The following is a 53,368-nucleotide window of genomic DNA, read 5'->3' as shown; positions in this document are numbered from 1 at the left end:
AGCGAATGCCTGTCGGCGAATCTTTTCATGGAACTGATCAGAGATTAGTATAAAATGAGGAATGGCGGTATTTCCCTGACGCCTCATGATTAAGATTAAGGCACCATTTTTCGAAGGCAGCATAGGATGGAATAAGGCATAGCAGAATTGAAATGGGCGTACTTTCCACTGTTTCCACAGTGAATATGTTGAAAACTCGTTGAAAGCATGTCCTGGCTGGCTGTGCTGACAGATCCCGGTCTCCGCTGCGTGTATGCGCCGGATGCCGGCATGGGTGGTGCTGATGCGAATCCTGGATTCGCACTTGGCAGAGGAATTCCAGGAGCGGAGGTATGGGTATGCAAACCAACAAGGTGATTCTGGTGGCAGGCGGCGATCTGCGGCAATGTTATGCGGCACGGAAACTGGCGGAACTGCCCGGATGGACGGTGCAGGCGGCAGGCTTTGTGCAGGATGCGCTGGAAAACAGCGGTGTGATATGCTGTGGGGAGGATCTGCATGATGTAGCGCCATATGATGTGCTGGTGCTGCCGATTGCGGCAAGCCCGGACGATGAGACAGTGCAGGTACCCTTCGGGAAACAGCCGATGCCGCTGACAGTGCTCGCGGAACACGGAAAGCCCGGGGCACTGGTGCTGGGCGGTCAGTGTTCGGAAGCTGTGAAACGCTGTTTCCTGGCGAAAGGGATGGAAACGCAGGATTACCTTCTGCGGGAGGAACTATGCCTCAGCAATGCCGTTCCCACTGCCGAGGGCGCCATTCAGATCGCCATGGAGGAAACGGCATCCACCCTGGACGGCGGCACAGCACTCATCGTGGGCTACGGCAGGATCGGCATGGCACTTGCACCGCGGCTCCGGGGACTGGGCATGACGGTGAACGTCTGCGCCAGACGGTGCGAGACCAGAGCACTTGCAGTGATGCAGGGCTGCTGTGCTATGCCCATGACAGAATTGGAACAGGCGGCGGCAGGGAGCACGCTGGTGCTGAACACTGTCCCGGCGCCGGTTCTCACCGAAGCGGTGCTCAGGGCATTGCCGGCAGAAGCTCTGGTCATCGACCTGGCATCCCGACCCGGCGGCACGGATTTCACAGCGGCAAAAAGGCTGGGCGTTCGTGTTGTGTGGGCTTTGTCGCTTCCGCCGGAGATGCGGTGTTGGCACAGAAAATTGTTGAAAAGCCTGTGGAAAGCGGTGGAATATTCAGAATACCGCCGCAGAATTGTGTAAAAGCGACAAAAATGAGGATAATATCCAGCGAAGAATTTTAAAAAAAAAGAGCGGATGGGCTTGACACGAGCGAAATAATATGTTAAAATACGTATGTAAATTGTTTATGGGGCTGCTATAGGCAGACCTGTAGGCAGTCACAATTGCCGTTTGCAGGTCGTTTTTGTTTATGAAGCGGTATGAACCAGAACGGACTGCAGCTGTTGAGTCGGGTGAGAGACATCCGTACAGGCGGCAATGCAATTCAAAAAAAGAGAGGTAAAAAAGAATGAAGAAGACATTTAACAGACTTCTTGCTGCAACTGTCGCAATTCCGGTTGCACTGGGTCAGGTTCTTGCGATTTCTGCTACAGCTGCTGAAACTGAAAAGTTCGCTGTAACCACAGAAAAGCTCCTGAACGTGGAGACAAACGCAGGCTTCCCGACGGATGCTGAAGGCGATACCATTACCTTTACTCAGGTTTCCAACTGGAATGACACTGTTGCAAAGGCACTGGAAAAGGCTGACGGCAAGACAATCACAGTTGACGCTAAGGCAATTGTTGGTTCTCTGGGCTCCAGTTACTATGCATCCCTGATTAAGGACATTGTAAACGCTTCTGAAAACCCGACCGCTACTGTATCCGGAAGCACTGTTACAATCACCGGCGAGGCTGATTTTGCAAGCTATCTCGCACCGGAACTGAACGACAAGTTCGCTGAACTGGGCTATGAGGGTGTCACTATTGATACTACTGTTCTGGAAGGCGCAACTTACACAGCAACACTGGATCTCGACCTGGACAACAAGTCCGCTTCTGCTGATCTGACGATGAACGCAGCTGGCAAGGACTACACCGTAGACACTGCTGCTGACTATCTGGATGTTGTTTATGCTGACCTGTCCAAGCAGGTTGAAGCTGCTGTAGACCAGAAGGTAAAGGATCTGGCTGCTGAGTACAACATGACAGAAGAAGAAGTTCGTGCAAACGCTGACTTCGACATCGACGGCGATCTGGCTGAGCTGAAGGCTATCACCGATAAGCTGGCTAACAAGATTACTGCTCTGCAGAATAAGCTGGATACATTTAAGACAGCAAACATCGCAGAGAAGACCTATGAAACTGCTGATGCTGCTCTGGTTGCAGCTCTGAACTATGCAGTAAAGAACGGCATTGCTTCTGCTGCAAATCAGCCGAACACTGTTGACGGCATGATCGCAAAGTATGGCGCAACATTCGACAATGCTGTTGCTTCTCTGAACTCCAGCCTGGAAGATGCTGATGTAAACGTTGAGATTCAGGTTTCTTCTGCTGACATCGCTTCTGTTCTGAATGGTGCATCTGCAGTTGTTGTAAGCGCAGTAAACGGTGCATATTCTGCTGACTTCGAGATCGAAGATGCACAGTATGATGCAGTTGTTGCTTACGTAGAAGCTCAGGTTGAAGAAGTATACGGCGGCACAAAGGAAGTTGTTTCTGTTGAAACTGTAAAGACCGTAGAGGTTGATGCAAGCGCAGAAGGAACAGCTGCTCTGGATATCGTTCGTGACGTAACTGTTGTTCTGAAGGATAAGGATACAACCGAATCTACTTCTGAAACAGAGGGTTCTGAGACAGAAACAAATACTGAAACAACAGTAAGCAATACAGATGATACTACTGGTACTGGTAGTGAAACAACAGCAAGCGGTACAGATGATACCACTGGTACCGGCACTGAAACAACAGTAAGCGGTACAGATGATACCACTGGTACTGGCACAGAAACAACAGCAAGCGGTACAGATGATACCACTGGTACTGGCACAGAAACAACAGCAAGCGGTACAGATGATACCACTGGCACAGCTTCTGGCACTGGCACAGAAACAACAGCAAGCGGTACAGACGATACCACTGGCACAGGCACTGAAACAACAGCAAGTGGTACAGATGATACTACTGGCACTGGTACAACAGAGACAACTGAGTCTCTTCCGAATGTTACAGATATCTCTGAGATCTCTGTAAAGGTACTGGATGAGGCTGTTTCCAACGGTATCTACTTCTCTCACGAGGAATCCTTCGATGCTGCTGATCTGATCGAGTCTGTTACCATCACTCTGACCGATGGTTCTACTCAGACTGTTGATCCGGCAAGTGCAATTGCATTTGTAAGCACACCGGCTGAAGTATATGCAACTGTTGACCAGGCAGCTGGCGCAGGTAATGTATACTTCAAGGGCGAAGTTGAGATCTACTATGCAGCAGATCCGGATAAGACTCCGCTGGCTGAAAAGCCCACAGTTGCTGTTGCAAAGAAGGGTGACGTAAACCTGGACGGCACAGTAAGCCCGGACGATGCTTATGAGATGCTGGTTTACTATGCATCTGCTTCCGTAGGCAAGGATAATGTTGCTTTCAATACCGTTGGCAACGACGATGTTCTGCTGGCGAAGCTGGCTTACTATGTAGCTGATATCAATACAGAATCCAAGCAGGGTGCAGATGATGCAGACCGTGAAAATGCAACTGTAATCATCAATCCGGATGATGCATTCATGACTCTGGTTTACTATGCTGCAAACAGCGTTGAGAAGAATCCGGTTTGGGAAGACATCATGAACGGCGAGACTTACAGCAAGTAAGTAAGTCACTTACTCACTCAATTTAATTCGTTTGTATATGTAAGCAGTGCGAGGTGCATATCGCACTGCGAGCATATCACATAAATTTATTCTTGAAAGGAAATAGAAAAATGAAGACTACATTTAAGAAGACAATGGCTGCTCTTTCTGCAGCAGCAGTTGTAGCTGCATCTGCAGCAGTAATGGCAGTTCCGGCAAGCGCAGCAGGCGCAACAGTTACTATCAGCAGTGTTACTCTGACACTGGATGAGCTGAAGGCTGCTAACTATGAGGTTACTCTGCCGGTTACAGTTGACGCAGCTTACACCAAGCTGGCTTATGGTATGAAGATCGGCGATGGCCTGACTTTCGTATCTGCTAAGGCAATGGCTGGTGGTGCAGCTGTTGAAGAGGCTGGTTCTATCTGGGTTGCAGGCGCTTCTGCATCTGCAGTTGATCCGGCTGATGCTCCGACTTGCGGTAAGGTAACTGTTAAGGTAACAGATGCTGCTGCTCCTGGAGACACCTTCACTGTTGAAGGTCTGAGCGTTGCTCCGGCTGGTAACTCTGCTGAGTATGCAAACGTTGAGGCTGGCGTTGAGAACTCTGTTCCGACTGTTGTTAGCGGCGTAATCACCATCGCTGCTGATCAGACTGAGACATCAACTGAGGCTCCGACTACTACTACTGCAGCTGAGACCACTACTACAACCGCTGCTCCGGTTGCAACAACCACAAAGGCTCCGGCTAAGTCCACTTCTTCTCCGAAGACTGGTGACGCTCTGCCGATCGCTGGCGTAGCTGCTGCTGTAGCTGTTATCGGTGGCGTTGCTTTCGTTGCTAAGAAGAGAAAGTAAGAGATACCTACGTAAGTAACGTATCGCGCAACTGAATTTCACGCACTAGATGCGTAACAGAGGGCACTCCCGGGTTTCCGGGGGTGCCTTTTTGCGTGTGTTGCTGCATATACATATCCTGGAGGTGATGGTATGACAGCAATTTACGCGCGGCAGTCTGTGGAGCGTGTGGATTCCATTTCCATTGACATGCAGGTGGAATACTGCAAGCGCCTGTGTGCGGAAGGGAATTGCCGCGTTTATACAGATCGAGGATTCAGCGGCACTACAACGGCACGACCTGCCTTTCAGGAGATGCTGGAGGCAGTGGAACAGGGGGAGATTCGTGAAGTACTGGTCTACAAACTGGATCGTATCTCTCGTTCCCTCTGCGATTTTGCCGGTATGATGCAGACATTCCGGCAGCATGGGGTAACATTGCGTTCTGTCCGGGAGAGTTTTGATACCCAAACAGAGATCGGCGGGATGCTTCTGAATCTTCTGATGATGTTTGCGGAATTGGAACAGAAAACCATTGCCGGGCGTGTCCGGGATAATTATTATGCCCGTGCTGTACAGCAGATGGCGCTGGGTGGTGTGGCACCCTATGGTTATGAGATCGTACCCATTCTGCTTCATGGGCATAAGACCACGACCCTTGCACCTGTCCCGGAAGAAGCGGCGCAGGTTTTGTGGCTGTACACACGCTATGGGCTTCATGGGGAAAACGTGGAACAGCTGGTGCATAAATGCAACCAAAGAGGCAGCCGTACCCGGCAGGGGGCGGATTGGTCCAACAGCGGCGTGATTCGCATCCTGCGCAATCCGGTTTATGTTCAGGGAGATCTCCGCTGTGTAACTTATTTCCGGGAACAGGGGGCAGTATTGGATCATTCCTTGGAGCAGTACTGTAAGGGGAACGGATGCCTGGTGTACGGGGATAAAAAGGAACGGAAAGGTGCAAAGCTGACACGATTAGAGGGGGAACATATTGCCGCAGGACTGCATCCTGGACTGGTGGAACCGGCACTGTGGCTTGCGGTGCAGGAACGACTTGCCTCCCGGGGCGGCAGTACCAACCGGGGAACAGGCCATCGCTCATGGCTTCAGGGGATCGTGGTATGCGGTCTGTGCGGCACCCGGTGTTATGCCCGGAATAACGGCACAGGTGCCAGATATACATATTTTGTCTGCCGTGGAAAGCGACTGGGGCTTTGTAATGGCATTCCGGCATTGCGTACGGAGACGGTGGAGGATGCAGTTGCACCGATTCTGGCGCAGCAGGCGGCAATGCTTCTGCCATTGGCAAGGACGAAAACACCTGACCAGCCCGACCCGAATGCTGCTGCGCTGGAAGAACTGGATGGGCGTATGCAGCGAATTGCGGCGGCAATGGGTGAACCCTCGGCGGCAATGCCTTTTTTGCGGGAAGAACTGGAACGGCTTGCGGCGGAACGGGCAGTATATACCCAGCGGCTGCGGCGTGTTGCAGCGCCGCAGAAAAAGGATGTCAGTACTCAATGGAATACCTGGTGGGAACAGGCTGACCTGGAGCAGCGCCGCCGTGCCACGGGATTGCTTGTACAGGAGGTGCGCGTATTTCCGGAGCGAATTGAGATCAAACTGCGGTAATTCTCGACCAAGCTTGTTTATGTGTCATCGCCGCATGATTGCTCCGGGGAAGGTTGCACCCATGACAGCGGGCGGGATCATCGCAGATACGATCTGTAACATTCTCGAGGAGAGGGGACTCGCCCATGAACGATTTGACAGGTGAACGAATCGGTTTTGTGGTCACCGGTTCGTTCTGTACTTTTTCAGCCGCTTTTGCCCAGGCGGCAAAGCTGCGGGAGGCAGGTGCGGTACTGACGCCGATCTTTTCGGAGCACGCTGCCACCATAGACACACGTTTCGGCAAAGCCGCCGACCGGGTGGCGGAGCTGGAGGAGATCTGTGGCAGACCATCCATTCGTACAATTGCCCAGGCGGAGCCAATCGGTCCGAAGGATCTGTTGGATCTGCTGGTAGTTGCGCCGTGCACGGCAAATACTGCGGCGAAGCTTGCACATGGGATCACGGACTCCACCGCCACCATGGCAGTCAAATCCATGCTCCGCCGGCAGAAGCCTGTTGTTCTGGCAATTGCAACCAACGATGCACTGGGAGCGTCTGCAAAGAACATCGGGCTTTTGATGAACACGAAGCATTATTATTTTGTGCCTCTGCGCCAGGATGCGCCCCTGGAAAAGCCAGCATCCCTGGTGGCAGATTTCACAAAGCTGCCCGAAACGGTGGAAATGGCACAACAACAGAAGCAAATTCAGCCGATTTTCATATAAGTCCTGAAAATCAGTCAAAAATATGTGTTATACTATCATGGGTGGAAATCGGCTCTTCGGTTTCCACCCATTTCTGAGAATGAGGTGTAATGCTGTGGCGTGGATTATTTTGAAACAGGCGGTGCTGATGCTCCTGCTGAATCTGGTAGGCGTGATCGCCTATCGGGCAAAAATTGTGGACAAGAACGGCGGCAGACAGTTTTCCAACTTTGTATTGGAAATTGTCACGCCGGTGCTGGTGGTAAATGCCTATGCCGAGGTGGAATATGAGTCCCGACTTGTGGTGAATCTGCTCTGGACATTTCTGCTGGCGGCGGTGTCTTATGTCATTGCCATTGGTACGGTATATTTAGCCATCCGGAAGAAGCCCGGTAGGGAGACGGAGATCGAACGGTTTTCCGCTATTTATAGTAACTGCGGATTCATGGGGATCCCCCTTGCTAGCGCGTTGCTGGGAACAGAAGGTGTATTCTATGCCACGGCATTTCTGACGGTATTTTTCTGTTTCGCATGGACGCACGGCATTATGCTCCTGACAGGGCAGCATGACCGGAAAGCTTTGATGAAAAAACTCTGTTCGCCTACGATGATCGGTATTGCCATCGGGTTGCTGCTGTTCTTTTTCCGGGTGCAGCTGCCGGAACTGTTGGCGACGACGTTTGATTATATTGCCGGGTTGAATACGCCTATGGCAATGATCGCTTCGGGTATCAGTGTGGCACAGGCGAATTTGTTTCAGGCGGTGCGTAATCCACGGGTGTATTATGTCTGTGGTGTGAAACTGCTGCTGGTGCCGTTGGTATTGGGGCTGCTCTTTTTGCCGTTGTCCTTTATTCCGGTGGAGATACGGACAGTGGTGCTGGTACTGACAGCTGCGCCATCGGCGGCAATGTGTACCTTGCAATGCCAGAAGCACGGGAAGAACGACTTGTATGCCTCCCATATTTTTGCCCTGACCACGATCTTGTCCATGGGAACGATGCCGCTGATGGTAAAGCTTTTCACATGGGCAGTGGGCGTATAATCCCTGTGGTTTTTGTGCGAATGAACTAACGCCGCCTGCGGGCGGCGACCAGGGATGCTGTCCCTAGACCAGCTTGCCAGGCTGCCTTTTTGAAAATTGGTAAGAAATATTTTTGGCGATTACTATGTACTTATAAGAAAAAACCGTCGTTTTGAAAAACGACGGTTTTTGTTTTGCCTGAAAATCATTTTTTTCCCGAAGGTACTGCGTACAGGTTTGTCTCCCACGCCGGGATATACAACTGATGCCGGATATACAGGTCATAGCCCGGATTCAGCCGCCGGATGAGCAGCGGCAGGGCAAAGATGTCCTCGTTCCGATGGTAGAGCGACACCATGAGCTTCGGGGAAAAATGCGCAATGGTCTGGGATGCACCCCAGAGCGCTTCCCGTTCGCAGCCCTCCACGTCCATTTTAATAATCGTAGCCGGTCTGCCCTGTAAAATACTGTCCACCGACCGTGCGTCGATCTCCTGCCCGAAAGCGGAGACAGCCGACTGGCGGCCTGCCTTTGTGGCAAAGGGCACCGTCGTATCCAGGCACCATGCCACGGCATTGTAGGCGTAGACATAGTTCATGCCGTCCAGATACTTGCACAGCTTCTTGAAGTTCTTCCGGTCAGGTTCCACCGCATAAATGCGGATGTACTTGCCCCGGGTGTACTGGAGCACCTCCGCAATGGTGTCGCCGTTGTAGGCGCCCAGATCCACATAGACCTCGTTGGGCGTCAGGCGGATGATCTTGCGGTAGATGTCCGATTTCGGCGTAGTGACATCCAGAAGATAACGGATGTTTCCGCTGATTTTAAAGTTGATGATATTGGCATAAACGGTTCGGGAATAATCGTCAGCCAGCATGTGGTAGACCTCTTCGATCTCCTCAGCGTGCTCCTCGCAATATTCGTAGGTGAACAGCCCGCCGCCTGCCACCGGGACATCCGGTACGATCAGCGTGTGGCGCTGTCCGATCTCCACGATTTTGTCCACCAGAGACTGATAGCCGGCGGCAAATGCCAGAACAATGACAAAATCCTCCACCTGTGCCTCGATCTCGGAAAGTTTCCGTACCTTATAGCCTGCAAAAGAATGGCCTCGTACAAACTCATCGCTTGCAAAAATGCCGGCAAGCGGAATGGACTTTTCCCGAAAGACACGCATAATCTTTTCTGCACCGTCGCCCATCCCGTAGATAAAGATCGGACGGGTCTCCGCCTGTAATTTTTCCCACGAGGACTGCTTCTCTGTGATAAAAGAAAGCATGTTCAGGACCTCCTTTTCTCTCTGTTTCTGTGCGGATTACAATACATTGTCATCACAGTCGCACAGATCCGGCGGAAAGCCTGCCGGTCCGACCATATCCCTGCCCCGGATGCCGAACCGGTCACGCTGCTCATTGATGCAGGCTGTGATCAGGTCGGACACCTGACGTGGGTTTTTGATCGCATGGATCTCCTTTTCCGGGGTATCCACATCTTTGCTGTACAGAATGATACTGCCGCAGCCGAATATCCGCTGAAACAGCGGAAGCTTCATTTTTTTGTCGGTGATCCGGTAAATATCCAGCTCGTCCTCTGTCACCGTGAGAAAGCCCACACGTGTGATCAGCCGGGTGTCTGTGAGATAATACCGGGTAAAGGACAGCGGCAGCCCGAACAGCGTCCGTTTTTTGTCCGTCCAGATATATTCGATTCCGTCTTTTGATTTCGGCATTTCCGCCGCCCTCCCTTTTTAAAAGAATACATCATTCGGTTTTCGCAGCGCTTATGAATGATAAATCAAGCCCGGAGAAAACCGCAATCTGCGTAAATTATAACTGGATCTCGCCCTTGCCGCCCTGCATGGTGATCTTCTTGTCTGTTCCGGCAACGGATACGGTAAAGGTTTTGTCCGTTGCGCCGCTTTCGATGGTGATGGTATTGCCGCTGCGGGTCGCTGTCAGGGTCAGAACCGGCTTTGCATCTACATCATAAACCGTAGCAGAAGCGGACTTGCCGTCCTCCAGGTTGCAGATCATGAAGTCAGCGCCGTCCAGATAGTCATACTCGAACTGATTCTCGAATGCACCGAAGGTTACGATGGAATTGGGCTTTGCCAGAACCGGCATTTCCATGAAGGTGCACTTCTTAGAGTGATACTTGCCGCCTTCCATGGTCTCGCCGGTGATAATATCATACCACTTGCCTTCCGGCAGATAGAAGTCAGCCACGCCGTCCTCACGGAATACCGGAGCGCACAGCAGATTGTCACCCAGCATATACTGCTGATCCAGATAGCGGCATGCGATATCGTCAGTGAAATCCATGACCATAGGACGCATCATAGGCACACCGGTGGTAGAAGTCTGGATCGCCTGTGCGAACAGATAGGGCATCAGCTTGCCCTTGAGCTTGGTGAAGAAGCGCAGGACATCGCAGGATTCCTCGTCGAAATTCCACGGCACACGATAAGAAGTGGAGCCATGGAGACGACTGTGGGTGGACATCAGACCGAATGCGCACCAACGCTTGTATACATCCGGAGAAGCCTTTGCCTCGAAGCCGCCGATATCGTGGCTGAAGAAGCCGAAGCCAGAGGAGCACAGGGACAGACCGCCGCGGAGTGTCTCAGCCATAGAGGTATACTCTGCGGAGCAGTCGCCGCCCCAGTGTACCGGGAATTTCTGACCGCCCACGGTGGCACTTCTGGCGAACAAGCATGCCTGTCCCTTGCCGTAGTATTCTTCCAGCACATCGAATACGGTCTTGTTATATAAATAGGTATAGTAGTTGTGCATATGGATGGGGTCTGCACCGTTGTAATATACAGCCTTTGTGGGGATTCTCTCACCGAAGTCTGTCTTGATGGCGGTTACGCCCATTTCGCAGAGCTTGCGCACGCCGGAGGCGAACCATGCAGCTGCTTCCGGATTGGTGAAGTCCACGATCGCCATGCCCGGCTGCCACAGGTCTGTCTGGAATACGCTGCCGTCCGGATTCTTGATGAAATAGCCCTTTTCCACGCCCGCATCAAAGAGGCAGGACTTCTGGGAAATGTACGGATTGATCCAGCAGCAGATGCCCAAACCACGGTCTTTCAGACGCTTGATCATAGCAGGCGGATCCGGGAACTGGGTCAGATCCCATTCGAAGTCAGTCCACTGGTATTCCTTCATCCAGAAGCAGTCGAAGTGGAACATCTGGAGAGGGATATCACGCTCTGCCATGCCGTCAATAAAGGAAGTAACGGTCTCTTCATCATAAGTCGTGGTGAAGGAAGTGGAGAGCCACAGACCGAAGGTCTTTGCCGGTGGCAGTGACGGCTTGCCGGTGAGATCGGTGTAGTTTTTCAGTACTTCGTGGAGGTCAGCGCCGCCGATGAAGAAGTACTCGATTTCCTCGCCGGGTACAGTAAAGGAAACCTTGTTGATGGTATCCGAAGCCACTTCAAAGGAAACCTTGTCTGCGGAATTAACCAGGACGCCGTAGCCGTTGGAGGTGATATAGAACGGGATACACTTATAGCTTTGGTCGGAGCAGGTGCCGCCGTCGGAGTTCCAGGACTCAACCGTCTGACCATTTTTCACGAAAGGCGTGAACTTTTCGCCGAAGCCATAGACGCACTCGCCCACATCCAGGGTCAGCTGTTCCCGGATATAGGTGCTATGTGCATCCTGGGGATAGTTGAAGAAATCGTCGTCTGTCTGGAGTGCCAGGCGCGCGTCACGATGGAACTTGTTTTCCTGGATATAGGAAGTGGAGCGCCAGCCGCCGCCGGTGAGCCGCTTTCCGTCACGGGAGAAAGAAACGTCCCAGCCGTCAGTGCCCTTTTTGATCTTCAGGGTAGTGCTGCCAGCAGTCATGGAGACGAAGCCCTCTTCCTCGTGGATCTCCGGTACATAATCCTCGGAGACATTCAGCTCGAACTGGGGCTTGTTTTTCAGGCTGCCTTTGTGGTGGCAGATGTGTACACGAATGACATCCGGAGCCACTGCGGTGTATGTGATCTCAAATGCCACGCCGCCCAGTGTCATTGCCCGATTCCAGATCGCACTGGATGTTGCAAATACCTTAATCGCATTTTTCGTTGTTGTGACATCGTATGCCTGTACTGCATAGGAAACGTCATAACCTCTCTGGTTTAACCAAAGGCCATCAGAAAATTTCATGGAGTACCTCCTGCATTATAAAAAAATGTTTGTATCCCATGTGACATTTCCGGTGCACTGGTAGCTTGCCTGTGCCCGTACCATCTACATGTAAGCCTATTGTACCACATTTGTAACCGAAATGTCAATCTCTTTCGGGGAAAATGTGCCGCTTCGGGCGTGTATTTACAAAATTACCATAAATGTTGCACAATTTCATGATGGCGTTTTTGTGGCAATTGCTTTGGCGTGGTGTTTTCATATATTTAGAGATGTCCTAAAATTGATTTCCGTGACATTTCAAAATAAGGTCTTGCTTTTTTCGGCAGGATACGGTATAATAGAATGAATAGGAATTTGACTGTCAAACGGGAGGATTTAAGATGCCAAAATATGTATTTGTCACCGGCGGCGTTGTCTCCGGTCTCGGTAAGGGAATCACTGCTGCGTCTTTGGGACGTCTGCTCAAAGCACGGGGATATAAGGTCACCATCCAGAAGTTCGATCCCTATATCAATGTTGACCCCGGTACCATGAGCCCCTATCAGCACGGCGAAGTGTTCGTCACCGATGACGGCGCAGAGACGGATCTGGATCTGGGACACTATGAGCGTTTCATTGATGAGAACCTTTCCATCAACAACAATGTCACCACCGGCAAGATCTACTGGACTGTCCTGAACAAGGAACGCCGGGGTGACTATCTGGGCGGCACCGTTCAGGTAATTCCCCATATTACCAATGAGATCAAGGATCGTATCTATCGTGTGGGAAAGGAATCCAATGCCGATGTGGTTATCACAGAGATCGGCGGTACTGTGGGTGATATTGAGAGCACCCCGTTCCTGGAAGCCATCCGCCAGTTTGTCACCGAAGTGGGCAGAGGCAATGCCATGTATATCCATGTCACTCTGGTACCCTATATCGCCGGCTCCAATGAGCTGAAGTCCAAGCCCACACAGCATTCCGTCAAGGAACTGCTGTCCATCGGCATCCAGCCCCATGTGGTAGTATGCCGTACTGAACAGGAAATTCCAGAGGATATGGCACGGAAGATCAGCATGTTCTGTAATGTCCGGGAAGAGGATATTATCCAGAATATGACGGCGCCGTCCCTGTACGAAGTCCCCATGATGCTGGAAAATGAGGGGCTGACCGACAGCGTCTGCCATCACCTGGGGCTGGAAAACCGCACACCGGATCTCACCGACTGGATCGCTATGACCGAACGCCAGAAGCGTGCGGACAAGGATGTGACCATTGGTCTGGTGGGCAAGTATGTGGCACTCCAGGATGCCTATCTGTCTGTGGCAGAGGCACTCCACCACGGCGGTATCGTCAATGATGCACGGGTGAAGATCCTGTGGATCGACTCGGAAAAGATCACCCGGGAAAATGCAGGGGAAACTCTGAAAGACTGCGATGGTATTATCGTACCGGGCGGCTTCGGTGACCGTGGTATCGAGGGCATGATCGAAGCCATTCGCTATGCCCGTCTGAATCGGGTACCCATGTTCGGCATTTGTCTGGGCATGCAGATGGCAGTAGTGGAATTTGCACGGAATGTTGCCGGATTCCCGGATGCCAACTCCTCGGAGTTCGACCCGGAGGGTGCACACAGCGTTATCCATATCATGGAAGATCAGAAGAATGTTGAAAACAAGGGCGGCACCATGCGCCTGGGTCTGTATCCCTGCAAGCTCACGCCGGGTACACTGGTACACGATATTTACCAGGAAGACCTGATTTATGAGCGCCACCGCCACCGGTTCGAATTCAATAACAATTTCCGCACACAGCTGACCGAAAAGGGCTTGCAGATTGCCGGACTGTCTCCGGACGAGCGTCTGGTGGAGATCGTCTCTCTGGCAGATCACCCGTGGTTTATCGGCGTGCAGTTCCATCCGGAATTCAAATCCCGCCCCAATAAGCCCCAGAAGCTGTTTGCATCCTTTATCGGCGCAGCCCTGAAAAACCGGAACGGGAAATAAATTTCTGTTTGTTGGAATAATATCTCTCCACTTCCAGATCTATAATTTGCTATAAGCGGTTTCTTTCAGCCTCCTCTGAAAGGGGAGGGGAACCATGGCGCAGCAATGGCGGAGGGTTATTTCAACGATATATAGGCAAAAATTCTTCGTAAAGAGGTGAACAATATGAGCAAAATGTTGATCGTAGACGACGAAGAGAAGATTCGTGCTGTTGTCCGGGAATATGCCGAATTTGAGGAGTTCGAAGTGACCGAAGCCCGGGACGGTATGGAGGCGGTGACGCTCTGCCGGGAAAATGACTATGATATTATCATTATGGATGTTATGATGCCTCGGCTGGACGGCTATTCCGCTTGCAAGGAAATCAAGAAGCAGAAGGATATCCCGGTGATCATGCTGTCTGCCCGAGGCGAGGAATATGACAAGCTCTTCGGCTTTGAGACCGGTATTGACGACTATGTGGTGAAGCCCTTTTCGCCCAGAGAACTGATGGCACGTGTCCGGGCTGTGCTGGCACGGAGCCAGGCAGCAGCCCAGAGTCCTGCTGTGCTCCAGCAGGAGCGCCAGGTCTATGGTGGTCTGGAAATCGACCTTGCCGGACGGGAAGTCTATGTGGATGGCGTGCGTGCTTCTATGACGCCAAAGGAATATGATCTGCTGTTTTATCTGGTGAAAAACAAGGGACTGGCACTCTCCAGAGACAAACTTCTGGAAGAAGTGTGGGGATATGATTTCTTCGGGGACGACCGCACGGTGGATACGCATATCAAGATGCTGCGAGGCAGCCTTGGACCGTATCGCACCTATATCGTGACCTTGAGAGGAATGGGATATAAATTTGATCCGGGAAATGAATCCGCATCGGCTGCTCGATCGTAATCTGCGTATTGGCGTCAAGATATGGCTGTTCTTCATGCTTTTTGTCTGCGTGGTCTTTTTGCTCATGTGGCTGTTTCAGGTAATTTTCCTGGAATGGTTCTATGAATCCATGAAGATCCGTGACACGGCAAAGGTGGCGCAGCAGCTTGTGTCGGACTTTGGCTCAAGCGAATTTGAGGACGATGCCGCAGATGTTGCCCTGCAAAACGAAATGTGCATTGAGATCCTGGACGCAAACGGCAGGGAACTGTACTATAACTGTGTGTACGGCAAAAAATGTCTGCTCCACGGTCCGGGGAACGGCACGTTTTTCTACCTCATCGACCTCCAGAACAGCGAAACCGGCACCATCTGCCGGCGTGTGCTCAATAACAATCTGCAAAATGAAATGCTGGTCTACGGCTGTACGATGTATGAGAAAAACGGCAGAGTGGCAGGATATCTCCTGTTGAATTCTCCGCTGGTTCCAGTGGAATCCACGGTCTCGATTTTGAAGCGGCAGACCATGCTCATTACAATACTGCTGGTATTCTTCGGGTTTCTCATCTCTTTTTATACGGCGAATCACATTTCCACCCCCATTGTACGCATTACGAAGTCCGCAAAGCGGTTGGCGCACGGGGACTACAGCGTGCGTTTTGAAGGCGGCGGCTATGCAGAAGTGGACGAACTGGTGGAGACCCTGACCTATGCGGCGAAGGAGCTGTCCAAAACCGATGAGATGCAGCGGGATCTCATCGCCAATGTGTCCCACGATCTGCGGACACCGCTGACCATGCTGAAAGCCTACGCGGAGATGATACGGGATCTGTCGGGCAACAATCCCGTGAAGCGGGAACAGCATCTGAACATTATCATCGAAGAGACCGACCGGCTTTCTCTGCTGGTAAACGATATGCTGGATCTGTCCAAGCTGGAAAGTGGAACCCAGAAGCTGAATTACACCACCTTTGACATTGCCCAGTGTATGGAGGAGATCGTCCACCGCTATGAGGGCATTTCCGAGCGCATGGGCTATCACATTCAGTTTTCGCCGGGCGAACCTTGTCTGGTGCGTTGTGACGAGAGCAAGATCAACCGTGTTATCGGCAATCTCATCAACAACGCCATCAATTACACTTCCAAAGAGGACAAACAGGTATTTGTGACTCAAAAAAATCTGCCGGGCTGCGTGCGGATTGAAGTGCGTGATACCGGTGATGGCATTGAGGAGGAGAAGATCAAGCTGATCTTTGACAAGTACTATCGCTCCGAGAATCACAAGCGGGAAGTGGTGGGTACCGGTCTGGGATTGTCTATCGTCAAAGCGATCCTGAAAATGCATGGCTATAATTACGGCGTAAACAGCAAGCTGGGCGAAGGATCTATATTCTGGTTTGAGATTCGGGATATTGTCCAGGAGGAAAAAACCGACGGAATGCAACAAAAAATGAATTGAAATAGAAAAATGGGATTGCATTAAGCAGTCCCATTTTTCTGTGACTTTATGTGTAAAAGGCAACAAAAAACGCCCCGGGGTGAGGGACGTTTTTTGCTATGATATAGGGATTATTGGGGATTTTCCGTTCTGCATCGGGGTGTATACAGAACGGTTAGAGGATGTTACATGCTCTCTTTGAGCATGGTATCAGTATACATGTCCAATGTGTTCATTTCGTGAAGTGATGCTGAAAAGCCGCTGAAAACCGGGAGAATTCAGTTTTCACAAAGGGCGGTATCATAATACAGAGAAATCTCTGCATAGATCTAGCGCTATCGTCGTTTTGTACAAAAATCAGAATATATATACATACAAAATCAGCTGTTTTTTATACATTTCGCTGAAAATGCGCGATTTGCGCCGCCAGGGCAAATTTTTTCCTTGTTGTACTTGCTATTTCATGTTAAATATGATACAATAAAAGTGTGCAGAAATCAACTTGATTTCTTACTGATTTTTGTATTATTTGACGAAAGGATTACAGTGATGGGACGAACTTTTTCACCGGCAACCCCGCAATTCCCTCACATGCTCCACGGCGGCGACTATAACCCGGAGCAGTGGATGGACAGCCCGGAGATCCTGGAGGAGGATATCCGCCTGTTCCGGGAGGCACATATCAACTGCGTGAGTCTCGGGATCTTTTCCTGGGCAAATCTGGAGCCGCAGAAGGATGTCTATCGTTTTGAATGGATGGACAAGATCATTGACAAGCTGTATGAAAACGGCATCTATACCGTTCTGGCGACGCCTTCCGGCGCACGTCCCCAGTGGCTGGCACAGGAATATTCGGAGGTGCTCCGGGTGCGTCCCGATGGCACACGAAATCTTTACGGCGAACGGCACAATCACTGCTACACCTCGCCGGTATACCGGGAGCGTGTCACCAAGATCGACACTGCACTGGCGAAACGCTATGCCAATCATCCTGGCGTGATCCTGTGGCATATTTCCAACGAATTCGGCGGCGAGTGCCACTGTGAACTATGTCAGCAGGCGTTCCGCCAGTGGGTTCAGGAGAAATACGGCACGCTGGATGCCCTGAACCACGCCTGGTGGTCCCACTTCTGGTCTCATACCTATACGGACTGGTCTCAGGTCCACAGCCCCAGTCCCATTGGCGAAACCTCAATCCACGGACTGAATCTGGACTGGCGGCGGTTTGTGACCCACCAGACCATTGACTTTATGAAAACGGAAATCGACGCCGTAAAGGCGGTGAACCCGGATATTCCCGTGACAACCAACATGATGACTATGTATGTCTATGAGCTGAACTATTTTAAGTTCCGGGATGCCCTGGATTTGATTTCATGGGACAACTACCCCGAGTGGCACAATCCCTGGGGCAATGAAGAGGTGGCAAAGGACTGCGCCATGACCCATGACATGATGCGCTCTATCCAGAAAAAGCCCTTTTTGATGATGGAATGCACCCCCAGCGCCACCAACTGGCAGTCGGTCAGCAAGCTGAAAAAGCCGGGAATGCACGAGCTTTCCGTGATTCAGGCAATCGCCCACGGTGCGGATTCCGGGCAGTATTTCCAGCTCCGCCAGAGCCGGGGCAGCTGTGAAAAATTCCACTCCGCTGTGATCTCCCATACGGGCACGGAAAATACCCGGACATTCCAGGAGGTAGCACAGACAGGAACTGATCTGGAAAAGCTATCCGACCGGGTATACGGCAGCGACAGCCCGGCGCAAGTTGCCATTATTTTTGATACGGAAAACAAATGGGCATTGGATTGCTGCCGGGGACCGAGAAATGCGGGGCTGGATTATTTCGGCAACATCCGGAAGAATTACAGCTATTTCTGGAAAAATGGCATAACCACCGATATTGTGGACAGCGAATTCGATTTCAGCGGCTACAAGCTGGTCATTGCACCGATGCTGTATCTGTTCCGCGCCGGCATTCAGGATAAGCTGCGGCGTTTTGTAGAACAGGGCGGCACTCTGGTGACTACCTGCTTCACCGGCGTGGTAAATGAGACTGACCTGTGCTTCCTGGGCGAAGCCACAGAGGAAAAGCTGTCCAATGTGCTGGGACTTTGGGTGGAAGAAACGGATAGTCTCTATGACTGCGAATCCAACCACACCACCTGGAACAACAAACGCTATCGGCTCACGGAACTGTGCGAGATCTGCCATCCCACTACCTGCGAGGTGCTCTCTGTCTATGAGGAGGACTTCTATGCCGGTGCGCCGGTGCTGACGAAAAACCGTTTCGGGAAAGGTACGGCATATCATCTTTGTGCCACGGCAGACGAGGAATTTTTCCGTGATTTCTATGAAAAACTGGCATCGCAGTTACAGCTGGAGCGTGCCCTGGAAACAGAGGTGCCCAAGGGCGTCAGTCTCACCTGGCGGGAATCGGAACGGGAAAAGTTGATCTTTGTGCAGAATTTTGAGGGCGATGCAGCAGCATTGGAACTGGATCAGCCCTATACGGATATGCTCACGGGTGAAACTTATGACAAGAACCTGACTGTAGATGGATATTCCTTTGCGGTGATAACACCGGCGGGATGCATTTGAGTTTGTGGAAGAATCTTTGATTCCATTTGTAGGGGCGACCATTGGTCGCCCGCAGGAAAACCATTTACAGATGGAAAATACGGGCGAACAATGTTCGCCCCTACACTGCGTTTTTTCCATTCCGTAGGGAACGAAACAGAGGTCGTTCCCTACAATATAACCGAAAAAATAAACTGGAGGAATTGCAATGAATATTCCCGAAATTGTAAAGCAAATGACGCTGGAAGAAAAGGCGGGACTTTGTTCCGGCTATGACTTCTGGCATACAAAAGGTCTGGAGCATTTGGGCGTACCGCAGATGATGCTGAGCGATGGCCCACACGGATTGCGCAAGCAGGATCAGACCGGCGACCATCTGGGCATCAACGACAGCATCAAAGCCGTCTGTTTTCCTGCCGGCTGTGCTACGGCATCCTCCTTTGACCGTGAGCTGGTAGAGCGCATGGGAAAGGCACTGGGCAACGAATGTCAGGCGGAAGATGTGGGTGTACTCCTGGGACCTGCTGTCAATATCAAGCGTTCTCCTTTGTGCGGCAGAAATTTCGAATACTATTCCGAAGATCCCTATGTGGCAAGCGAAATAGCGGCTGGCTTCATCAAAGGTGTCCAGAGCCAGAATGTGGGCGTCAGCATCAAACATTTCTACGCCAACAACCAGGAACACCGCCGTATGAGCAGCAGTTCTGATATGGACGAGCGCACAGCACGGGAGATCTATCTGGCGGCATTTGAGACAGCTGTCCGGGAGGCAAAACCCTGGACTGTCATGTGTGCCTACAACCGCATCAACGATGTATATGCGGCAGAAAACCGTGAGGCGCTGACGGACATTCTCCGGGGAGAATGGGGCTTTGACGGCTTTGTGGTCAGCGACTGGGGTGCTGTAAACGACCGTGTTGCAGACCTGGAAGCAGGAATGGATCTGGAAATGCCCTGTTCCTTCGGCGAACGGGATGCGGAAATCGTGAAAGCTGTCCGCTGCGGCAGACTCTCCATGGAAACCCTGGATGTTGCTGTCACACGGATACTCACCATTGTGGATCGCTATATCATGGGACGCAATGCCGATGCTGTCTTTGACCGTGATGCTGACCACGAACTAGCACGGGAAATTGCGGCGCAGTGCATGGTACTGCTGAAAAATGAGGATCATGTACTACCTCTGGACAAAACCAAAAAGACTGCCTTTATCGGCGCATTTGCCGAAAGCCCACGCTATCAGGGTGGCGGCAGTTCTCATATCAACTCCTACAAGGTGGAATCGGCGCTGGAAATGGCAAAGGATTACCCGGTGATTTACGCCAAGGGCTATGAGACTTCGGACGATGTCATCCGGGAGACACTTATTGCCGAAGCGGTTCAGGCGGCAAAAGAAGCCGAAACAGCGGTAATTTTCGCCGGACTGCCGGATATTTTCGAATCCGAGGGCTACGACCGGCAGCATATGCGCCTGCCGGACTGCCAGAATGCCCTGATCGAAGCCGTGGCACAGGCAAATTCCAACACGGTGGTGGTACTTCATGGGGGATCGCCGGTGGAAATGCCCTGGATCCATAAGGTCAAGGGCGTTCTGGAGGCGTATCTTTGCGGTCAGGCTGTCGGCGGTGCAACGGTACAGATTCTCTACGGCGATGTGAATCCCAGCGGTCATCTGGCGGAAACCTTCCCGGTGAAGCTGGCGGACAATCCGTCCTATCTGTCCTATCAGGGTGAGGGTGACAGAGTGGAATATCGGGAAGGCGTCTTTGTGGGCTATCGCTATTACACCACAAAGAAAATGTCCGTGCTGTTCCCCTTCGGTCATGGTCTGAGCTATACCACATTTGCCATATCCAATCTCCGCACGGACAAGGCGTCCTATTCCCATGAGGAAACTGTGACAGTTTCCGTGGATGTGACAAACACCGGCGACCGTGCCGGCAAGGAAGTTGTGCAGCTCTATATGCTGCCGCCCACCGGAAGTGACGCTGTACGCCGTCCGGTACAGGAACTTTGCGGCTTCGAAAAAGTGGACTTACAACCGGGCGAGACAAAAACAGTCACATTCCAGCTGAACCGCCGGGCATTCGCCTATTTCAGTATGCAGAAGCATGACTGGGTGGTGGAGACCGGAGAGTATACCCTTGCCGCCGGGGATTCCTCTGCCGCTCTGACAGCACAGAAAACCATTGTTATGCAGGGCGAAAAGATACTTCCCACGGAAATTACGATGGACACCACCATCGGGGATGTACTCCGGATAGACGGCGCAGCGAAGCTGCTGGAACCCTATGCGGCGGCGTTCGGGCTGTCCAGCGGTTCCTCTGACGAAAACGCCATGGGCGAAAGCACGGCGGATATGATGGAGGCAATGATGAAATATATGCCCATCCGGGGACTATTGTCCTTCGGCGGCGGTGAAGTCACTGCGGAACAATGCAGAACTCTGGTGAAGGAGCTCAATAACCTGCTGGCATAATTGCACCAGAATGGGTTAGATGACATCTTCTTCCACCTTTCATAAAACAAACAGCGCACCTCTGGACAATCCCGGATGTGCGCTGCTTGTTGGTCACCTCAAAAACCCGCTCACCCGTCATCTGCGGCGCATCTTTACGCCATCTTCCCTTTCGAAAAAACTTGAAATACATCGAGTATTCCTGCGTTTTTTCGAAAGGGAATCTGTCGCAAATCTGCACCACATCTGACGGATTCGGGGTTTTTAGAGATGCCCTGTTGTTATTGCGTTAGTTCAGTGCTATCGTAATCGGATCGGATTCAGCAACGGTTTCATACTCGCTGTTGGTGATCACAATTTTGAATTCCAGTTCATTTTTTTCTGCGGGGAGACTTTCTTCATCAAAGAACGATATCGATTCATTTGCACACTTTCCGGCAGAAACCTCAGCATACATAGAGCCATCACACATTACGCCGTCAATGGAAATGTTATCGGCACGTACATCATATGTTTCAGTTCCGTTGTTTTCAATGAGGAAAAGGAATTCTGTACCCCAGATCTCATCCGTTTCCATGCCAACATAAGACACGATGACACCGTTGGATTCGTATACCTTGGTTGCTTCTGTTTTTTCTACTGTAACATTTTCGTTTACGGTAACGGTGATCATATCAGTATCAACGATAGTATCGTATGTGTCGCTGTCATAAACATGGAATGACAGTTCAACGATGCCGATCTCATTATCAATGGCAAACGTGATGGAATCATTTGCTTTTTTTCCGGCAGCAACGTCACAGGAAAAGTACGGATCCTCCATAACGCCGTTGACAGATGCTTCGCTGGTCTGAACCGTAATATTTTTGTCAGAAAGATTCTCGATGGTAACTTTCAATCCGTCGCCAAGCCAATCGTCCGTTTCCAGACCTGTGTATGTGATGCGTACAATATCATCTTCATACAGTACTTCGTTTACATTTTCCGGAACTGAAGCAGGCGATTTCTCTTTGGAAGATTCTTCTTCGGACTCCTCATCTGATGCTTCGCTGGATTCTTCTGCGCTGGATTCCTCTTTGCTGGAATCTTTCTGGGATTGTTCTGCCACAGAAGACGACTTATCGGACGCAGTTCCGGAACCGCCGGTAACACCGCAGCCGGCAAGTGCACAGCAAGCCAACGCTGAAACAGCAAAAATGGCGATGATTTTTCTCATAAACATAAATACATACCTCCTGGATATATTCTATAATCATATCATACCATAATATTGTATATTTTACAATATATTTTGTTATTCTGTATTCAAATTGTAATTTTTTTGATAAGCAGAAAAAGTGTGATCAAGGCGCTATTGTGGATATGGAGGCAGAAATCCCGTTCACGATGCCAAAAACACCTTGCATAACTTCAGAAAATATGTTATAATAAACGAGCACGCCTTGTGTGCGAATACAACAAATTGTTCTGACAAAAGGAGAATACTATGAAAGAATCAACAAAAAGCAGAGCGACCTTTCACTCCCGGCTGGGATTTCTTCTCGTTTCCGCCGGATGTGCCATCGGTCTGGGAAATGTGTGGAAATTCCCGTACATCTGCGGTGAAAACGGCGGCGGCGCATTCCTGGTGATCTATCTGTTGTGCCTGCTTCTGTTGGGATTGCCCATTTTGATCTGCGAGTTCGCCATCGGCAGAGGCAGCCGGCGGAGTATTTCACAGGCAATGGACATTCTGGAACAGCCGGGGAGCCGCTGGCATATCACAAAATATATGGGAATTGCCGGGAACTATCTGCTTATGATGTTTTATACCATGGTGGCAGGCTGGATGGTGTATTACGCCTTTTTGTATGCCTCGGGCAAAATCACAAGCGTCAGTGCAGAGGAAACAGCTGTTTTCTTTACGGATATGCTGGATTCTCCGGGCATTATGATTCTGTTTGCCGCCATTGTCATCGTCCTCTGTATCGGCATCTGTGCCCTGGGATTACAAAACGGCATTGAAAAGGTCACAAAGGTCATGATGCTCCTGCTGATCGGCTTGATGCTGGTTCTGGTGGTGAATTCCTTGCGGCTGGACAATGCCGTGGAGGGTGTTAAATTCTATCTGGTACCGGATTTCAAACGATTAGGAGAAAAGGGCATCGGTTCTGTTGCATTTGCTGCAATGACCCACGCATTCTTTACTCTGAGCGTAGGTATCGGTGCCATGGAGATTTTCGGCAGCTACATTAAGCGGGAACGCCGTCTCATGGGAGAGGCTGTTAATGTGGTCGTGCTGGACACAGGCATTGCCCTTATGGCGGGGCTTATCATCATCCCGGCATGCTTCGCCTATGGCATTCATCCGGATGCTGGCCCGTCCCTGCTGTTCATCACTCTGCCCAATGTGTTCCACCACATGGCGGCAAGCCGCATCTGGGGCAGCTGTTTCTTCATTTTCATGTCCTTTGCGGCGCTGTCTACTGTCATAGCTGTATTTGAGAATATCATCACCATGACCGTAGAACTGGGCAGCTGGAGCCGGAAAAAATCTCTTCTAGTGAATCTGGTGCTGATTTTTGTGCTGTCTCTGCCGGCAATTCTGGGCTTTAATCTTCTCTCGGGCTTCCAGCCCTTCGGAGAGGGTTCTACGCTCATGGATCTGGAGGATTTTCTGGTGTCCTATAACATCCTGCCTCTGGGTTCTCTGATTTTTGTACTGTTCTGTGTACGGAAAAACGGCTGGGGCTGGAATCGTTTTCTGGAAGAAGCCAATACGGGAACTGGTCTCCGTGTCCCGGCGTGGATCCGTGGTTATATGACCTATGTTGTCCCGGCGCTGATCTGTCTGATCTATCTCAAGGGGTATTATGACATGTTCGCTGCAAAGGGATGGCTGGTGCTCTGCGCCTGGATGTGTCTGGCAGTAGTGCTGTTGGTACTGATTTTCTGGATCTGTTTTTCTGTCGGAAAGAAACAGAAAGAGAAAGCGGAATGATTTTTTGTTTCTGATGTCCTATGGGCGGATCGAATCCGCCCATATTTTTTGTTCGCAGATGGCGTATCTGCGAATGAGCAATGTTCATCTCAAGGCAATACCGCACAAAGATTGTGCGTCAGATGCACCGTCAGATTTTTCGTCAAATGAAACAAAAAGCGGAGTGAATACTTTGTGTATTCACGAACATTTTTGTGAAATATGATGGAAAATATGCAAGCATATGACGTGCAAAGCCGCTAGGCGCTCTTTGTGCGGTATTGCCTCAATATGACACGATACGAAAAGGGCGCTTGCATTTTCTCCACAAGTATGGTATACTATACCTGGAAAAAATATTGGTACGAAACTGCGGCGGTCTGCCGTGCGGAAAGGATTAGATTATGATTACAGTCTCCAATGTCAGCCTGCAATTCGGCGGCGATACTTTGTTCAAAAATGTGGATCTCCAGTTCAACCCCGGCAACTGCTACGGCGTGATCGGCGCAAACGGTGCCGGAAAATCCACGTTTCTGAAAATTCTCAACGGTCAGCTGAAGCCTACCACCGGTGAGGTCTCTATCCCCAAAAATCTCCGTATGAGCGTTCTGAAACAGGATCACTTCGCCTACGATGCCTATACTGCTCTGGATACCATTATTATGGGCAACCAGCGGCTGTACGACATTATGCAGCAGAAAGATGCCCTCTATGCCAAGGAGGATTTCACCGAGGAGGACGGCATTCTGGCATCGGAGCTGGAGGCGGAATTCGCAGAGCTGGACGGCTGGGAGGCGGAATCCAATGCGTCGAAGCTGATCCAGGGACTGGGTCTGCCGGAGGAACTGCTCTATCAGCAGATGGCAGACCTGTCCGGTAATGAAAAGGTGAAGATCCTGCTGGCGCAGGCGCTCTTTGGTAATCCGGATATCATCCTCATGGATGAGCCCACCAACCACCTGGACATTGATGCAATCGCTTGGCTGGAGGACTTCCTGTCAGAATATTTCGGCACAGTCATTGTGGTGTCCCACGACCGTCACTTCCTGAATGATGTCTGCACCCATATTGTGGATATTGACTATACAAAGATCAAGATGTACGTGGGCAACTACGAATTCTGGTACGAATCCAGCCAGATGATGCAGCGGCTCATCAAACAGCAGAATAAGAAGGTGGAGGACAAGATCGCAGAGCTGAAAACCTTCATTGCCCGGTTCTCAGCGAATAAGTCCAAATCCAAACAGGCAACATCCCGCCGGAAATTGCTGGACAATCTCACAGTGGAAGAACTGCCGGCATCCAGCCGCCGCTATCCCTTTATCGGCTTCGATATGGATCGGGAACTGGGGAAAGAAGTCCTCCAGGTCAGCGGTATTTCCAAGACCGTGGACGGCGTGAAGCTGCTGAACAATGTGAGCTTCACTCTGGGACGCACGGACAAGGTTGCTATTATCGGCGAGAGCGAACAGGCGATCACCATGCTGTACAAGATCCTCATGGAGGAGGAACAGCCCGATGAGGGCACATTCAAGTGGGGCGTTTCCACCTCTACATCTTACTTCCCTGTGGATAACTCCGCATACTTCAACGACTGCGACGACTCCATTCTGGATTGGATTCGCCAGTATTCCACCGCAGATGAAACGGAGACATTTCTCCGGGGGTTCCTGGGCAGGATGCTCTTTTCCGGGGACGATATTTACAAGCCCGTAAAGGTTCTGTCCGGCGGTGAAAAGGTACGCTGTATGTTCGCCCGGATGATGCTGTTCCATTCCAACGTGCTCCTGCTAGACAGACCCACCAACCATCTGGATCTGGAGAGCATCACCGCAGTGAATAACGGTCTGGTGAATTTCAAGGGCGTTGTCATTCTGTCGTCCCACGACCACGAGATCCTGGAAACTGTGGCAAATCGGATCATTGAGATCACCCCTGAGGGATGCATTGACCGCCAGGGCACTTATGAAGAGTATCTGGAGTGGAAAAAAGCACAGGCATAATTAGGAAACCACTGATTAGTATTAGAACGTGTTTACGTAAAAAACGGCGCAAAGGATAACATCCCTTGCGCCGTTCTTATCTCATATGGATAATTGGGGTTACTTTGCCAGAGCCTGTTCTGCTGCTGCCAATTTTGCGCTGCATACGAACACATCCATTGCCTTCTGCAATTCCTCTTCTGTGGGGAATGTGGGAGAAATACGGATGTTCTCATCCTCCGGATCAATGCCGTAGGGGAAAGATGCACCTGCACCAGTCAGTACCACGCCTGCTTCCTTGCACAGCTGAACAATGCGCTTTGCACAGCCCTTCTGATTGAAGGAGATGAAATAGCCGCCCAGAGGATCGGACCAGTTTGCAATGCCCAGATCGCTCAGCTCACGCTCCAGTGTCTCAATGACAATGCGGAACTTCGGTGCGATGAGCGCCTGATGCTTCTTCATATGCGCTACCAGATTCTCAAATTTGCCGTCAAAGAATCGCAGGTGGCGCAGCTGGTTCATTTTATCATAGCCAATGGTGGAGAAGCCCAGGGCGTTTTTCAGATACTTCAGATTGTTCTCGCTGGCTGCGACCATGGCAACGCCGGAACCCGGATGGGTGATCTTCGAGGTAGATGCGAACATATAGCAAATATCCTCGTTGCCGACTTTCTTTGCCTCTTCCAGCAGATTTGCCTGTACCGGAGGATTGTCGGTCAGGTGGTGTACACAGTAGGCATTGTCCCAGAAAATACGGAAATCCTTTGCCTTGGGCTTCAGCGCTGCAAAACGCTTTACCACTTCGTCGCTGTAAACCACGCCGCCGGGGTTGGAGTACATGGGAACACACCAGATGGCCTTGATGGTGTCATCCTCTGCCACCAGACGCTCTACCATATCCATATCCGGGCCATCCTCCCGCATGGGAACATTCACAAGCTCCATGCCCAGGAACTGGCTCACTGCAAAGTGGCGGTCATAGCCCGGCACCGGACAGAGCACCTTTACTTTGTCATACTTGCCCCAGGGCTTTTCGCCCAGAACGCCGTTTGTCATGGCGAGGGACATTGCCCAGTACATGATATTCAGGCTGGAGTTTCCGCAGACGATCAGTTCTTCCGGCTTTACGCCCAGCATAGGCGCAAAAAATGCCTTTGCCTCCGGCAGACCGTCCAGACAGCCATAGTTACGGCAGTCCAGTCCGTTTTCTGCACGGTAGTCCTCCTCGGAGAGGCAGGTGGTAATGCCATTGGTCAGATCCAGCTGCTTCGGCGACGGCTTGCCTCTGGACATATCCAGCTTCAATTCTGCTGCCTGAAATGCGGCATACTGCTTCTGACATTCTGCTTGAAACGCTTCCAGCGCTTCACGGTTCATCTCTGATACTCTCATTTTCCTCACCTGACCCGGTTTCGGGTCTGCTCCTTCTGCAAAAATCTGTCGTGCGGCATTGCTGCCGCCACATCGCATTCTATTATACCACATCTTTCACTGGAGTGCAAGTGTTCTCGCAGAAAAAACAAAAAGCAAGGTTTTTCCTGTTTTCTACCGTTTATGCTAAACCGCCCCGCTGGAAAAATCCAAGCTGGATGATATATGTACAGCCGCAGAGGAAATGATAACGATCGCCGATGGGGCTGAGCAGAATCGATTCCGCAAACTTTTCGCCGGCAAATTCATTTGCAGCCATCCGGATCATATCCAGATTTTGTTCTGTGAAACCGAAGCGGTAGAGACAGATATATTCTGTAAAGTACAGGCAGTGGAGACTATACAGCATCATGCAGAATTTTTTCAGAACAGATGCAACGAGAGGCTTCAGAGCCTCGTCTGTCTCGGATGCCGTCAGCAGGGATGCCAGTGTGATACGGGACAGGTCGCCGTCCAGGAGCCTGCTGAGCTCCGGTGTTTTGCCGTCCTGGAAGAGCGGCGATACCAGTTCACCAAGGGCCTCCGGGGACAACTCAGCACGGACACTTCCCTGGGGATATCCCTCCAGAGGCTTTCCGTTGGGGTCGACACTGAGAGATTCCACAAAATCGCCGGAGTTCATGACACCTGCAAGGGGCATATTGCCGTGCATGGGAATCGCACAATAGTGCTTGTCATCCCAGTACAAGAACACCTGGTTCTCTGATTTGGCGTGACTTTCTCTATAGTGGATGCCTGCCATAGCAAACTCTGTAATGGCGCTGTCCATGTATACCGTCAGCTCTGTGCGCTCTTCCAGCTGCTGCTGGAATACCGGGAAACAGGGCTTTTCCTCTTGATTGGTCTCACAGCCCATTTTCTGATACATAGACGGCATGACACCGATACCGATGCCCAGGAGATTTTCTTTTGTCAGACAGCTGTTTTGCAGCATGGTCGTAATAGAAGAATCGATCAGATCAATGATTTCCGACACAGAGATGCTGCCGTCATGAGAAATGGTTTTTTTGTCCAATGCGGCGGAATTCAGTGTAGTCAGACCGATGGAGATCTCTCTCTCATCAATATAAACGCCGATGGCAAATTTAAAGGTTTCGTTGATGTCCAGGAGAATTTTGCGGCGGCCTTTTCTGACTTCCATGCCCGGCTCTACCGGTTCCTCGCCGATTTCTTCCAGAATGTGCTGGTCGATCATTTCATTTGTAATAATGGTTACGGCTGCACGCGTGATCTGAAGTATGCTGGAAATATCCACACGGGAAATAGGCCCCTGTTCCCGGACGACTCGCAGAATCTGCATACGATTTCGTCTTTTTAAATCAAGCTTGCTAATACCACAGTCATTCATTTTTGATTCCTCTTTCAATTTGTTTCGGTCGCTTTGCGCAGTGCAGTTAGGCTGTGCCGTTTCGAATTTTTTGGCATGGGAAAATACAGCAAAATATCTAATACAGATTGACTGCACCCTTCTTATTTATCTATTTTACCATAGATTCCGCAGGAATGCAACCCTGTCTACGAATCTTATTAAAAATTTACAGAAAAGACAAAAACGCCGTTTTCTCTTGCAGGTACTAGCTTTTTTCATGGGAATCGGTACAAATCTGCTTCTGACTATAAATTTTGAATGGATAAATATGGAATTTTAAAAGTGTGCTTTTTCGGAAAGTATGCAAAAAAAGGACTGCTGCAAACAACCTTGATTTTACCGGTTTGCAGCAGTCTATTCAGGTGTATGGAAAAAGGAGGAAAGTTCGTATGTGATTTGCTGTATCGCACAGGAATCATGCGATGATTCCTGCTTCGAGCAGCTGCTGTAACAAGAGCAGTGCATCTTTGCAGTCGATATAGTCGTCCTGATTGATGTCTGCATTTTCCAGTGCTTCTGAGGAGAGATCGCCCAGTGAGCCTGCGATACACTTGTTCAGCAGAACCAGATCGGTGAGATCCTTGGTGTTGTCCAGATTGATATCGCCGAAACGATCTCCTGATGTAACGGTTACCTTACAGGTATAGACCTGTCCATCATAGAGCACCATCACTTCCGTTGTGCCGATGGCATTTCCGGAGATCATGACTTGGGCAGGCGTGTTTCCGGCAGTCAGCGAGGCGATCTTAGGATCATTGCTGAGCCATACACAGTCATCGCCGTCTCCCTTTTCCGGGAGAAATGTGAGGGAAATGCTTTTGCCTACTGCGATACTGAGACTTTCCCGTTCTAGGCGGTTGCCGGTTTTCTGCGTAGTTGTGTGTGTTTCTGTGACAACCGTTGCAGAAGCGGTCGTCTGTGTTGTGACAGTCGTTGTTGTCTCTGTTGTGCTTTCTGCGGAAGTGCTTTCTATGGAAGTACTTTCTGTTGTTGATGATGTTGTTATCGTTGTTGTCGTTGTCGTTGTTGTTTCCTGGGGCGGTGTCGTTTCGGTAGTCTCTTCTGTCGTGATCGTATCATCAATGATACGGATAGAACCGGATTCCAGAAGCGGAATGGTGGAGTCACCGCTGGCATCCACAGCACTTGCTGCCACGCCGTTTGCGGCGGTGTTCACAGCCGAAAGCTGGATCACATCACCCGGCTGGACGGTTTCAGATAGTTCCAAGACAATAGAGCCTAGTTTAACATTATAGTAGACATAATTATCATTGGGGTCGATGCTGATATAATTGAGCCAGATCATCCCCGCATCTGTATAAAAGTTGGACTGCAGTCCCAGGCACTCCTGGTTATAGCTTACTGCATCCATAGGAAACGCCGTATCAGCGTCCCAGGAAACGCCGAATGCCACTGAAGCAATGCCGTCATTTTTGGTAAGCGCAATGGGAACAGTCACCTGATAATCATCATATTCCAGCTGATCCATGGTAATGGCCACATCCCCGACCTTGACCGATGCAACTGCATCTCTTCGTTCGGAAGATACGATAGAAATGCTGCCGGAGTTGAGTCTGATTTTTCCGGACTCACCCTTGATGTTGGCGATCATTGCAGTAGCGCCTTCTCCGTCAGATTCGGCGGTTGTCAGCTCGAACACGTCTCCAGGCTCAGCATCCGGCCGAATCCGGAAGCTTATGGTACAAAGGGAAGTGCCCACATATGCGCCGTTTTTACCCCGGTAGAGAAAGGGCAGCCAGATACCGCCGCCTGTGCCGTAATACGATGTCAGCATACCCAGGTTTTTGTCATCGTCGCAGATACAGTCCACAAGGTTCAGATCATTTGTGTTCCAGGAAACGCCGAATTCCAGCTGGGTAAAGGCGCTGTTTTTGGAGATACATACGGGCACATGGATGAGATAATCATTTGCTGCCAGATCTTCCGGTGTGATCTCAATGTCCGGCAGAGAAACGATGCCGTTTGCATAGGAACTTACCGGTTGTGTCGAAGTAATGCGGATGGTGCCCACGCACAGGTTTAGCGTGCCCGAATTGTTGTCAGAATTGGTGACGTCTGCTTTTTCTCCGCCGGAGCCTGTTTCAGTGAGGCGGATCTCATAGGAGCTCGCTGGCTTCGCATTATCCGGTACACGGAACCGCAGGGTACAGATGTCGCTGCCGGTATATCGTTCGTCGGCAAAAACCTGAACCCATCCTGTTCCGCTGTCGTTATCAAAGGTGGGCAGCAGGGACAGACCGTCCGGCGTGTTGCCGGACGGCGCTTCGGCGATGAGCTGGGTGTTGTCCCATGCAACGCCGAACTCCATGCCACAGAATCCGTTGTTGACGGTGGCACGGATGGGAACTTCTACGATATAGTCGTTCTCCTCCAGATCCCGCATGGATGCCTTTGCAACACCTTCTTCGCCGATTTCCAGGCTGACTTCCGGAATCACATTATTTACAATCGTAATGCTTCCGGAGATATACTCCAGGTTAAAATGCTCCATAGATGAGTTGGCATACTGCGCCGGGTTGTGGTTATAATCTTCATAAACGCCATTTATGGGGAAGCTTTCTCCCACCTGTACATCTTCGCTGAGCTGGAATGTAACAGAGAACAGATCTGTTCCGCTGAATTTTCCAAGATAAGTTGCCCACATGAAATCATTGTTGGGGGAATATGCGAACAGCGGAGATGTTTCATCATTGGTACATCTTCCGCCCAGTGCGACCATATGCTGTGTATCCCACGAAACGCCGCACTGCAGAATTTCAAAACCAGGGTTGTCGGGGAATGTAATGGGAACAGTCACCAGATAGTGATCTTTTTCCAGTTGTTCCATGTCGATCTGTACCGAACCGATATGCAGGGTCGGCACAGAAGATTCTGCCGAGACAGATTCCCGGGGCAGAGATGCTGCAAGTACAGTCAACATAGCCAGTGCCATCAGCATCGCGGTGAGAATCGCCATACATCGCTGCGATATTCTTTTCATAGTCATCCATCCTTTCATGAAAATCCCAATTGCTTCATTATTTATTGTATCATATTTGCATATAAAAGTCAACGTAATATTGTAAACTTCATGCAAAATGCACACAAATTTTGGGCGGTTTTGGGGATTTTGTCTGCCGTTGTGAAAAAGACAGGATTCCAGATGTTTTTTCTGCAATACAGGGAAAAGTTAGGATACTGTGATGATGCACATTGTTCACTGTGATGTAAAAAATCCCCATTTTCTATTTTTATCATATCATTTTTTCTACTTTTTTGTCAATTCGAAAAAACCACAAAACATTTGCAGGTTTGTGCATAGAATTTGCAGGAACGGGCATACTGGAACTGTACTGATACGGCAGTCTGCTTATAAAGGCAACGCTGCACAAAGAGCGCCTGTCGGCTTTGCGCGGTATTGCCTAAATAACGTCGTTCCAGCGGGGCGGCAGAAATGGGACATGCTGCCGCAGCAGTAACATTTTCAGAACTGGAGAATTTGCCATGGAAATGAAAAAGAAAAACAGCAACATCAAATGCTCTGTTACCCAGTGTAAGTATAACATGGTGACAGAGAACTACTGCGGTCTGGACTGCATCTGTGTAGGCACACACGAGTCCAACCCCACTGTACCGGAGTGTACCAACTGCGATTCTTTCGTAAAGCGCACCACCGGCGCACAGGGCTAAGAAGAACCCAGGCGAAACCATGCCGGAGAAAGGGACAAACCAGTCCCTTTCTCTGTACATATTGGAAAATAGCACAAATCATTCGTCATGTTGCACAAAAAACAAGGTGTATTCAGTTGCAAAACGGCAAAAAAAGTAGGAATCTCTTGTGCATCGCATAAAATTCGGATATAATAGAAAAGTATCCAAGTTCCGAAGGAGGTTGATTTATCATGTATGATAAAACCATGACGTTTTCTGTCAATGATGAAAAAGAGATCGAGATGAAGAAAACGCTGATGCTTGTATATGATGCGCTCACGAAAAAGGGATATAATCCGGTAAATCAGATTGTAGGCTACATCCTCTCCGAGGATCCCACCTACATAACCACATATAACAATGCCAGAAGTCTCATCCGGCACATCGACCGGGATGAGCTGCTCCAGGCATTGGTAAAGTCCTATTTGGGCAACTGAGCGTCATCCCATGCTCTGCCGGAGACAAGGCAGAATACATGAATGAGCATTTCTATGATCGTACAGAAACAGCACGGCATTCTGCGTACAAGCGGAACAAAGGCTGTCGGAAATATCCTCCGAACCTGCGATGTGCTGGAACGGAGGATAACTTTTTGTCTATTCCGTTTGTATAAATTATTCTGTCCATGGGCATACTAACTCCGCTGCAACAGCAGCAATAAGGAGGCGAATGCAATATGAACCGTTGGATCGCTGGCATGATGTCCGGACTGCTGACAGCGGCAGTCATTCCGGTGGCGCCTGTCAGTGCGGTCAGCAGTCAGATCATCGGCTATGGGCAGGGCACGGCGGTGGACAGCGAAAACCGACCGCTGGATGCGCTTGCTTTTGATGAACAGTATGCGGAATATGACGCATATGCCACAACGCCCGATCGAAGCCAGATCATTCTGACCTTTGACCAGGGCTATGAAAACGGCTATACGGCACAGATCCTGGACACATTGCAGGAGAAAAACGTATCCGCCATCTTCTTTCTGACCGGTGATTATGCCAAAAAGGAGACAGAACTGGTGGAACGGATGATTGCAGAGGGACACACTCTGGGAAACCACGGTATGACCCACGCCAGCCTGCCGACATTGTCGGAATCTGAGGCAAAGGCGGAGATCATGGATCTGCACCAGTATGTGCTGGACACCTATGACTATGAAATGCAGTATTTCCGCTGCCCCTGCGGAGAATATTCCGAGGCGGCACTGGAGACCGCACAGGAATGCGGCTACCGCACCCTGTTCTGGAGCGATGCCTATGTGGACTGGAAAACAGATGCCCAGCCCGACCCGGCACAATCTCTGGAACGATTGGAGGATCATGCCCACGGCGGCGAGATTTTGCTGCTGCACTCGGTTTCTTCCACCAATGCGGAAATTCTGGGGGATCTCATTGACGCACTTCGTGCCGACGGATATACCCTTTAAGCAGAACAACGAAACGACCCGGCAAGCCCGTCGGGTTGTTTTTATAAAATCAGTCATTTAAGGCAACACCGCACAAAGAGCGCCTAGCGGTTTTGCACGTCATATGCTTGCATATTTTCCGTCATATTTCACAAAAATGCTCGTGAATACACAAAGTATTCACTCCGCTTTTTGTTTCATCTGACGAAAAAACTGACGGCGCATCTGACGCACAATCTTTGCGCGGTATTGCCTTAAAATATCACCACGCCGCAGGCGGCAATGAAGTTTTTTGATCCAGCAATTTTTCAAAAATGCTGGCAGAGTCCAGGGACAGCGTCCCTGGTCGCCGCCCGCAGGCGGCGAAACACCCTGCGCCGTACTTTCGGCGCGCGGAGAAAAGGGGTGAGAAAAGCGACAGCTTTTCGAGGGGAAAGCGAACAAGACCGCTTTCCCCTTGTGAAACCATCTCATCAAGTAAAATCTTGTAAACGTCCCGGTGGGACGTTTACAACGCAATCTTAATCTTAATCCCCAAAAACGTGGTACAGTTACCTGCGGCATTACAATCTCAAACACCGGCATAGTTTTGTACAAATTGCAAATATTCCATAAATACATATAAAACCTATTGACGATATAGGAATATAGTGATATAATAGCAGTGTAGAAAAAATCCTCCCCTTCGGGCGGCTGAATAGAAAGGAATTAAAATTATGGCAAATCAGAATTATCGTTTCGAGACAAGACAGGTACATGTAGGACAGGAACAGGCTGACCCCACCACAGACGCAAGAGCTGTGCCGATCTATGCCACAACTTCTTATGTATTCAAGGATTCCGCCCAGGCGGCAGGCCGCTTTGGACTGACAGAGCCCGGCAATATCTACACTCGTCTCATGAACCCCACCAATGATGTATTCGAACAGCGTATCGCTTCTCTGGAAGGCGGCGCAGCAGCACTGGCAACAGCATCCGGCTCGGCAGCAATTGATTATGCCATCCGCAATATTGCCGGTGCAGGGGATCATATCGTTTCTTCCCAGACCGTTTACGGCGGTACTTATAACCTGTTCGCCAATACATTCCAGGAGATCGGTATTGAGACTACCTTCGTGGATGCACACGATCCGAAGAATATCGCTGATGCCATCCGCCCCAACACCAAGGCTGTCTATGTAGAATCTCTGGGCAACCCCAACTCCGATGTAGTTGATATGGAGGCTATTGCCGAGATCGCACACAAGAACGGCGTGCCTCTCATTGTGGACAATACCTTTGCAACACCGTTCCTGTTCCGTCCGCTGGAGCACGGCGCAGATATCGTGGTACATTCCGCAACCAAGTTCATCGGCGGCCATGGTACTGTTATGGGCGGTGTTGTTGTGGACGGCGGTACGTTTGACTGGGCAGCAAGCGACAAGTATCCGGGTCTGTCCAAGCCGAATCCGTCCTATCATGGTGTTGTCTTTACCGAAGCATGCGGCAATATTGCCTATATCATGAAGCTTCGCACGACCCTCATGAGAGATACCGGCGCATGCCTGTCTCCTTTCCATTCGTTCCTGCTGTTACAGGGTCTGGAAACACTGTCCCTGCGTGTGGAGCGCCATGTGGAGAATGCCCTGAAGGTAGTAGAATTCCTGAAGAAGCATCCCCAGGTAAAGCAGGTAAATCACCCGTCTCTGGCAACCGGACGTGACAAGGAACTGTACGACAAGTATTATCCCAACGGCGGCGCATCCATCTTCACCTTTGAACTGAATGGTACAAAGGAACAGGCGCAGAAGTTTACGGAATCTCTGGAGCTGTTCTCTCTGCTGGCAAATGTGGCAGATGTAAAGTCTCTGGTCATTCATCCGGCTTCTACCACACACTCCCAGATGACAGAGGAGGAACTGCTGGCAGCCGGCATTACTGCCACAACAGTTCGTCTCTCCATCGGTACGGAGCATATTGACGATATTCTGGCGGATCTGGAGCACGGTTTCCAGGCGATTCAGTAAATCATCACTTTTATATATGGGTGTAGGGGCGGATATGATCCGCCTGTGTTCTCCGTTTGCGAATGATTTTTCCGCGGGTGGCTAGTAACCGCCCCTACAGATTTTTCTTTTCCATGGGAGGGATTCCAATGCAAATCTATGCAGACAATGCTGCAACCACAAAGACAAGCCGCACTGCCATTGATGCAATGCTGCCCTATTTTGACCAGATCTACGGCAATCCGTCCAGCCTGCACCATGTGGGACAGGCTGCGGCAGAGGCATTGGTGAAAGCGCGGCAGGATATTGCAGACTGCCTGGGCTGTGAGGCGAGAGAGATCTATATCACTTCCGGCGGCAGCGAAGCCGATAACCAGGCGCTGCGCTCTGCGGCATACTACGGTGCGAAAAAGGGCAAAAAGCATATTATTTCCACGGCTTTTGAGCATCACGCTATTCTCCATACCCTGAAACAGCTGGAGGAGGAAGGCTTTGAAGTCACTTTGCTGGATGTCCACGGAACAGGACGTATTACGGCACAGGAAGTGGCAAATGCCATCCGTCCGGATACCTGCCTGGTGAGCGTGATGTTTGCCAACAACGAAATCGGTACCATCGAACCCATTGCGGAGATCGGTGCAGTGTGCCGGGAAAAGGGCGTGCTGTTCCATACTGATGCCGTACAGGCGGTTGGGCATGTTGCTATTGATGTAAAATCCCTGAACATTGATCTGCTGTCCCTGTCGGCGCATAAGTTTCACGGTCCCAAGGGTGTGGGCGTACTCTATGCCAGAAAGGGCGTACTCCTGCGTAGTCTGATCAACGGCGGCGCACAGGAACGGAACAAGCGTGCCGGCACGGAAAATCTGCCTGCTATCGTGGGCATGGCGGCGGCGCTGAAAGAGGCTTGTGCAAATCTGGACAAAAACGCTGCCTATCTGATCTCGCTCCGGGATCGGCTCATTGAGGGACTGTCCCAGATTCCCCACAGCGTGCTGAACGGTGAACGGACAGAGCGTCTGCCGGGAAATGTGCACTTCTGCTTTGAGGGTATCGAGGGCGAATCCCTGCTGCTCCTGCTGGATGCAAAGGGTATCTGCGCATCGTCCGGTTCTGCCTGTACTTCTGGTTCGTTGGATCCCAGTCACGTGCTGCTCGCCATCGGCAGACCCCACGAGATTGCCCATGGTTCACTGCGCCTGACTCTGTCGGAGGAGAATACGCCGGAAGAAGTAGAGTATATGATTCAGACCATCCCGGAGGTTGTGGCATATCTGCGCAGCATGTCTCCGGTATGGCGTGACTTGCAGGAAGGGAGAAGAACCTATGTTATACAGTGAAAAGGTCATGGATCACTTCATGAACCCCCGGAATGTCGGCGTCATTGAGGATGCAGACGGCGTGGGGGAGGTCGGCAATGCCAAGTGCGGCGATATCATGAAAATCTATCTGAAAATTGAGGATGATATCATCAAGGACGTAAAGTTCGAGACATTTGGCTGCGGCTCTGCCATTGCATCCAGTTCCATGGCAACGGAAATGATCCTTGGACAGCCTTTGTCCAAGGCAATGGAACTGACCAACAAGGCGGTTGCCGAGGCTCTGGACGGCCTGCCTGCCCACAAGCTGCACTGCTCCGTGCTGGCGGAGGAGGCAATCAAGGCAGCAATCAAGGATTACTATGATAAAAATAACATCGCCTATGACCCGAAGATTTTCCCGGACTGCGAGAATTGTGAAGCGTGTCATATGTGAGTGAATGAAAATGCCCTGCGGCTCCGTTCGGAAAACGCAGGGCGTTTTTGCGTTATGTAGGGGAAGCTATCAGCTGCCCGCAATTTTTCTTCCAATGTGTGGTGTTGCCTTAAGGCAACACCACACAAAGAGCGCCTGCCGGCTTTGCACGTCATATGCTTGCATCTTTTCCGTCATATTTCACAAAAATGCTCGTGAATACACAAAGTATTCACTCCGCTTTTTGTTTCATCTGACGAAAAATCTGACTGCACATCTGACGTACAATCTTTGTGCGGTGTTGCCTTAAATTACAGAATACTATAAATCAGATGTTTGCAACTCATAAAAACAGAAATAACCGCCCCACTTCCCAACAAGGCGGTTATTTCTATAACTACACTAAGGAAAGCAGATCGTCAATCTGTTACCCCAGCTGCAATTCTTTCAGAATACGCTCCGCCATCTGCCGGGGCGAAACGCCGCCGGGAATGACATGGGATGCGTGAGCACGGTATACCGATGCACGCTTCTCAAACAGTGCTTTCAGCTCTTCTTTTGTGCTGCGCTGCACAATGGGACGGTTGGTGTCGTCCTTGATACGGTTGTAACAGGTCTGGAAAGACTCGTCCAGCAACACCACTGCGCCGTTTTCTCTGGCATATGCAGCACTTTCCGGATTCAGCATGGCACCGCCGCCGCAGGAGATCACTGCCTTTTCCCGGCAGAGGGTGCGGATCGCCTGGGCTTCCACTTGCCGGAAATAAGGCTCGCCGTCCTGGTCGAAGATCTCGGGAATGCTCTTGCCCTCCTGTTCCACAATGTACGCATCTGTGTCAATGAGGGGCAGCCCCAGCTTCTGCGCCAGCGCTTCGCCCACCGTGGTCTTTCCGCAGCCCATAAAGCCGCATAGAAAAATGGTCATGCTGTGCCGCCTCCTCACTTTCCTGTATTCTGTGCGTCAATGGTTTCCTCCATGTCATGGATAATGGAGTCGATCTGTTCCTGGGTATAGCTGTCGCCGTTCCAGATCTCGTGGGCACGTACTGCCTGGAGCACCAGCATTGCCGCACCGCCCTTGGCAACCTTACCCTGTGCCAGCGCCTTGCGGAGAAACAGGGTCTTGGTGGGATTGTAGATCACGTCAAAGAAATAGTCCGCCTGGTCGATAAGCTCGTCCGGCACCGGGCAGGCGTCCACTTTCGGGAACATACCCACGGGAGACGCATTGATGATCACATCAAATTTCTCATGGATCTCCGCCGTCAGACGATACTGTACCTTTGCATCCGGCATAGTCTCTGTTGTTTCCGCCAGAAATGCCTCCACCAGTTCCTTGTCCTGGGGAATAATGCCGATGGTCAGGTCTGCACCGCTGCGCAGGGCTTCGGTGGCGATCATTCTGCCTACGCCGCCGCAGCCGATGAGCAATACCTTGCCGTCCATGGGGTAGTCTTTTACCGACATGGTGAAGCCGTCGCAGTCTGTGTTATATCCCACCAGCTTGCCGTCTTTGTTTGCCACGCAGTTGACGGAATTGTACCGCTTTGCGCTGTCGTCCATCTCGTCCACCATGGGAATTACCGCCATTTTGTGGGGGATGGTAATGTTAAAGCCCTGTAAGCTCCGCAGAAAGGGTTCTTCTCCGGCGAGATGCTCCGGTGCAATGTCTGTCAGTGTATAGCTGGCTTCTCTGCCAGCCATATCAAAGAGCCGCTCATGAATAAAAGGGGACATGGAATGCCCCAGGGGATGCCCGATGAGTGTGTACTGTTCCATTATGCAAATACTCCTTCCAGCGTTTCGCAGTTCTCACAGTTCTTGGCAGTGACACCCTTGAGGGTCTTTTTGACCAGTCCGGTGAGAACGTTCTTGGGACCGAATTCCACGAAGGTGTCAATGCCGGCAGCCTGCATTGCCGCCAGTTCGTCTGTGAAGCGTACCGGGGAGACAATGTGCGCTGCCAGAGCCGATGCCATGTCGGAAAAATCTGTCCGTGCTGTACCCAGTACATTAGAATAGAAGGTGACGTTTGGCTCGTGGAATGTCACATCCTTGACGGCTTCATAGAAAGCATCTGCCGCAGGCTGCATGAGCTTGGTGTGGAATGCGCTTGCTACAGCCAGGGGTACTGCACGTGCTTTCAGTGCTGCGCAGGCAGCGGCAGCCTTTTCCACAGCGTCACGGTCACCGGCGATAACTGTCTGTACACTGGAATTGTAGTTCGCCGGAACGACATAACCCTCTGTCTCAGCGCAGATACGCTCCACCTCTGCGGGCGCCAGCTTCAGGATGGCGCACATTGCGCCGTCAGCGGCACTGGCGGCGGCATCCATGGCTTCCGAACGAGCCTTGATGACACGGAACCCGTCCTCCAGGGAGAGCATTCCCGAAGCCACCATTGCCGCATATTCACCCAGGGAGTGACCGGCTACAGCATCATAAGTGAAGCCCTTTTTCTTTGCGGCTTCCAGGCAGACCAGCGAGGTCGCCATAATTGCCGGCTGTGCATAGATGGTGCGTGCCAGCGTCTGCGCATCGCTGTCAGCGATGATCGCATACAGATCGAAGCCCAGCACCTCCGATGCGGTCTCGTAGATCTCTTCCAGGGATGCATCCTGGCGTACCAAATCCAGTCCCATCTTCTCGTACTGGGATCCCTGACCGGAAAAGAGTGCAATTGTTGCCATAAGTACCATTCCTCTCTCATGGTTTTGTACAAAGGTGCACAAAACCAAAGCTTAATTTTTGTGCAAAAAATAGTATTTCTTCCTCCTGCGATTGAAAAACCACCGGGAAACGTTGCAAAATGTGCAAAAATATTCTATAATAGAAAGTGTATCCTGTGATTGCAGGCAAGCTATTTTTCTGAAGGACGCACTGTGCCGCAGAAAGCACAGTCATCCCCCTACTATCATAACACAAAAAAGAAAAATAGACAAGAGGAACGGAGGAATTTTTTGCATGGGTATTCATGTTTTAGGGACAGGCAGCTATACGCCTGACTTTCAGGTGACAAACGATGATATGGCGAAGATCGTGGAGACGAACGATGAGTGGATTCGGACACGTACCGGCATCGGCACACGCCATATTTCGGATGGAGAGCCGACTTGGTATATGGGAGCACAGGCGGCAGAGCGTGCCATCAAAGCGGCAGGGATTGACCCGGCAGAGATCGGTCTGCTCATTGACACCACCATTACACCGGAGTACTGTACTCCGTCCATGTCCTGTATCATTCAGCGTGAGGTGGGCGCTGTGAATGCGGCGTGCTTTGACCTGAATGCGGCATGTTCCGGCTTTGTGTATGCCATGGATACGGCGCACCGTTTTCTGAAAACCGATTCCTCCATGCGTTATGCACTGGTCGTAGCAAACGAGAGCCTGTCGAAGATCACAAACTACAGCGACCGTTCTTCCTGCATTCTCTTCGGAGATGGCGCAGCGGCAGCTGTCATCGAATATGACGAGAATGCACTGTACACCAGCCATCTGGGCGCAGACGGTACTGGTGCAAAATATCTCTATGCCCACAGTGCCCTGCCCCAGTCGCCCTTTGTGAAGCCGGAGCGTTTTGCAGAATATGACGATCAGATGGGACCGGGACCTGAGGGTTGGGAGCACACCATGCTCCAGGACGGCAGAGAGGTCTACAAATTTGCCACCCACGCTCTGGCAAAGGCGGCAACTCTGGCAGCAGAAAAGATCGGCTTCGATCTGAACGAGCTGGACAAGATCGTACCCCATCAGGCAAACATGCGCATCATTGAAACTGCCATGAAGTACCTGAAACAGCCTATGGAAAAGGTGGTCACCAACATCGAATTCCACGGCAACACCTCCAGCGCTTCCATTCCCATTGCCTTTGATGAGGCAATTCGTGCCGGAAAGATCCAGCGTGGGGAAAAGGTTTGCCTCGTGGGCTTCGGCGCAGGTCTGACCTATGCGGCACTGATTATGGAATATTAAATTGGTGAGATGACCCCTCCACCATTGCTTCGCAATGGTTCCCCTCCCCCTTTCAGGGGAGGCTGAAAGCGACCATTTTGTAAATTGCGGAGTATGCCTCCCCTGAAAGGGGAGGGAAACCGCCGATAGGCGGTGGAGGGGTGTATTGATAAAAATGGATCATAAAAAACTATCCCCAAAAGGAAAGGACGTATATTTATGGAAACCAGAATTACCAAGCTGCTGGGCAGCAAGTACCCGATGATTCAGGGCGGTATGGCGTGGATCGCCGAGAGCACCCTGGCTTCCGCTGTCTCCAATGCCGGTGCAGTAGGACTCATTGCTGGCGGCAGTGCGCCCATTGATTATCTGCGGGAGCAGATCCGTATCTGCAAATCCAAGACAGACAAGCCCTTTGGCGTGAATATCATGCTTATGAGTCCCAATGCTGACGACCTGGCACAGCTGGTCATTGATGAGCAGGTGCCCATCGTAACCACTGGTGCAGGCAATCCCGGAAAGTACATGGAGGCATGGAAAAATGCCGGCATCAAGGTCATTCCGGTGGTGCCCTCCGTTGCTCTGGCGAAGCGTATGGAGCGTGCCGGCGCAGATGCACTGGTGGCTGAGGGAACGGAGTCCGGCGGCCATATCGGCATGAATACCACCATGTGCCTTGTACCCCAGGTTGTAGATGCTGTGGATATTCCGGTCATTGCAGCCGGTGGTATCGCTGATGGCAGAGGCATCGCAGCTGCCTTTATGCTGGGTGCAGAGGGTGTGCAGCTGGGCACACGATTCCTGGCAACAGAGGAGTGCCAGATCTCCCCGAAATATAAGGAACTGGTAGTTAAGGCAAAGGACACCGATAACCAGATCACCGGTTTCTATTCCGGCAGTCCCTGCCGTGGTATCAAGACCAAGTATACCAAGAAGCTTCAGGCTATGGAAAAGGCTGCTTGTCCGCCGGAGGATTTCGAGGCAATGACGGTCGGCTCTCTCCGGAAAGCTGTCGTAGACGGCAACGTGGACGAAGGCTCCTTCCTGTGTGGTCTGATCGCCGGCATGGTCAACGAGGTGAAGCCCTGCAAGGACGTGATCGAAGAAATGTGGCAGCAGGCATTCCAGCTGCTGGGCAAGGAATAAAATGAATTGATAATGTACATACCCCTCAGTCACGGCTTCGCCGTGCCAGCTTCTCTTTCAGGGGAGCCTGATAGAAGCCTCCCCTGAAAGAGGAGGGGAACCATTGCAAAGCAATGGTGGATGGGTTTCATCGCCGCAGGCGATACCACAATTATGCATGATTCTGCATTCAGAAAAGGAGAATATGATTATGGCAACAGCATTGATTACCGGCGCATCCCAGGGCATTGGCGCCTGCATCGCCGTTCGTCTGGCAAAGGACGGATACAATATCGCAATCAACCATTTCCCCAGCGATTCCGACAAGGCAAATGCGGAAAAGGTGGCAGAGCAGTGCCGCAGCTTTGGCGTAGAGGCAGAGCTGTTCGCAGCAAATGTGGCAGATTATGCCCAGTGCGAAGCAATGACCAAGGCAGTGAAGGAACGCTTTGGTTCCATTGATGCCCTGGTCAACAACGCAGGTATTACCAAGGACGGTCTTATGGTGCGCATGTCCGAGGAACAGTATGACGCAGTAATCGCCGTAAACCAGAAGAGCGTATTCAATATGATGAAGCTGGTGGGTGCGATCATGATGCGTCAGCGCAGCGGTCATATTGTGAGCCTGGCATCGGTGGCTGGTCTGTACGGCAATCCGGGACAGATCAACTATTCCGCATCCAAGGCAGCTATTATTGGCATGACCAAGACCGTAGCAAAGGAACTGGGCGCAAGAGGTGTTACCGTCAACGCAGTGGCACCGGGCTTCATCAAGACCCCCATGACCGATGCCCTCACTGAGGAACAGCGTAACAAGATGCTGGAACTGGTGGCAATGAAGCGCTATGGAAATCCGGAAGAAGTGGCAAGTGTGATTTCTTTCCTGTGCTCCGATGATGCAAGCTATGTCACCGGACAGACCATCGAGATCTCCGGCGGCTTGATGATGTAAGTCCGTCTGACGCATCCGCAGTTTGCAGACTGTAGGGGCGAACTGTGTTCGCCCGAACTGAAAACGTATGGGGAACTGCGGGCGAATGATGTTCGCCCCTACAATGCAGTTGCCTGACGTGCATGGCGGCGGTCGCCGCTGTCGTAAAATATGATAACAATGAAAGGTTTACCAATATGAAAAGAGTAGTCATTACCGGCATGGGGACCGTCAATCCCCTTGGCAGCAACCTGGAAACGTTCTGGGAGAACGTGAAAAAGGGCACACTGGGCATCTCAAAGATCGATGCGTTTGATACCACTGAGCTGGGCGTCAGTGTTGCCGGCATTATCCGTGACTTTGACCCCACGGAGTATTTCGAGCGCAAGGACATCCGTCACATGGAACGGTTCACACAGCTTGCAGTGGCTTCGGCGGTGCAGGCACTGCGTGACTGCGGCACGGATTTCAAGGATCTGGACATCTATCGTCTGGGTACCATTATCGGCTGCGGCATCGGCGGCATCGGCAGAATTGAGGAAGAACACACCAAGTATGCGGCAAAGGGACCGGGACGTATTTCTCCGTTCTTTGTGCCCATGATGATCGGCAATATGGCAGCAGGTCAGGTGGCAATCCGTACCGGATTCCGTGGAGATAACTTCTGCACTACCACAGCTTGTGCATCCTCTACCCACGCAGTGGGTGAAGCCTTCCGGAAGATCAAGGACGGCTATCTGGATGTATGTCTGGCAGGTGGCAGCGAGTCTACCATTACGGAGTTCACACTGGGCGGCTTCCGTACCATGAAAGCTTTGTCCACAGAGGCAGATCCGGCAAAGGCTTCCACACCGTTCGACTTGAACCGTGGGGGCTTTGTCCTGAGCGAAGGCGCTGCAGTGCTGGTGCTGGAGGAATATGAGCACGCAAAGGCACGTGGTGCGAAAATTTATGCAGAAATCGCCGGCTACGGCGCAACCTGTGACGCATATCATATGACAGCTCCGGCAGATGAGTGCGGTGCTTCTTCGAGAGCTATGATCAATGCGTACAAGGAAGCCGGACTGCAGCCGGAGGATATCACCTATATCAATGCGCACGGCACTTCCACGCATCTGAACGATATGCTGGAGACCAAGGCAGTGAAGATCGCACTGGGCGAGGAACAGGCACGCAAGGTGAAGATCAATTCCACAAAGTCCATGACTGGTCACATGCTGGGTGGTACCGGTGCAGTGGAGGCTGTTGTTTCGGCACTGTCCATCCACGATGATTTCATTCACCAGACCATTGGCTTCACCACCCCGGATCCGGAGTGCGATCTGGATTACTGCACAGACGGTCCGGTAGAGATGCCGGTGAAGGCTGCATTGTCCAATTCCCTGGGCTTCGGCGGTCACAATGCCACACTCTGCTTCAAGAAGTGTGTGGATTAAGGAGAAACGCAAATGAGTGAAAAAATTTATAACATGGCTGACCTGGATACCATCGAAAAGCTGGCAGATATTGTGGCAGAAAAAGATCTGGGCGAAATTACCATCGTTGACGGCGGAAAGACTATTACCGTAAAGGGAAAGAAATGCCCGCCGCCCATGCCGCCTATGGGTATGATGCCCCAGGCTGTCCCAGCAGCTGTGACCGCAGCACCGGCGGCTTCTGCGGAAACACCGGCAGCTTCGGCTGCACCGAAGTCCCAGGGCAAGGTGATTAAAGCACCTCTGGTGGGCACATTCTATGCCGCACCCTCCCCGGATCAGCCGCCTTTTGTCCAGGTGGGCGATACGGTGAAAAAGGGCGATGTGGTACTGATTATTGAGTCCATGAAGCTGATGAACGAAGTTACCAGCGATGTGGACGGCGTGGTACAGGAAATTCTCGTGAAAAACGGCGAAGCGGTTGAGTATGACCAGCCGCTGATGATTCTTTCGTAAAGGAGTGCAGACATGGCAGAAGTATTGCTGAATCAGGAACAGATCAAGGAAATTATCCCCCACCGTGACCCGTTTCTCCTCATTGACGAGGTACTGGAAATGGAAGTGGGCAAGCGTGTTGTGGCACGTAAATATATCAAGGAAGATGACTTCTGGTTCAAGGGGCACTTCCCGGAAAAGCCCGTGACGCCGGGCGTTCTCATGGTGGAAATGCTGGCACAGGCAGGCGCAGTCTGCATTCTGTCCCAGCCGGAATTCAAGGGGAAGATCGCCCTTTTTGCCGGAATCGACAAGGCAAAGTTCCGTCGTCAGGTAGTACCGGGCGATGTGCTCGACCTGACTGTGGAGATCATTGCACAGCGGGGTCCCATGGGTGTGGGCAAGGCTGAGGCAACAGTGGACGGCAAGCGTGCTGTCAGCTGTGAGATCAAATTCGCAGTAGAGCAGTAAGGCGGCGTACCCATGTTTAAAAAGGTTTTAATTGCAAACCGGGGTGAGATCGCCGTGCGGATCATCCGTGCCTGCCGGGAAGCCGGCTTGCAGTGCGTCACGGTATATTCCACCGCAGACCGCACCGCACTTCATGCGGAGATCGCAGACGAATCCGTCTGCATCGGGCCGCCGTCCGTGCAGGAAAGTTATCTGAATATGAACGCTCTGATCTCTGCTTGTCAGAATACCGGTGCAACAGCACTGCATCCGGGTTTCGGATTCTTGTCGGAAAGTGCGGAATTTGCACAGCTCTGCATCGACAACGGCATTACCTTTATCGGTCCGTCACCGGAGTCTATCTCCATGCTGGGAGACAAGGCACGTGCCAAGGAGACCATGAAGGCGGCTGGCGTACCCGTAGTCCCCGGCTCTGACGGCGCAGTTTCCTCTGTGGAAGAGGCAAAGAAGATCGCCGCAGAGATCGGCTATCCTGTACTGGTAAAGGCATCCGCAGGCGGCGGCGGCAGAGGTATCCGCCGTGTGGACTCTGAGGAACAGCTGGAAGAGCAGATGCTGGTGGCAAAGGAAGAAGCACGGATGTTCTTCGGAAACGATGATGTGTATCTGGAAAAGCTTATCGTCGGCCCCCATCACGTGGAAATTCAGATCATTGCAGACCAGCAGGGGCATACCGTGGCACTGGGTGAGCGTGATTGCAGTATGCAGCGCCGGAACCAGAAGGTCATTGAAGAAAGTCCCAGCCCTCTCATGACCCCGGAACTGAGAAATGCCATGCAGGAAGCGGCAGTGCGTGCCGCAAAGGCGTGCGGATATTATAACGCCGGAACCATTGAGTTCCTGGTGGACGACGACCGGAATTTCTACTTCATGGAAATGAATACCCGGATCCAGGTGGAGCATCCCGTTACAGAGTGGGTTACTGGCGTGGATCTGGTACAGACCCAGCTGCTGGTGGCACAGGGAAAGCCGCTGCCCTTTACCCAGGAGGATATCCAGGTGAAAGGTCATGCCATCGAGTGCCGTATCAATGCGGAAAACCCGGCACAGGATTTCCGTCCGTCACCGGGCACCATTCATATGCTGCATATTCCCGGCGGCCCGGGTATCCGGGTGGACAGTGCAGTATACCAGGGCTATACCATTCCGCCGTATTATGATTCCATGATCGCAAAGCTCATTGTCCATGCGCCGACCAGACACGAGGCGTTCATGAAAATGCGCTGGGCTTTGTCGGAATTTATTGTAGACGGCATTGACACCAACATTGATTTCCTGCTGACCCTCATCAAGAACAAGGATTTCAATGCAGGTACATATGATAATACATTTCTTGAGGAATTTCTGAAAGAACAGAAGAATGCACCATAATGTTGCATATGCATTGTGAATTGTGCATCAGAAAGAAAGTAGGGTGATAACAAAACCATGGCGTTAGAGGAGTTATTCAAAAATGTAACCAAACGGTTCAATGACGATACGCCGGAGGAGCACGAACCTACGTTCAAGTGCCCGCGCTGTCAGCAGTCTGTATCGGAAAGTCGGTTTCAGGAGCTGAATAAGGTCTGCCCCAACTGCAATTATCATGCACGGCTGACGGCAAACGAACGGCTGCGGCTGACGGTGGACAGCGGTTCCTTTGTGGAATATGATGCAGACATGCACAGTTCGGATCCCCTGAATTTTCCGGGATATGCCAAAAAGGTGGAGTCCCTTCAGACCATGACAGGTCTGCGGGATGCAGTCATCACCGGAGAATGTACCATCAAGGGCTCCCGTGCCGTGCTGATCATCATGGATTCCCATTTTATGATGGCGTCCATGGGCAGTGTGGTAGGCGAAAAGATCACACGTGCCTTTGAAACTGCCACGGAAAAGGGCTTGCCGGTAGTGGCTTTCACGGCATCTGGCGGCGCAAGAATGCAGGAGGGTATCCTGTCTCTCATGCAGATGGCAAAGACCTCCGGCGCAGTGGCACGCCACAGCGAAGCAGGGCTGCTCTATCTGACTGTTATGACCGACCCCACCACTGGGGGGGTGACGGCATCCTTTGCATCTCTGGGGGACATCATTCTGGCAGAACCGAAGGTGCTCATCGGCTTTGCCGGGCGGCGTGTCATTGAGGGCACCATTCGCCAGCGGCTGCCCGATAATTTCCAGCTGGCGGAATTTTTGCAGGAAAAGGGCTTTGTGGATATGATCGTGGAACGCCGTTCGATGCGCAGTACCCTGTCACATCTGCTGAAGCTCCACGGCTATGACAAAGAAAACGGATCAGGAGGTGCGTGAAAATGGAACAGGAACAGCAGCGGCGCACGGCGTGGGAACGCCAGCTTTTGATTCGTGACAAGAATCGTCCCACTGTCCGGGATTATATTCCCCGGATCTTCACGGATTTCTACGAACTCCACGGCGATCGGGGCTATGGGGATGACGGTGCCATTATCGGCGGTATCGGCCGTCTGAACGGCGTGCCGGTGACGATCCTGGCACAGGTGAAGGGACGAAATCTCAAGGAGAACAAAGCGTCCAATTTCGCCATGCCTCACCCGGAGGGATACCGCAAGGCACTCCGACTGGCACACCAGGCGGAGAAATTCCACCGTCCGGTCATCTGTCTCATTGACACCCCCGGTGCATTCTGCGGCGTAGAGGCAGAGGAACGTGGACAGGGCGAGGCAATTGCCCGGAATATTGCAGAATTCATGATGCTGAAAACCCCGGTGATCTCCGTGGTATTGGGCGAAGCCGGAAGCGGCGGCGCACTGGCGCTTGGCGTATGCGATGCCCTGGGAATGCTGGAAAATGCGTTGTATTCTGTTATTTCTCCCAGAGGTGCGGCATCGATTCTCTGGAAGGATGCTTCACGGGAACAGGATGCCTGCGAGGTGATGCAGATCACTGCTGAGGATATGCTGCGATTCGGGGTGGCAGAAGCCATCATTCCCGAGCCTGAGGGCGGTGCACAGAACGATATAGACAAAATTTCCGAAAATATTAAAGAATATTTGGCGAAAATGATAGCAGAAAAATTACAAAAAGATATTGACGTTTTGCAAAAAGAACGGTATACTAAGTTTAGGAAAATCGGCGTGTTTCAGGAAAACTGAGAAAAGCGCTGGTTCCCGGGAGAAATCCCGTGACGCCGCCTCGTCTGGGGCGCAACATCAATTTTTGGAGGAAGAAAAAATGGCAAAAGAAGAAATTTTTGAGAAGCTGAAGGACCTGGTTGTAGATCAGCTGGGCGTGGATGATGACGAAGTTACCATGGAAGCAAACATTCAGGACGATCTGGGTGCAGATTCTCTGGACGTTGTAGATCTGGTAATGTCTGTAGAAGAAGAGTTCGGCGTAAAGATCGCAGACGAAGAGCTGGAAGGCATCAAGACTGTCGGCGATATCGTGGACTACATCGAGGAGAACAAGGACTAATCAGCTTTGGCTTTTCGGAAAAGGTAACAAAAACCGGGGATGCGTTTGCATGTTCCCGGTTTTTTGCATTTTGTGAAGTGTGTGGATGGAGTCTGTGGGAGCGGATAGTATCCGCCTGTATTTGTTGCCTTATCTCTCCGTTTTCGCAAACTTTTTGAAAAAACGGGTGGGAAATATTTTTAGAGGTGACCTTTTGCCGTTAAGCGTATGATTGCCGGATTATGATGCCCTGACGAAAGCAGCCAAAAACATTGACTTTTTCCAAAAAATCGGTTATAATAAAACATACGTGTATTGTGGGATGGGAATTGCGAAAGGCAGACAGAAGTTCTGCATTTTCTTCCCGCCCAAATCCAAAACAGACAGGACAATGCTATGAAATTATGCAAAGAAATCTATCAATACCGCCAGATGATCTTTAGCCTGGTGAAAAAAGACCTGCGGGGCAGGTATAAAGGCTCTGTCCTCGGCTTCCTCTGGACGTTCATCAATCCGCTGATGCAGCTGGTGGTCTATACATTCGTGTTCACCTACATCATGAAAGCAGGCATCGACAAGTATTACCTCTACCTGTTTGTGGCGCTGATTCCGTGGATTTTCTTTTCCTCCGCCATTACCGGCGGCTCCAGCTCCATTGTGGCACAGAAAGACCTGGTGAAGAAAATCTATTTCCCCCGTGAGGTCATACCCATTTCCTATGTGACCAGCTGCTTTGTGAATATGCTCCTGTGCTTCTGTATTATTTTCCCGGTCATGGTGATTGCTGGGGTACCCCTGAATCCGCTGGCGCTTCTTTGTCTGCCGGTGGTAATGATCGTGGAATATTTCCTCGCCCTGGGCATGGCGATGCTCTCCTCGGCAATCACGGTGTACTTCCGGGACTTGGAGCATATCCTGGGTATTGTTACCATGATCTGGATGTACATGACGCCGATTTTCTATTCCATCGAGATGATTCCGGAAAAGCTGCGGTTTGTGTATCATATCAACCCCATGTCCTCTGTCATCAGCTGCTATCGGGACGTGCTGTATTATTCCAGAGTGCCGGATCTGACCAGCCTGCTGGAGGCTGTAGTACTGGGGGCACTGTTCCTGGTGTTGGGAACAGCCGTGTTCGGGAAACTGAAAAAGGGCTTTGCGGAGGAATTGTAAATGGGGAAAGACATGAAACAGGACGATGTCATTGTCGTAGACAATGTGAAAAAACAATTCAAGGTCTATCTGGACAAGGGGCAGAGCTTCAAGGAACGGCTTCTGTTCCGGAATCGCCGGCGTCATGAAGAACGACAGGTGCTGCGGGGAATTTCCTTCACGGTAAAGCGTGGGGAGGCAGTGGGACTCATCGGGCACAACGGCTGCGGCAAGAGTACGACGCTGAAACTGCTGACCCGGATTCTCTATCCGGACAGCGGCAGCATCCAGATTCAGGGACGTGTTTCCAGTCTCATCGAACTGGGCGCAGGGTTTCACCCGGACATGAGCGGACGGGAAAATATCTACACCAATGCGTCGATTTTCGGACTGACCAAAAAGGAGATCGACCAGCGGCTCCGGACGATTATTGATTTTTCCGAACTGGAGGAGTTTATTGACAATCCGGTGCGCACCTATTCCTCTGGTATGTATATGCGCCTTGCCTTTTCCGTTGCCATCAATGTGGATGCAGATGTGCTGCTCATTGATGAGATTCTCGGCGTAGGCGATGCCAATTTCCAGGCGAAATGCTTCAATAAACTGCGGGAGATCAAGGCACGTGGAACGACCATTGTCATTGTGTCCCACTCCCTGGGACAGATCGAACAGATCTGTGAGCGCTCCATCTGGATTCATGACGGACTCATTCGTGCTGAAGGTCCGGCACGGGATGTAGACCTGGAATATATGGAATTCATGGGCGAGAAAATGCAGGAAACAGCCAAAAAGGAACTGGAACGCAAACAGCAGGAAACGGATACAGCGGCGGAAACTGCGGAACAGGAAAAAAACCGCTGGGGAAACGGCAAGGCACGTATCCGGCAGATTCAGGTGTGTGACGGAGACGGTGCAGAACAGCGTGTGTTCCAGACTGGAGAACGGGTTCAGGTACGCGTGCAGTATCACGTGAAAGAAACGGTGGAGGATGCTGTATTCGGTATCGGTGTATTCCGCCAGGATGGTGTGCAGTGCTACGGTACCAATACACGCATTGACAAGCTGCCGCCCTTTGACCTCACCCGGGACGGTACAGTGGAATTGCAGCTGGAGACATTGCAGCTGCTGCCAGGCACGTATACGCTGGATCTGGCAATTGAATCCGGAGATGGCGTACCAGTGGATTATTTTAAAGAGGCTTTGACCATTCAGATGACGGCTTCTGTGGGGGATGTGGGTGTCATGCGGATCCCTCATCAGTGGAAGATTAACTGACGGGAAAGGACGGGACATGGAGAACTTCGGGCAAGTATGGCAGAATATCCAGCAGCAAAAGGGCATAAAGGGCTGGATGAAACGAAAGCTGTTCGGCTGGCTGGTACGAGACCTGGCACAGGCACAGCAGACCCAGACCGGACAGTTGGAAAAAATGCAGCAGAAAGTGGGCAAGATGCACCGGGGACAGACCCAGCTGCGGCAGGATTTTGAGCAGGCGTGTGTGAATCTGCGGAACAACAATGCCCAGCTGTCTACGCTCCAGAGCAATCTGGACTGTTTGAAAGTGCAGCTCCGGCAGCTGGAACGGCATATGTCAAAGGCGGCGGAGACTGTTCCGGTGGAATCTTCCGGGACAGTACAGAACACATCACCTGCACCGATGCAGACCTATGATACCATTGAATATTTCGATTTCGAGAACCATTTCCGTGGCTCTGTGGAGCAGATCAAGAATGCACAGCGGCAGTATTTGCCCTATTTCACCGGAAAGCAGCATGTACTGGATCTGGGCTGCGGCAGAGGCGAATTTCTCTCCCTCATGCAGGAGCAGGGCATCCCGGCAGTGGGGGTGGATCTCTACAAGCCATATGTGGAATATTGTACCATGCAAGGGCTGAATGCCGTCTGCGGAGATGGCGTGGCATATCTTTCGAAAATGGACAAGGCAGATGGTATTTTCGTCGGCCAGGTGGTAGAGCACCTGACACCGGAACAGATCATGACCCTTTGCCGTACTGCCTTTCAAAAGCTGGAGGATGGGGGCTGTCTGGTTGTGGAAACGCCCAATCCCACGTCATTGTCCATCTATACCAATGCATTTTACATAGACCCGTCCCACGTGAAGCCGGTGCATCCGCTGACCATGCAGTATTATCTGGAAAAGGCAGGCTTCACCAGGACGGAGATCATCTATACAGAGAGTAGCCGCCCGGCGCAGACCATTCCGGAACTGCACTGCCCGGGAGAAAATGTGGCGGAATTCAACGCTGCCATGCAGCAGGCAGCGAAAATGCTGTACGGCAGTCAGGATTATGCCATTGTTGCTGTGAAATAAAGGCAACACCGCACAAAGAGCGCCTATCGGCTTTGCACGTCATATGCTTGC

Annotated in this window: 42 protein-coding genes; 32 read left to right on the top strand and 10 right to left on the bottom strand. The window is 51.2% G+C overall.

Translation table 11 applies throughout. The features are described from left to right. Positions 1–338: 338 nt before the first annotated feature. From Q0418_RS07900 to Q0418_RS07875, 6 genes are all read left to right on the top strand, one after another. Positions 339–1,229 (top strand): dipicolinate synthase subunit DpsA, encoded by an 891-nt coding sequence (locus tag Q0418_RS07900; RefSeq protein ID WP_298483596.1) that lies wholly within the window; start codon positions 339–341, stop codon positions 1,227–1,229. A 268-nt stretch (positions 1,230–1,497) separates the two neighbouring features. Continuing rightward, positions 1,498–3,837, top strand: coding sequence for a cellulose-binding protein CttA-related protein (locus Q0418_RS07895; protein ID WP_298483595.1), 2,340 nt, complete (start codon positions 1,498–1,500; stop codon positions 3,835–3,837). 110 nt (positions 3,838–3,947) lie between these two features. Further along, positions 3,948–4,673 (top strand): LPXTG cell wall anchor domain-containing protein, encoded by a 726-nt coding sequence (locus Q0418_RS07890; protein WP_298483594.1) that lies wholly within the window; start codon positions 3,948–3,950, stop codon positions 4,671–4,673. A gap of 132 nt (positions 4,674–4,805) precedes the next feature. Next, positions 4,806–6,284 (top strand): recombinase family protein, encoded by a 1,479-nt coding sequence (locus Q0418_RS07885; protein ID WP_298483593.1) that lies wholly within the window; start codon positions 4,806–4,808, stop codon positions 6,282–6,284. A gap of 125 nt (positions 6,285–6,409) precedes the next feature. Beyond that, positions 6,410–6,991 (top strand): dipicolinate synthase subunit B, encoded by a 582-nt coding sequence (locus tag Q0418_RS07880; RefSeq protein ID WP_298483592.1) that lies wholly within the window; start codon positions 6,410–6,412, stop codon positions 6,989–6,991. Between the two features lie 94 nt (positions 6,992–7,085). Next, a complete protein-coding gene (locus tag Q0418_RS07875; protein ID WP_298483591.1) occupies positions 7,086–8,015 on the top strand; it encodes an AEC family transporter in 930 nt (309 codons plus the stop codon). A gap of 184 nt (positions 8,016–8,199) precedes the next feature. On the opposite strand, the gene Q0418_RS07870 is transcribed toward Q0418_RS07875, so the two are convergent. From Q0418_RS07870 to yicI, 3 genes are all read right to left on the bottom strand, one after another. Next, positions 8,200–9,273 (bottom strand): FkbM family methyltransferase, encoded by a 1,074-nt coding sequence (locus Q0418_RS07870; protein ID WP_298483590.1) that lies wholly within the window; start codon positions 9,271–9,273, stop codon positions 8,200–8,202. 36 nt (positions 9,274–9,309) lie between these two features. Next, positions 9,310–9,723, bottom strand: coding sequence for a PH domain-containing protein (locus Q0418_RS07865; RefSeq protein ID WP_298483589.1), 414 nt, complete (start codon positions 9,721–9,723; stop codon positions 9,310–9,312). Between the two features lie 97 nt (positions 9,724–9,820). Beyond that, entirely contained in the window at positions 9,821–12,157 is a 2,337-nt protein-coding gene (gene yicI / locus Q0418_RS07860; RefSeq protein WP_298483588.1) for an alpha-xylosidase, read from the bottom strand. A 362-nt stretch (positions 12,158–12,519) separates the two neighbouring features. Between yicI and Q0418_RS07855 the strand changes: the two genes are divergently transcribed. From Q0418_RS07855 to Q0418_RS07835, 5 genes are all read left to right on the top strand, one after another. After that, positions 12,520–14,127 (top strand): CTP synthase, encoded by a 1,608-nt coding sequence (locus Q0418_RS07855; RefSeq protein WP_298483587.1) that lies wholly within the window; start codon positions 12,520–12,522, stop codon positions 14,125–14,127. 165 nt (positions 14,128–14,292) lie between these two features. Beyond that, positions 14,293–15,006, top strand: coding sequence for a response regulator transcription factor (locus Q0418_RS07850; protein WP_298483586.1), 714 nt, complete (start codon positions 14,293–14,295; stop codon positions 15,004–15,006). After that, complete coding sequence (locus tag Q0418_RS07845) at positions 14,966–16,444, top strand: cell wall metabolism sensor histidine kinase WalK (protein ID WP_298483585.1); 1,479 nt, start codon at positions 14,966–14,968, stop codon at positions 16,442–16,444. Before Q0418_RS07850 ends, Q0418_RS07845 begins: the two co-directional genes overlap by 41 nt. 528 nt (positions 16,445–16,972) lie before the next feature. Further along, positions 16,973–19,024, top strand: coding sequence for a beta-galactosidase (locus tag Q0418_RS07840; protein WP_298483584.1), 2,052 nt, complete (start codon positions 16,973–16,975; stop codon positions 19,022–19,024). Positions 19,025–19,205: 181 nt separating this feature from the next. Continuing rightward, positions 19,206–21,482 carry a glycoside hydrolase family 3 C-terminal domain-containing protein gene (locus Q0418_RS07835; protein WP_367276251.1) on the top strand — a complete coding sequence of 759 codons (2,277 nt, stop codon included), beginning with the start codon at positions 19,206–19,208 and terminating at the stop codon, positions 21,480–21,482. Between the two features lie 268 nt (positions 21,483–21,750). Here the strand turns inward: Q0418_RS07835 and Q0418_RS07830 are convergent, their stop codons facing one another. After that, positions 21,751–22,683 carry a lipoprotein gene (locus tag Q0418_RS07830; protein ID WP_298483582.1) on the bottom strand — a complete coding sequence of 311 codons (933 nt, stop codon included), beginning with the start codon at positions 22,681–22,683 and terminating at the stop codon, positions 21,751–21,753. A 264-nt stretch (positions 22,684–22,947) separates the two neighbouring features. On the opposite strand from Q0418_RS07830, the gene Q0418_RS07825 reads away from it, so the two are divergent. Then, the gene (locus tag Q0418_RS07825) at positions 22,948–24,441 is read left to right on the top strand and encodes a sodium-dependent transporter (RefSeq protein WP_298483581.1); all 1,494 of its coding nucleotides are present in this window, start codon (positions 22,948–22,950) and stop codon (positions 24,439–24,441) included. Positions 24,442–24,824: 383 nt separating this feature from the next. After that, a complete protein-coding gene (locus Q0418_RS07820) occupies positions 24,825–26,423 on the top strand; it encodes an ABC-F family ATP-binding cassette domain-containing protein (RefSeq protein WP_298483580.1) in 1,599 nt (532 codons plus the stop codon). A gap of 99 nt (positions 26,424–26,522) precedes the next feature. Here the strand turns inward: Q0418_RS07820 and Q0418_RS07815 are convergent, their stop codons facing one another. The 3 genes from Q0418_RS07815 to Q0418_RS07805 all read right to left on the bottom strand — a co-directional run bounded on the left by Q0418_RS07815 (position 26,523) and on the right by Q0418_RS07805 (position 32,206). Then, positions 26,523–27,797, bottom strand: a complete 1,275-nt coding sequence (locus tag Q0418_RS07815) for an aminotransferase (protein WP_298483579.1) — start codon at positions 27,795–27,797, stop codon at positions 26,523–26,525. A 160-nt stretch (positions 27,798–27,957) separates the two neighbouring features. After that, positions 27,958–29,136: a hypothetical protein gene (locus Q0418_RS07810; RefSeq protein ID WP_298483578.1), complete on the bottom strand. Its 1,179-nt coding sequence runs from the start codon at positions 29,134–29,136 to the stop codon at positions 27,958–27,960. A gap of 484 nt (positions 29,137–29,620) precedes the next feature. Then, a complete protein-coding gene (locus tag Q0418_RS07805; RefSeq protein ID WP_298483577.1) occupies positions 29,621–32,206 on the bottom strand; it encodes a dockerin type I domain-containing protein in 2,586 nt (861 codons plus the stop codon). A 503-nt stretch (positions 32,207–32,709) separates the two neighbouring features. Between Q0418_RS07805 and Q0418_RS07800 the strand changes: the two genes are divergently transcribed. The 6 genes from Q0418_RS07800 (at position 32,710) to nifU (ending at position 38,055) form a co-directional block, all read left to right on the top strand. Further along, the gene (locus Q0418_RS07800) at positions 32,710–32,895 is read left to right on the top strand and encodes a DUF1540 domain-containing protein (RefSeq protein WP_298483576.1); all 186 of its coding nucleotides are present in this window, start codon (positions 32,710–32,712) and stop codon (positions 32,893–32,895) included. Between the two features lie 212 nt (positions 32,896–33,107). After that, positions 33,108–33,353, top strand: a complete 246-nt coding sequence (locus Q0418_RS07795) for an IreB family regulatory phosphoprotein (protein WP_295219858.1) — start codon at positions 33,108–33,110, stop codon at positions 33,351–33,353. A 239-nt stretch (positions 33,354–33,592) separates the two neighbouring features. Then, a complete protein-coding gene (locus Q0418_RS07790; RefSeq protein ID WP_298483575.1) occupies positions 33,593–34,336 on the top strand; it encodes a polysaccharide deacetylase family protein in 744 nt (247 codons plus the stop codon). 695 nt (positions 34,337–35,031) lie between these two features. Next, positions 35,032–36,321 carry an O-acetylhomoserine aminocarboxypropyltransferase/cysteine synthase family protein gene (locus Q0418_RS07785; protein ID WP_298483574.1) on the top strand — a complete coding sequence of 430 codons (1,290 nt, stop codon included), beginning with the start codon at positions 35,032–35,034 and terminating at the stop codon, positions 36,319–36,321. Between the two features lie 128 nt (positions 36,322–36,449). Beyond that, positions 36,450–37,640, top strand: a complete 1,191-nt coding sequence (gene nifS, locus Q0418_RS07780) for a cysteine desulfurase NifS (RefSeq protein WP_298483573.1) — start codon at positions 36,450–36,452, stop codon at positions 37,638–37,640. Further along, positions 37,627–38,055, top strand: a complete 429-nt coding sequence (gene nifU, locus Q0418_RS07775) for a Fe-S cluster assembly scaffold protein NifU (protein WP_298483572.1) — start codon at positions 37,627–37,629, stop codon at positions 38,053–38,055. The genes nifS and nifU overlap by 14 nt, the downstream gene beginning before the upstream one ends. 406 nt (positions 38,056–38,461) lie before the next feature. Here the strand turns inward: nifU and Q0418_RS07770 are convergent, their stop codons facing one another. From Q0418_RS07770 to Q0418_RS07760, 3 genes are read right to left on the bottom strand one after another with little or no spacing between them, the layout of a single operon-like run. Beyond that, positions 38,462–38,959: a shikimate kinase gene (locus Q0418_RS07770; RefSeq protein ID WP_298483571.1), complete on the bottom strand. Its 498-nt coding sequence runs from the start codon at positions 38,957–38,959 to the stop codon at positions 38,462–38,464. A 14-nt stretch (positions 38,960–38,973) separates the two neighbouring features. After that, on the bottom strand, positions 38,974–39,813 hold the full coding sequence (locus Q0418_RS07765) for a shikimate dehydrogenase (RefSeq protein ID WP_298483570.1): 840 nt from the start codon (positions 39,811–39,813) through the stop codon (positions 38,974–38,976). Continuing rightward, positions 39,813–40,724 carry an ACP S-malonyltransferase gene (locus Q0418_RS07760; RefSeq protein WP_298483569.1) on the bottom strand — a complete coding sequence of 304 codons (912 nt, stop codon included), beginning with the start codon at positions 40,722–40,724 and terminating at the stop codon, positions 39,813–39,815. The genes Q0418_RS07765 and Q0418_RS07760 overlap by 1 nt, the downstream gene beginning before the upstream one ends. Before the next feature lie 274 nt (positions 40,725–40,998). Between Q0418_RS07760 and Q0418_RS07755 the strand changes: the two genes are divergently transcribed. The 13 genes from Q0418_RS07755 (at position 40,999) to Q0418_RS07695 (ending at position 53,317) form a co-directional block, all read left to right on the top strand. Continuing rightward, positions 40,999–42,006, top strand: coding sequence for a beta-ketoacyl-ACP synthase III (locus tag Q0418_RS07755; protein WP_298483568.1), 1,008 nt, complete (start codon positions 40,999–41,001; stop codon positions 42,004–42,006). Positions 42,007–42,204: 198 nt separating this feature from the next. After that, entirely contained in the window at positions 42,205–43,131 is a 927-nt protein-coding gene (gene fabK / locus Q0418_RS07750; protein WP_298483567.1) for an enoyl-[acyl-carrier-protein] reductase FabK, read from the top strand. Positions 43,132–43,321: 190 nt separating this feature from the next. Next, on the top strand, positions 43,322–44,062 hold the full coding sequence (gene fabG / locus Q0418_RS07745) for a 3-oxoacyl-[acyl-carrier-protein] reductase (RefSeq protein ID WP_367276250.1): 741 nt from the start codon (positions 43,322–43,324) through the stop codon (positions 44,060–44,062). A 176-nt stretch (positions 44,063–44,238) separates the two neighbouring features. Continuing rightward, positions 44,239–45,477, top strand: a complete 1,239-nt coding sequence (gene fabF, locus Q0418_RS07740) for a beta-ketoacyl-ACP synthase II (protein WP_298483565.1) — start codon at positions 44,239–44,241, stop codon at positions 45,475–45,477. A 12-nt stretch (positions 45,478–45,489) separates the two neighbouring features. Further along, positions 45,490–45,972, top strand: coding sequence for an acetyl-CoA carboxylase biotin carboxyl carrier protein (gene accB, locus Q0418_RS07735; RefSeq protein WP_298483564.1), 483 nt, complete (start codon positions 45,490–45,492; stop codon positions 45,970–45,972). A gap of 12 nt (positions 45,973–45,984) precedes the next feature. Next, on the top strand, positions 45,985–46,422 hold the full coding sequence (gene fabZ / locus Q0418_RS07730; protein ID WP_295217507.1) for a 3-hydroxyacyl-ACP dehydratase FabZ: 438 nt from the start codon (positions 45,985–45,987) through the stop codon (positions 46,420–46,422). Between the two features lie 12 nt (positions 46,423–46,434). Beyond that, a complete protein-coding gene (gene accC / locus Q0418_RS07725) occupies positions 46,435–47,793 on the top strand; it encodes an acetyl-CoA carboxylase biotin carboxylase subunit (RefSeq protein ID WP_298483563.1) in 1,359 nt (452 codons plus the stop codon). A gap of 57 nt (positions 47,794–47,850) precedes the next feature. Further along, on the top strand, positions 47,851–48,711 hold the full coding sequence (accD, locus tag Q0418_RS07720) for an acetyl-CoA carboxylase, carboxyltransferase subunit beta (protein ID WP_298483562.1): 861 nt from the start codon (positions 47,851–47,853) through the stop codon (positions 48,709–48,711). Positions 48,712–48,713: 2 nt separating this feature from the next. Further along, positions 48,714–49,532: an acetyl-CoA carboxylase carboxyltransferase subunit alpha gene (locus Q0418_RS07715; RefSeq protein WP_298483561.1), complete on the top strand. Its 819-nt coding sequence runs from the start codon at positions 48,714–48,716 to the stop codon at positions 49,530–49,532. A 79-nt stretch (positions 49,533–49,611) separates the two neighbouring features. Beyond that, positions 49,612–49,854, top strand: a complete 243-nt coding sequence (gene acpP, locus Q0418_RS07710) for an acyl carrier protein (RefSeq protein ID WP_298483560.1) — start codon at positions 49,612–49,614, stop codon at positions 49,852–49,854. 375 nt (positions 49,855–50,229) lie between these two features. Further along, positions 50,230–51,006 carry an ABC transporter permease gene (locus Q0418_RS07705; protein ID WP_298483559.1) on the top strand — a complete coding sequence of 259 codons (777 nt, stop codon included), beginning with the start codon at positions 50,230–50,232 and terminating at the stop codon, positions 51,004–51,006. Then, entirely contained in the window at positions 51,007–52,260 is a 1,254-nt protein-coding gene (locus tag Q0418_RS07700; RefSeq protein ID WP_367276249.1) for an ABC transporter ATP-binding protein, read from the top strand. Positions 52,261–52,276: 16 nt separating this feature from the next. Then, a complete protein-coding gene (locus Q0418_RS07695) occupies positions 52,277–53,317 on the top strand; it encodes a bifunctional 2-polyprenyl-6-hydroxyphenol methylase/3-demethylubiquinol 3-O-methyltransferase UbiG (protein ID WP_298483558.1) in 1,041 nt (346 codons plus the stop codon). Positions 53,318–53,368: the final 51 nt, after the last annotated feature.

It is taken from the genome of uncultured Ruminococcus sp., from assembly GCF_937915125.1.
GTDB lineage: Bacteria > Bacillota > Clostridia > Oscillospirales > Ruminococcaceae > Ruminococcus_C.
Note: the sequence above shows the minus strand (reverse complement) of the source record. Positions and strands in the feature narration are given on the sequence as shown.

Bases quoted from the DNA above. Each gene is read 5' to 3' on its own strand.
- Q0418_RS07865 (WP_298483589.1), bottom strand. From the start codon at position 9,723: ATGCCGAAATCAAAAGACGGAATCGAATATATCTGGACGGACAAAAAA.
- Q0418_RS07755 (WP_298483568.1), top strand. From the start codon at position 40,999: ATGGGTATTCATGTTTTAGGGACAGGCAGCTATACGCCTGACTTTCAG.
- acpP (WP_298483560.1), top strand. From the start codon at position 49,612: ATGGCAAAAGAAGAAATTTTTGAGAAGCTGAAGGACCTGGTTGTAGAT.
- Q0418_RS07900 (WP_298483596.1), top strand. From the start codon at position 339: ATGCAAACCAACAAGGTGATTCTGGTGGCAGGCGGCGATCTGCGGCAA.
- Q0418_RS07885 (WP_298483593.1), top strand. From the start codon at position 4,806: ATGACAGCAATTTACGCGCGGCAGTCTGTGGAGCGTGTGGATTCCATT.
- Q0418_RS07895 (WP_298483595.1), top strand. From the start codon at position 1,498: ATGAAGAAGACATTTAACAGACTTCTTGCTGCAACTGTCGCAATTCCG.
- Q0418_RS07790 (WP_298483575.1), top strand. From the start codon at position 33,593: ATGAACCGTTGGATCGCTGGCATGATGTCCGGACTGCTGACAGCGGCA.
- Q0418_RS07805 (WP_298483577.1), bottom strand. From the start codon at position 32,206: ATGAAAAGAATATCGCAGCGATGTATGGCGATTCTCACCGCGATGCTG.
- accC (WP_298483563.1), top strand. From the start codon at position 46,435: ATGTTTAAAAAGGTTTTAATTGCAAACCGGGGTGAGATCGCCGTGCGG.
- accD (WP_298483562.1), top strand. From the start codon at position 47,851: ATGGCGTTAGAGGAGTTATTCAAAAATGTAACCAAACGGTTCAATGAC.
- Q0418_RS07810 (WP_298483578.1), bottom strand. From the start codon at position 29,136: ATGCAGATTCTGCGAGTCGTCCGGGAACAGGGGCCTATTTCCCGTGTG.
- fabZ (WP_295217507.1), top strand. From the start codon at position 45,985: ATGGCAGAAGTATTGCTGAATCAGGAACAGATCAAGGAAATTATCCCC.
- Q0418_RS07840 (WP_298483584.1), top strand. From the start codon at position 16,973: ATGGGACGAACTTTTTCACCGGCAACCCCGCAATTCCCTCACATGCTC.
- fabF (WP_298483565.1), top strand. From the start codon at position 44,239: ATGAAAAGAGTAGTCATTACCGGCATGGGGACCGTCAATCCCCTTGGC.
- Q0418_RS07785 (WP_298483574.1), top strand. From the start codon at position 35,032: ATGGCAAATCAGAATTATCGTTTCGAGACAAGACAGGTACATGTAGGA.
- Q0418_RS07890 (WP_298483594.1), top strand. From the start codon at position 3,948: ATGAAGACTACATTTAAGAAGACAATGGCTGCTCTTTCTGCAGCAGCA.
- Q0418_RS07765 (WP_298483570.1), bottom strand. From the start codon at position 39,813: ATGGAACAGTACACACTCATCGGGCATCCCCTGGGGCATTCCATGTCC.
- Q0418_RS07850 (WP_298483586.1), top strand. From the start codon at position 14,293: ATGAGCAAAATGTTGATCGTAGACGACGAAGAGAAGATTCGTGCTGTT.
- Q0418_RS07695 (WP_298483558.1), top strand. From the start codon at position 52,277: ATGGAGAACTTCGGGCAAGTATGGCAGAATATCCAGCAGCAAAAGGGC.
- yicI (WP_298483588.1), bottom strand. From the start codon at position 12,157: ATGAAATTTTCTGATGGCCTTTGGTTAAACCAGAGAGGTTATGACGTT.
- Q0418_RS07760 (WP_298483569.1), bottom strand. From the start codon at position 40,724: ATGGCAACAATTGCACTCTTTTCCGGTCAGGGATCCCAGTACGAGAAG.
- Q0418_RS07800 (WP_298483576.1), top strand. From the start codon at position 32,710: ATGGAAATGAAAAAGAAAAACAGCAACATCAAATGCTCTGTTACCCAG.
- nifU (WP_298483572.1), top strand. From the start codon at position 37,627: ATGTTATACAGTGAAAAGGTCATGGATCACTTCATGAACCCCCGGAAT.
- Q0418_RS07830 (WP_298483582.1), bottom strand. From the start codon at position 22,683: ATGTTTATGAGAAAAATCATCGCCATTTTTGCTGTTTCAGCGTTGGCT.
- Q0418_RS07715 (WP_298483561.1), top strand. From the start codon at position 48,714: ATGGAACAGGAACAGCAGCGGCGCACGGCGTGGGAACGCCAGCTTTTG.
- Q0418_RS07825 (WP_298483581.1), top strand. From the start codon at position 22,948: ATGAAAGAATCAACAAAAAGCAGAGCGACCTTTCACTCCCGGCTGGGA.
- Q0418_RS07870 (WP_298483590.1), bottom strand. From the start codon at position 9,273: ATGCTTTCTTTTATCACAGAGAAGCAGTCCTCGTGGGAAAAATTACAG.
- nifS (WP_298483573.1), top strand. From the start codon at position 36,450: ATGCAAATCTATGCAGACAATGCTGCAACCACAAAGACAAGCCGCACT.
- Q0418_RS07705 (WP_298483559.1), top strand. From the start codon at position 50,230: ATGAAATTATGCAAAGAAATCTATCAATACCGCCAGATGATCTTTAGC.
- Q0418_RS07880 (WP_298483592.1), top strand. From the start codon at position 6,410: ATGAACGATTTGACAGGTGAACGAATCGGTTTTGTGGTCACCGGTTCG.
- accB (WP_298483564.1), top strand. From the start codon at position 45,490: ATGAGTGAAAAAATTTATAACATGGCTGACCTGGATACCATCGAAAAG.
- Q0418_RS07815 (WP_298483579.1), bottom strand. From the start codon at position 27,797: ATGAGAGTATCAGAGATGAACCGTGAAGCGCTGGAAGCGTTTCAAGCA.
- fabK (WP_298483567.1), top strand. From the start codon at position 42,205: ATGGAAACCAGAATTACCAAGCTGCTGGGCAGCAAGTACCCGATGATT.
- fabG (WP_367276250.1), top strand. From the start codon at position 43,322: ATGGCAACAGCATTGATTACCGGCGCATCCCAGGGCATTGGCGCCTGC.
- Q0418_RS07820 (WP_298483580.1), top strand. From the start codon at position 24,825: ATGATTACAGTCTCCAATGTCAGCCTGCAATTCGGCGGCGATACTTTG.
- Q0418_RS07855 (WP_298483587.1), top strand. From the start codon at position 12,520: ATGCCAAAATATGTATTTGTCACCGGCGGCGTTGTCTCCGGTCTCGGT.
- Q0418_RS07700 (WP_367276249.1), top strand. From the start codon at position 51,007: ATGGGGAAAGACATGAAACAGGACGATGTCATTGTCGTAGACAATGTG.
- Q0418_RS07795 (WP_295219858.1), top strand. From the start codon at position 33,108: ATGTATGATAAAACCATGACGTTTTCTGTCAATGATGAAAAAGAGATC.
- Q0418_RS07770 (WP_298483571.1), bottom strand. From the start codon at position 38,959: ATGACCATTTTTCTATGCGGCTTTATGGGCTGCGGAAAGACCACGGTG.